Source organism: Streptomyces sp. L-9-10, assembly GCF_004151105.1.
Classification (GTDB): domain Bacteria; phylum Actinomycetota; class Actinomycetes; order Streptomycetales; family Streptomycetaceae; genus Streptomyces.
Map to the genome: position 1 here is coordinate 1 of NZ_PHRF01000071.1, position 44857 is coordinate 44857.

Sequence of the window (44857 nt, forward strand, 5' to 3'; positions counted from 1 at the left end):
CGCGACCGCCCCCCACCCAAACCTGGGATCGGTAGGTCCCCCCACCCCCCTAGCGTCCACCTCGACGGTCACACACCACGCCGCGGGAGGCAGTACGTCATGGGAATCTTCCGGAAGCGCAAAAGCCGCGAAGAGCGCGCCGCCGAGATCGCCAACAAGATGGCCAGTGGCAAGGGGTTCTACGGACGGACCACACGCGCGTTCGTCGGCCGCGAGGACTTCGCCAGTCTTCAGGGGTCGATCGGTGCGTACAACTCCACCGGCCACGTCCAGCAGTTGCTCGCCGCCGGCGCGCCCACCACGCTCGCCGTCGTCGTGTCGATCAGCGACACGGGCAAGCTCGTCAACTTCGATCCCATCGTGGACCTGGTCGTCCGGCCGGCCGGAGCCGCCGACCACATCGCGCTCCAGACCATCGTGTCGAAGCTCGCGATCCCGCGCACCGGCGACCAGGTCCTCCTGGTCGCCGACCCGTCGCGGCCCGGCGGCTTCCTCTACGCCGGGATGGTGTGACCGAGTCCGGGCCCCCCGGGGATCCTCCCCCGGGGACCCCTCGCACGGCCCCGAACCGGCCGAACCGGCCGAACCCCGTTCCTACAGGAACGAGTTGATCTGGATCGTTTCCGTACGGCCCGGACCCACGCCGATCGCCGAGATCGGCGCTCCCGACATCTCCTCCAGCGCCTTCACGTAATCCTGCGCGTTCTTCGGCAGGTCGGTGAAGGTCTTCGCCTTCGTGATGTCCTCCGACCAGCCGGGCAGGTACTCGTACACCGGCGTCGCGTGGTGGAAGTCCGTCTGGCTGTACGGGAGTTCCTCGACGCGCTTGCCGTCGATCTCGTACGCCACGCACACCGGGATCCGCTCCCAGCCGGTGAGCACGTCGAGCTTGGTGAGGAAGAAGTCCGTCAGGCCGTTGACCCGCGTCGCGTAGCGCGCGATCACCGCGTCGAACCAGCCGCAGCGGCGGTCGCGGCCCGTTGTGACGCCCCGCTCGCCGCCGATGCGGCGCAGCGCCTCGCCGTCCTCGTCGAACAGTTCCGTCGGGAACGGTCCGGCGCCGACGCGTGTCGTGTACGCCTTGAGGATGCCGATGACCCGGGTGATCTTCGTCGGCCCGACCCCCGCGCCCGTGCAGGCGCCGCCCGCCGTCGGGTTGGACGAGGTGACGAAGGGGTACGTGCCGTGGTCCACGTCGAGCAGCGTGCCCTGGCCGCCCTCGAAGAGGACGACCTTGCCCTCGTCGATGGCGTTGTTGAGGATCAGCGTCGTGTCCGCGACGTACGGCTTGAGCCGGCCGGCGAACGTCAGCAGTTCCTCGACGACCTTGCCGGACTCTATGGCGCGCCGGTTGAAGACCTTGGCGAGCAGCTGGTTCTTGGACTCCAGCGCCGCTTCGACCTTCTGCTCCAGGATCGACTCGTCGTAGAGGTCCTGGACGCGGATGCCGGTGCGGTTGATCTTGTCGGCGTAGGTCGGGCCGATGCCGCGGCCGGTCGTACCGATCTTCCGCTTGCCGAGGAACCGTTCCGTCACCTTGTCGACGGTGACGTTGTACGGCGTGATCAAGTGCGCGTTACCACTGATCAGTAGCTTGGATGTGTCGACACCGCGCTCGTTGAGCCCGCTCAGCTCGGAGAACAGGACAGCCGGGTCGACGACCACTCCGTTGCCGATCACCGGGGTACACCCCGGGGAGAGGATTCCGGAAGGGAGAAGGTGCAGTGCGTACTTCTGGTCGCCCACGACGACCGTGTGGCCGGCGTTGTTGCCGCCCTGATAGCGCACGACATAGTCCACGGACCCACCGAGCAGGTCGGTGGCCTTTCCCTTGCCTTCGTCACCCCACTGAGCACCGAGCAGCACAAGTGCGGGCACAGGCGTACACCCCTTCCGGGCGGGGCATGTCCAAGGTCAGGGGGCGCGCAAACGCCGTTCATACGGCGCGTGTACGCCATATCTACGCGTATGACATCGCACAACGTTGTACGACGCGGTCCTGACCGTCGAACCGGATGCCCCGGAATAGACGAAGCCCCTGGCGCAATAGCGCAAGGGGCTCTTGCACAAAGATGCTACCCGAGGAAGGACCGAGGTGTCGGCTCCAGAGCCCGCCGAGAACGGTGCGCAACAGCTTCTGGTGGTCATCGACCCCTTCGCCCGCAGGACCGACGGCGAATCGGTGCGGATCGCGAAGGACGTGCTGAGCGCGGGGGCGGGGGTGAAGCTGTGTCTGCCCGACGGCCCCGAGGAATTCGCGCGGGCGCTGGCCCGGCGGGGCAGCAGACGGCCCGTGGTCGTGGGCGACGACCGGGCGCTGCTGCGGACCGTCGCCCTCCTCCACCGGGAACGGGAGCTGGCCTCGGGCGCGCTGTCGCTGGTGCCGATCGGCGCTTCCGTGGAGCTGGCCCGTTCCCTGGGTGTGCCCACGGGCGCGGTGGCGGCGGCGCGTGCCGTGCTGGACGGCGCGGCGCGCCGGCTCGATCTGCTGGTGGACGACAGCGACGGGGTGGTGCTGGGGGATCTGCGGATCCCGGCGCTGCCCGCGGCGCGCGCGCCGGGCGCGGCCCCGGCGGCGGGGTCGGTCTGGCACACCTGCCGTTCCCTGGTCCGCACGCTCGTACGGCCGGTCCCGTATGTGTTTGCGGCACATACACACCATCGGCTGAGGGTGGAGGCGGACGGTGTGCTGCTGAACGATCTGGACGAGCCGGTCGAGGGCGTACGGGTGTCGTCCCGCGGGGGCCGCGCCGAGGTCGTGATCCGTACGCACGCCTCGGCCGAGCCGGTCCGCGCCAGCGCGCTGTCCGTCACGGTCTCGGGCGCGGACTTCCGCTACCGCGCGGACACCCGCGTCACGGGCCCCGTACGGACGCGGACCTGGACGCTCCGGCCGGGGGCGTGGCAGCTGACGCTTCCGACGGCGGCGGGCCCCGGCGCCGGGAGGGGGGCCGGAGCGGGGGCGGGCTCCAGGTAGTCTCGACCCCCGGTTCCGAGCCCGGGGGGGGCACATCAATGCGGGACAACGCGTCGCAGAACCCTGCGCTGGATGTCACGGACACGGCCGAGGCGCTGGCCGGCTACCGGGCGCGCGCCGGTACGTGGGCGCGCGCCGGTCTGGCCCTGCTGGTCGGCAGCGGGGCCATCGGCCTGATCGCGGCCGGCCGGGGCCTGGACGACGTGGTCGAGATGGTGCCGAATCTGCTGGCGCTGTCCCTGGCCGCGCTGGGTATGGGCCTCGTCTCCCTCCGGCTTTCCGGCCGGATGCGGCGCCACCTGGCGGCGGCCCCCTGGACCGTCTGCGTCGCCGTATCGGTCCCGCGCGGATGGCGGGCCGCGACGGTGGTGCTGCGGGACCCGGCGACCGGAGAGCTGTGGCCACTGACCGTGTGGGCGGTAGGGAGCCGCTACCAACCGGTCCGGCCCGCCCCGGGCGGCGTCCTGTGGTGGTGCGGCGACCCCCGGACCGGCGGGGTCATCGCGCCTCCGGGCGGTACGGAGCTGATCTGGACGCGAGCGGTACGGGGAAGCGGGGCGCGGCGGCGGGCCGTACAGCGGGCGCAGCGGGCCGGGCTGCTTGAGCAGCAGCTGCCGCACACGCGGTCGGACGTATCGCGCTGACGCTGACGGGTCTGGTGGGGGTGCCGTCAAACGCGCGTACCGGCCGGAACCCAGCGCCTGAGGCCCACGCCCGCCCGGCCGGGGACGACGCCCGCCGCCTCAGTCCCCGCGCGCGCTCCCGCCCCCGGCCTCCGCCGTGCGCCTGGTCTCCTGGTAGACCTTCCACCGGTCCATCAGCGCGAGCAGTTCCACCTGGAGGAACTCGAAGAACTCGACCGTCTCCGCCACCCGCGCCCCCGCCGGGGTGTCCCTGCCGAGCGTCGTGGCGCCGTCGCGCAGGGTGTTCTCCCAGCGGCTCAGGATGGAGTCGCGCTGGGCGAAGGTGGTGTACCAGAGCTCGTTGTGCAGCCGGTAGCGGTCGCGGCGTGAACCGGGGTCGCGCTCCCTGCCGACCATGCTGACCTGGGTCAGATAGCGGACGGCCCCCGAGACGGCCGCGGGACTGATCTGGAGCCGTTCGCTCAGTTCGGCGGAGGTCATGCTCGCGTCGTCCGAGCTGAGCAGTGCCGCGAAGACCCGGGAGGCCGTGCGCTGCATCCCGGCCTCGGTCATGTCGGCCGCGAAGCGCTCCACGAAGCGGGCCACGGCCTCCTCGTCACGGACCACGGCTTCCTCGTCGCGCCGCGTACCACCCGCGCCGGTGCTCCCGCTCGCACTCCCGCCCGTGCTCCCGCCCGCGTGCACGCCCTCGGTCCCGTTCGCGCCCCGGCGCTGGTCCTCGCTGCTCATCGGCCCATCGTCTCCCCTGCTCGGCGTCCACCTCGATCTTAACCCGAACCCTTTTTACGCTTCCTTAACTTCATAAGTTTGTGAAAGTAGCGTACGTTCCGAAGCATGACGAAGGCAATCACGGTCGCCGGACTGCACAAGTCGTTCGGCCGGACGCACGCGCTGGACGGCCTTGACCTCGCCGTCGAGGCCGGCGAGGTCCATGGCTTCCTCGGACCCAACGGAGCCGGCAAGTCCACCACCATCAGAGTGCTCCTCGGACTGCTGCGCGCCGACTCCGGCGCGGCCCAGCTGCTCGGCCGGGACCCGTGGAAGGACGCCGTCGAACTGCACCGGCGCGTCGCCTACGTACCCGGGGACGTGACCCTGTGGCGCAACCTCTCCGGCGGCGAGGTCATCGACCTGTACGGGCGGCTGCGCGGGGGCCTGGGCGCGGCCCGGCGGGCCGATCTCGTCGAGCGCTTCGAGCTGGACCCCACCAAGAAGGGGCGTACGTACTCCAAGGGCAACCGGCAGAAGGTCGCCCTCGTCGCCGCGTTCGCCTCGGACGTCGATGTGCTGATCCTCGACGAGCCGACCTCCGGGCTCGACCCGCTGATGGAGGAGGTCTTCCAGCGGTGTGTCGAGGAGGAGCGCGACCGGGGCAGGACCGTGCTCCTCTCCAGCCATGTGCTGAGCGAGGTCGAGGCGCTCTGCGACCGGGTGAGCATCATCCGCAAAGGCGTGACCGTCGAGTCCGGCTCGCTCTCCGAACTGCGTCATCTGACCCGTACGAGCGTGAGCGCGGAGCTGTCCTGCGAGCCGGACGGACTGGCCGGGCTCCCCGGCGTGCACGACCTCGACATCCAGGGGAAGCGCGTCAGGCTCCAGGTCGACACCGACAAGCTGGACGCTGTACTGCGCTCGCTCTCGGCATCGGGCATCCGTTCGCTGACCAGCACTCCGCCCACGCTGGAGGAGCTGTTCATGCGCCACTACGCGGCCGATGACGCGCCCGGGGCCGAAGGTGCCCACGCGGCCGATGAGGCCCACGCGGCCGGCGGGGCGGTCGCGTCATGACCACCGCCACCCTGGCCGTACCGGTGGCGCGCACCGGCGGCGGACGGCAGCTCGCCGGCACCGGAACGCTCCTGAGGCTCGCCCTGCGCCGGGACCGGATCATCCTGCCGGTGTGGGTGCTGGTGCTCGGCGCCTCGTACCTGTCCGTCACGCAGTCCGTCTCGACGCTGTACGACACGGACGCCGAGCGGGCCGGCCTCGTCCGGTCGATGTCCGCCAACGGCTCGCTGCGCGCCCTGTACGGACCCGTCTTCAGCGACTCCGTGGGCGGGCTCACCTCCTGGCGCATGGTCGCCTTCGGCGCCGCGCTCGCGGCGGTGATGAGCCTGGTCATCGTCGTACGGCACACCCGGGAGGAAGAGGAGACGGGCCGTCAGGAGATGCTCTCCTCGGCGATGGTCGGACGCCGGGCGCCACTGACCGCGGCGCTGCTCACGGCGCTGATCGCCAACGCCGCGCTGGTCCTGGCGGTCGCCGCCGGGCTCGTCGGCAACGGACAGAACGCCACCGGCGCGCTGGCGCTCGGCCTCGCGACCGGCGGGGTCGGCATGCTCTTCGCCTGCACCGCCGCCATCGCCGCGCAGATCACCGAGAACGCCCGGCTCGCGAAGGGGCTGACGGCCGCCGTCATCGGCGCCGCGTTCGTACTCAAAGCGGCGGGCGACGCGTCGGCCGACGACGGTTCGTCCCCGCTGACCTGGCTCTCCCCGATCGGCTGGGCCGAGAACGTACGCGCCTTCGCCGGCGAACGCTGGTGGGTGCTGCTGGTCCTGCTGGCCGCGATCGCCGTACAGGCGGTCCTCGCGTACACCCTGGCGGGCCGGCGCGACATCGGCATGAGCTTCTTCGCCGCGCGGCCGGGACCCGCGACGGGCACGCTCGCCACGGCGGGCGGGCTCGCGTGGCGCCTCCAGCGCGGCAGCGTGCTCGGCTGGGGAAGCGGCTTCCTGCTCGCCGGGATCATGTTCGGCGGCATCACCGACGGCGCGACGGAGCTGGTCGGCGACAACCAGCAGACCCAGGAGATCATCCAGCGGATGGGCGGCCAGCAGGGACTGACCGATGCCTTCCTCGCCGCGATGGTCGGCATGCTGGGGATGGTCGCGGCGCTGTACGTGGTCGCGTCGGTGCTGCGGCTGTACGGCGAGGAGACCGGCGGGCGCGCGGAACCGGTCCTCGCGGGCGCGGTCGGCCGGCTCCGCTGGGCCGCCGGGCATCTGGCGATCGCCTTCGGCGGCGCGGGCCTGATCATGGCGCTCGGCGGTCTCGGCCTGTTCCTCGGATACGGCGAGCGCTTCGCGGCCATCCTCGGCGCCACGCTGGTCCAGTTGCCCGCGATCTGGGTCCTGGGCGCGCTGGCGGTCCTGCTGTACGGCGTCGTCCCGAAGGCGGCCGTGGCGGCATGGGGCGTCGCGGGCCTGGCCCTGGCCCTGGGCTGGATCGGTCCGGTGCTGGATCTGCCGCAGTCGGTGATGAACCTGTCGCCGTTCGGACACCTGCCGAAGCTGCCGGGCGGGGAGATGGCGTGGACGCCGGTGGTGGTGCTGACGCTGCTGGCGGTGGCGCTGGTGGGGGCGGGACTGGCGGGGCTGCGGCGCCGCGACCTGCTGACCTGACCGGAGACGGGCATCGGCCCGCCTTGTCCACAGGCTGTGGACAAGGCGGGCCGATGTGTGCGCCGCGTGCGTCAGCGGACGTAGTTCTTCAATTCCTCGGTGTCGAGCTCGATGCCCACGGGGTCGGGAAGGACGACCTTCTTGCCGAAGTCCGCCACCTGGAGATAGCCGTAGCCGTCCGGCGCCGGATCGCTGTGCACGGTGACCGTGCAGTGGTCACGATCGATCAGCAGATACATCGGGATGCCCGCGGCGGCGTAGGCGGCGGGCTTCTCCTTACGGTCCCGCCGGTCCGTGTCCCAGTCGTACGACGTGACCTCGACCGTCATCACCACGCGCGCCGGGTCGGCCCAGTCTCCCTGCCCCGCGAAATTCCCCTCCGGGGCAAGAACGGCGTCGGGTTTGGCGCGGCCCTTGCGGTACGCCTCGACCAGTAGCCCCAACTCGCCCCCCGCATAAAGCCACAGGTCGGGCCGGACTCGCATGCAGCGCTGTTGCAGCCATCTGATGATCTCGCTGTGGTCGCCGTCCGTCACGCCCTTGAACCCGATCCGTCCGTTGATGAACTCCAACCTGACGGTGTCGGACTCCCTCTCGATGAGTGTGGCGATCCTCTCGAACTCCTCGACGGACATCTGGACCGCGCGCTCTGCCATAACTGTCATGGTGCACCTCCTGTCAGGCGGACACCAGCGTGACGTGACCCCGAGCGGACGAGACGGTTCCTTCCGGTGCGATCACCCGTGCGAGTGATCAAATGACCGGTACTCGCCAGCCCGGCCACGCGGCCCCCAGTATCAGGTCAGCCCGGCGTCGGCTCGCCTCAGCCCGGCGTCACCAGCCGCGCCTCGTACGCGAAGACCGCCGCCTGCGTACGGTCCCGCAGCCCCAGCTTCACCAGGATCCGGCTCACATGCGTCTTGATCGTGGACTCCGCGACCACCAGATTCTCGGCGATCTCCGCGTTGGACAGGCCCTGGGCGATCAGGACCAGGACCTCCGTCTCGCGCTCGGTGAGATCGCCGATCCGGGCCATCGCGGGGGCGCGCGGGGTCTCCGAGAGTTTCGAGAACTCCGTGATCAGGCGGCGGGTGACGGTCGGCGCGAGCAGCGCCTCGCCGGAGGCCACCACCCTTACGCCGTCGGCCAGTTGGCGGGCCGAGGCGTCCTTCAGCAGGAAGCCCGAGGCGCCGGCGCGCAGCGCCTGGTAGACGTACTCGTCAAGGTCGAAGGTGGTCAGCACCAGGACCTTCGCGTCGGCGTTCGCCGCGACGATCTCGCGGGTCGCCTCGATGCCGTTCAGCTCCGGCATGCGGATGTCCATCAGCACCACGTCGGGGTGGAGCGCGGCGACCTGGCCGACGGCCTCGCGGCCGTTCACCGCCTCGCCGATGACCTCGATGTCCGGCATCGCGTTCAGCAGCACCGAGAAGCCCTCGCGGACCATCACCTGATCGTCCACGATCAGTACCCGGATGGTCATGACGCGTCCCCGTCCTGCATGGCGGCCACCGGAATGAAGGCCGCGACCTCGTAGCCGCCGTCCTCCAGGAGGTCCGCGGTCATCTCACCGTTCAGCATCGTGACACGCTCCCGCATCCCCGTGATCCCGTGCCCCGAGCCGGGCGACGGTTTGACCAGGCCGCGCGGCGGGGTGTTCACGATCCGCAGGCCGAGGCCGCCCAGTACGTACGAGATCTCGACGCGCGCGGTCGAGCCCGGCGCGTGCCGGAGCGCGTTGCTCAGGGCTTCCTGGACGATGCGGTACGCCGACAGCTCCACGCCCTGGGGCAGCGTGCGGACGGATCCGGTGATCGTCTTCTCCACGGTCAGCCCGGCGTCCCGGACATTCCCGAGGAGCCCGTCGAGATCGGCCAGCGTGGGCTGCGGGGCGTCGGGGGCCTGGTAGTCCTCCGCCCGTACGACCCCGAGGACCCGGCGCAGCTCGGTCAGCGCGGCGACGGCGTTCTCCCGGATCGTGGCGAACGCCTGCTCCAGCTCCGGCGGCGGGTTCTCCACGCGGTACGGGGCGGCCTCGGCCTGGATCGCGACGACCGACATGTGGTGGGCGACCACATCGTGCAGCTCGCGGGCGATGGTGGTGCGCTCCTCCAGCAGCGTGCGCCGGTCGCGTTCGACGGCGGTGACGCTCTGCTGCGCGGCGACCTCCTGCCGCGCCTCCCGGCGGATGTGCAGCACGGTCACGATCAGCAGGATGATCGCGGAGAAGAAGAGCATCATCAGCGAGGTGGGGGCTCCGGACCCGTAACCACGGTTGAAGATGACCTCCATGAAGAAGGAGTACGCCGCCGTGGCCGCCCACATATAGGCGCCCGTGCGCGGGTGGGTACGGATCGCGGCCACCGTCAGCACGGTGAGATACCCGATGAAACTGGCGGCCCCCCATGGCCAGTTGTCATATCCCACGAGCCCCAGCAAGCCGCTGGCTCCCAGCGACAGCCACCAGGCGCCGACCGGCCTGGCCATGGTGAGCAGGACGGGAATCGCCGGAAGAAGGCCGATCACGGCGCCCTCTCTGGCGGCGCCGGCGAACAGCACCATCAGCGCGCACCCCACGATCACGGCGTGCGGGGTCCAGGCGGCGTACTCACGTATCCGGCCGGGCAGCCGACGGGTGATCGGGCCGTCGGTCCGCATCGGCTTGAGCGGACGGTAGGCGAAGGCATCGTGGAAGAGGTCCTCGCGCAGGCCGCTCATCAGTCCCGCAGCCAAGCGGATCTCAGGGCTCCGGGTCTTCCCGGTATCTGTCTCGGTCACGTTGCCACGGTAAGTGGAGGGAGGGACGGGGTCGTCACCAGCGAAGCGGATCCTTGCCCGTCCGTCCCAGGTACTACGGCGCGCACCCGGCTGTCACCAGGGAGGACGCGCCGATCGGTCACCAGGTACGACGCGACGACCGTGGCCGGACGCGGCCGGGGTCAGGCCCGGAACTCCGACGCGTGCTCCGCCGCCCACTCCGCGAACGTACGGGCCGGCCTGCCGGTGACCTCCTCGACCGTGCCGACCACCGTCCTGCCCTCGGGCGGGGTGTCCCGGTACACCATGATCAGGAAGTCGATCAGGTCCTCGGGATGGCCCGCCGCGCGCCACCGCTGCCTCGCCGTCTCCTCGCTCAGCTCCACGAGCGTGATCTCCCTGCCCCTGGCCGCCGCCAGCGCGTCCACCTTGTCCTGGAGGGTGAGCACCTCGGGCCCGGTGATCAGATACGTACGGGCCGCGTGCCCCTCCTCGGTGAGCGCGACCGCCGCGACCGCGCCGATGTCGGCCTCGTGGACCATGACGCTCAGCCGGCCGGTGAACGGCTCGCGCACGGTGTCCTCCGTACGGATCGCCTCGGCCCACTCCAGCGCGTTGGACATGAACTCGACGGGCTGCACCACGGTCCAGTCCAGCCCGCTCGCCTCGACGGCCCGCTGGAGCGGGGTCTCCTCGCCGCCGAAGAGGACGGTCACCCGCCGTACGCCGGCCTCCCGCGCCAGCTCCACGATCTCGGGCCCGGTCTCCAGCGACGCGAACGACGCCCCGCCGAAGGTGATCAGATGCAGCCCGGTGACACCGTCGAGGGCGGGGGCGAGGCTCGCGGGGTCGGTGAGGTCCCCGCGTACGACGTCGACGCCCGACGGGAAGCGGGAGAGAAGGCCGGTCCTCGCCTTCTCGGGGTCACGGGTGAGTGCGCGGACGGTGTGGCCGCGGCGGAGGAGTTCGGCGACGACCTGGCGGCCCACGGTTCCGGTGGCACCGGTCACGAGCACGGTCTGGCTGGTGTTCTTGGTCATGGGGAGACCGTAGGAAGAGTTGCGGTCGGTTTCTGTCCGCGTCTCCGGGGTCTCGCGGGCCTCCTGGTCCTTCCGGCGTACGGAGGACACACGTGCGGGAGGCACACGTGCGGGAGACACACACGTGCGGGAGACACGTCTGCGGGAGGCACACGTGCCGGTGACACGCATACGGGAGACACAGACACACGGCCTCACCAGGCGAGCTGGGCGATCTCCTCCGCCACCACCGCGCACGCGTCCGCCGCCGGGTCGATCAGCGGGAAGTGGCCGACCTCCTCCAGCAGCGTCAGCCCCACCATCTCGCCCGCGCGCCCGGCCGCGTCCACGAACGCCTCGGAGACCGTGTACGGCACGGTGACGTCCGTACGGCCCTGCACCACCGCCGTCGCGATCCCCGTCGGCAGCAGCACCGCCGGGTCCGCGCTCTCCCTGTGCCGCTTGAACTCTTCCTCGCCGCCGAGCAGTTGGACGATCGCCCCGCCGCACACATCCAGCTCCACGGCGCGTACGAGATCCGCGATCGGCGCCAGCGCGACGACCCCGCGCAGCGGCGGGGCCTCCGGCAGCCGCCACGGCGAGCCCACCGGCAGGACATGCCGCGCCGCCGCCCACAGCGCGAGATGGCCGCCCGCGGAGTGGCCGGTCAGCACGGTCCGCCGCGCGTCGGCCTGCGGCAGCGCGCCGGCGGCCAGCGCGGGCAGCGCGTCCATCGCCGCGGCCACGTCGTCGAACGTCTCGGGCCAGCGGCCCGCCAGTGCCGGCCCGCCGCCCTGCTGCGGGAGCCCGGGACCCCGCCGGTACTCGACATTGGCGACGGCGAATCCGCGCCGGGCCAGGAAGTCCGCGAAGGGGGTCAGATGCGCGCGGTCGTACGGCGCGCGCCAGGCGCCGCCGTGCAGAACGACGACCAGCGGCACCCGCTCCTGGTTGCCGCGGGGAGCGTAGAAGTCGATCACCTGATCAGGGTGCTCGCCGTACGCGGCGGTGGCATCGGGCCGGACGACCGGATGGGAGAAGACCGATTCGGTCTCTGCGGCGTCACGAGCGAGGGCATCGTGCGCGGCGGGGTCCGGCATCTTGCTCCAACCTTTCGGTACGGGGGCCGAATTGACCTGATCAGCCGGGACGCTATCAGCCCCGCGCGGGCCCGATCACCCCGATCCCCGGCGGCCGCACGGGCGACCGCCGGGACGCCGCGGCCCGGGTGTTGTGTCCGGTCGGGGGCTAGCCCTCGACCGGCACCTCCGTCAGGACCTCACCCAGAACCCTCGCCGCCCGTTCCGCGTCGGCGAAACGCGTATAGAGCGGGGTGAATCCGAAGCGCAGCACATCCGGCCTGCGCAGATCCCCGACGATCCCCCGGGCGATGAGCTCCGCCATGACGGCGGGCGCCTCGGCGCAGCGCAGCGCGATCTGGCTGCCGCGCTCGGCGTGCCCGGCGGGGGTGAGCGAACGGACCCGGTCCGGCGGCGCGTACGCCGCCACGCACTCCAGGAAGAAGTCCGTGAGCGCGAGGCTCTTCTCCCGTACCGCCGCCAGGCTCACCCCCTCCCAGACGTCGAGGGCCGCCTCCAGGGCGAGCATGGAGAGGATGTCGGGGGTGCCGACCCGGCCCCGTACCGCGCCCTCCGCCGCCGCGAAGTCCGCGGACATCGCGAACGGGTCGGTGTGCGAGTTCCAGCCGGGCAGCGGGGAGTCGAAGCGGGCCTGGTGGCGCTCGGCGACGTAGAGGAAGGCCGGCGAACCGGGCCCGCCGTTCAGGTACTTGTACGTGCAGCCCACCGCGAGGTCCACGCCGTGCGCGTCCAGCTCGACCGGCAGGGCGCCCGCGCTGTGGCAGAGGTCCCAGACGGCGAGCGCCCCGGCCTCGTGCGCGGCGGCGGTGATCCCGGGGAGGTCGTGCAGCCGGCCGGTCCGGAAGTCGACATGGTTGACGAGCACGACGGCGGTACGCGGTCCGAGGGCGCCGAGGAGGTTCTCCGGGTCGACGGGGACGATCGGCAGGCCGGTCATCCGGGCCGCGGACCGCGCGATGTATCCGTCCGTGGGGAAGGTCGTGGCGTCGACGAGGATCTCGTCCCTGGCCGGTTCCGCCGGGTCCAGGAGACGTACCGCGCCCACCACGGCCTTGAAGACATTGACGCTGGTGGAGTCGCCGACCACGATCCGGCCGGGCCCGGTGCCCACGAGGGGGGCGATCCGGTCGCCGATCCGCTCGGGCGCGGTCCACCAGCCGCTCTCCGTCCAGGAGCGGATACGCAGCTCGCCCCACTGACGGGTGATCACGTCCTGGACGCGCTCGGGGACATGGCGGGGCAGCGCGCCCAGCGAGTTCCCGTCGAGATAGACGGAGTCGTCCTGGAGGGCGAACAGCTCGCGCAGTCCGGCCAGTTCGTCGGCCGCGTCGAGCACCGCCGCCTGCACGGCGAGGGACTTGTCCGGGGACGCGTGGTGCTCGCGGGGGGTCGCGGCGGTCTCGTGTGACTCAGACATGGCTGCGCGCCGTCCACAGCTCGGGGAACACGTTCTTCGCGGCCCGCTTCTCCAGCCAGGCCACGCCCGCGGATCCGCCCGTACCGGTCTTGGAGCCCATCGCCCGCCGGGTCGCCACCAGATGGTCGTTGCGCCATCGCCACACCAGCTCGCCGACGTCCGTCAACGCCTCACCGAGCCCGACGAGTTCGGTGTGCTGATCGGGCTCGCCGTATATCCCGGCCCAGATCTCCTCGACCGCCGGCGACGGCTCGTACCGCCGCGCGAGATCGCGGTCGAGCACCTCCGCGGGCACCGGCAGCCCGCGCCTGGCGAGCAGCCGCAGGACCTCGTCGTACAGGCTGGGCTCCTGGAGCGCCTTCTCCAGCTCGGCGTGGACGCGCGGCGCGCCGCGGTGCGGGACGAGCATCGACGAGGACTTGTCGCCGAGCAGGAACTCCATGCGCCGGTACATCGCCGACTGGAAGCCGGAGCCCTCGCCGAGCGCGGCGCGGTACGAGTTGAACTGCGCGGGCGTCAGCCGGCCGAGCGGCTTCCAGGAGGCGTTGAGCGCTTCCAGCTCGTGCCCGGACCGCTTGAGCGCGTCGATCGCGACCGGGATCCGGTCCTCGCGCAGCGCGCGGGACGCGGTCTCCCACTCGTGGACGAGGACGGTGAACCACAGCTCCATGACCTGTGTGGTGACGAGGAAGACCATCTCTCCGGGGTCGTCGGAGCGCGGGTGCTGCAAATGGGTGAGGACGTCCGCCTGGACGTAGTCCTCGTACGGGGTGGTCCCGGCGAAGTCGAGGTTCGGGGCGTCCGAACCGGCTTCGGGGACATCGGGGGCGTGCGACATCTCTGTCTCCTCGATATGTGCTGCCGGGTAGCGGTCCGCCCCTTCCGTGTTGGTTACGGAGCCCCGGTCCCCTCCCGGCATCATAATCCGGGGTCAGAGTTCGGGGCCTGTGATGTACTTCCCGTTCTCGCCGTACGGCCAGGCGTTGGACGTGCAGCCGTCCAGGCCCTTGATCTGCTGCATCATCACGGGGGCGGGCCGGCCGGGGCCGGAGCAGCCCAGGTGCGTGCGCAGGCCGATCTCGTGGCCGACCTCGTGGTTGATGACCAGATGCCGGTACTCGGAGGCGGGCCCGTCGAACGTCGGGGACCCCAGGACCCAGCGCCGCAGATTGACCACGACGCCGTCCAGGGTCTCGCAGTTCAGCTCGCCGTGGGTGTTCAGTCCCTGGGCGCCGCAGAGCTTGTCGGCGGTGGCCGGGGTGGCGATACGGATGACGAAGTCGGCGTGCGCGGAGACGAGCTGGAAGGAGCCCCGGCCGTGCGCGGCCCAGCCGCGCGGATGGGCGAGTATCCGCTCGATCTCGGCCGCCGCCTCCTTCGCGGAGATGTCGATCCCGTCCTCGACCTGGACGCGGTAGCGGCGCAGTGGCCCGTCACCGACCGGCTCGCCGTGCGCCTGCGCGGTGGTGAAGGTGCCGGGGCCCGAGGCGGGGACATGAGGCGACACCTTCGGAGATTTCTCCGCGGCGGGCTTGCTGGCCTTGCCGGGCTTGGCGGGCGTCAGGGACGGGGACGGGGGCGGCGGCTTCGGGGGCGGCGCGACGGGGGACGCGGTGATCACGTCGGCGGTCGTGGTGGCCGCGCTGTCCCCCGTATCGCCGCCCCGCCAGGACGCGAGAGCGGCGCCCGCGCCGACGAGTACGGCGACCAGGCCCAGCCCCGCGGGCACCAGCCGGGCGAGCGGACGGCCATGACCGCGGCGTCTCCCGCGCACGCGGGCACGGACGCGGTCACGACCACGGCGGCCTATTCGGCGGGCGGCGGCACGCTTTCCCAAAACGGACTTCTCCCCTGGTGCGACCGGCTTGGGGGGAGAGGCGCGGGTGGGGGCCTCTGTGCCGGGGCGGGCTGATGATCTGCGGCGCGTGCGATCGATCAAGATCGAAGGCCCGCGCCCTGGATGACGGGCGGGGCCTTCGATGGGTTCCGTTTCGGGACGATCAGCGGCGGTCAGCCGCGATCAGCCTCCGTCGGCCGTTGTCGGCCGCGAGAGAACAGGGGTGGCGTGCCGGTCAGCCGAGGGTGTCGGCCGCGAGCGGCGAGGAGTCGCGCAGGAACGTCGCGCAGCGCTCGTACTCGTCCTGCTCCCCGATCGCCTGCGCGGCGCGGGCGAGCCCGTGCAGGGCACGCAGGAAGCCGCGGTTCGGCTCGTGCTCCCACGGCACCGGACCGTGCCCCTTCCAACCGCTGCGCCTCAGGGAGTCGAGCCCGCGGTGGTAACCGGTCCTGGCGTACGCGTACGACTCGACGACGCGGCCGTCCTCGAACGCGCCGTCGGCGAGCTGTGCCCAGGCCAGCGAGGATGTCGGATATTTCGCGGCGACGTCGGCGGGCGGCGTGCCGTTCGCGAGCAGCTCACGCGGCTCGGGATCATCGGGCAACTGGGTGGGGGGCGGTCCCCCCAGGAGGTTTTCATGGATGGCCATACCTACAGTCTGCCTTGCCCCGGCCCGGTGGACCCCGCTTCCCCGGCTCCGCCCGAACCCCCGCTCGAACCGCCACCGGATCCGCCACCGCCGCCGGGCCCACCGCCCGGTCCTCCGCTCGTACCTCCGCCTGTCCCAGCGCCCGGTCCTCCGCTCGCACCTCCGCCGGGCCAACCGCCGCCTCCGGCCGTCCCGCCCCCGCTCCCGCCGGCCCCCGCCTCCCCTGCCAGCTGCTCCAGAGGCGGTGCGGACAGCCCGCAGTTCACCCGGCACTCGGGCTCGGTCCGGCCGGCCGCCGCCTTCGGCGTACGTACCGCCGCCCACGCGATCAGCGCGCCCACCACCAGCACCCCCGCGCAGATCGGCATCGCACGGTGGAAAGTGGCGTCGAACGCCGTCGCCGAGCGGTACGCCTCCGGGCCCGTGCCCGTCAGCAGCGGCAGGGCGGCGACCGCGAGCAGGCCCGCCGCGCGGGCCGCCGCGTTGTTGATGCCGCTGGCCAGACCCGCACGCGTGTTGTCCACGGAGGCCAGCACCGTCGCCGTCAGCGGCGCGACCAGCGTCACCATCCCCATCCCCATCACCACCAGCGCGGGCAGCACATCCGCGAGATACGAGGAGCCCAGGCCCACCCGCAGCATCAGCAGCAGCCCCGCCGCGCACAGCAGCGGCCCCACGGTGAGCGGGATCCGCGGGCCGATCCGCTCCGCCAGCGCCCCCGAGCGCGCGGAGAACAGCAGCATCAGCACGGTCGTCGGCAGCAGGGCTGCCCCCGCGCCCAGCGCCGAGTACCCGACGACCACCTGGAGCTGGAGCGCGGCCAGGAAGAAGAACCCTCCGAACCCGGCGTAGACGCAGAGCGTCACCAGATTCACCGAGGTGAACTGGCGGGACGCGAAGATCGACAGCGGCAGCATCGGGTCCGGCCTGCGCCGCTCGACCAGCACGAAGACCACCGCGACCAGTACCCCCGCCACCCCCGACCAGACATCCTTGCCGATCAGCGCGTAGGTGATCAGCGCCAGCGCCGCCGCTCCGAGGAACGCGCCCAGCACATCGAACCGGCCGTGGTGCGCCGGATCCCGGGTCTCCGGTACGTGCCGCAGGGCCACCGGCACGCACAGCGCGGCCAGCGGCACATTGATCAGGAACACCCAGCGCCAGCCGGGACCGTCGACCAGCCAGCCGCCGAGAAACGGACCGATCGCCGCACCGACCCCGCCGAGCCCCGACCACACCCCGACGGCCCGTGCGCGGTCGTCCGGATGGAAGCTCGACTGGATGATCGCGAGCGAGCCCGGTACGAGCAGCGCCCCGCCCACGCCCTGGAGCGCGCGGGCGACGATCAGCACGAGGGCGTTCGGCGCGATCCCGCACAGCAGCGAGCCGCACGCGAACCAGATGATCCCGATCACGAAGATCCGCCGTCGGCCATACCGGTCGCCGAGCGACCCGCCCAGCAGGATGAGCCCGGCCAGCGTGAGCATGTACGCGTTGACGGTCCACTGGAGGTCCGCGAGATCCGCGTTGAGGGAGTCCCCGATGTGCGGCAGCGCGACATTGACGACGGTCGAGTCCAGCAGGGCCATGGTGGAGCCGAGCACCGTCGTCAGAATGACCCAACGCCCCTTGGCGGAGGACAGCCTGATGTCCATACGGGGATCATCCTCGCCCGGAAGCCCGGTGGCGACCCGGCGAACGCCATGGCAAGGGCCCGGCACCGTGATGGGTGCCGGGCCCGCCGTGCGAGTCCGCCGTACGCGGGATACCGCTCCCGCGCGTTACTTCAGCTTGGTGCCCGTGGAACGCAGCGCGCCGCACGCCTCGGTGACACGCTTGGCCATGCCGGCCTCGGCCAGCTTGCCCCAGGTCCGCGGGTCGTAGGTCTTCTTGGAACCGACCTCGCCGTCGACCTTCAGCACGCCGTCGTAGTTCTTCAGCATGTGGTCCGCGACGGGCCGCGTGAAGGCGTACTGGGTGTCGGTGTCGAGGTTCATCTTCACGACGCCGTTCTCCAGCGCGGTGGCGATCTCCTCGGCCGTGGAGCCGGAACCGCCGTGGAAGACGAAGTCGAAGGGCTGGCTGCCGGCGGCCCTGCCGTACTTCGCGGCCACGCCGTCCTGGAGGTCCTTGAGCAGCTCGGGGCGGAGCACGACATTGCCCGGCTTGTAGACGCCGTGGACATTGCCGAAGGACGCGGCCAGCAGGTAGCGGCCCTTCTCACCGAGGCCGAGGGCCTCGGCGGTGCGCAGCGCGTCGTCGACGGTGGTGTACAGCTCGTCGTTGATCTCGTGGCTGACGCCGTCCTCCTCGCCGCCGGTCGGGGTGATCTCGACCTCAAGGATGATCTTGGCGGCGGCGGCCTTGGCGAGCAGCTCCTCGCCGATGGCCAGGTTGTCGGCGAGGGTCTCGGCGGAGCCATCCCACATGTGCGACTGGAAGAGCGGGTTGCGGCCGGCGGCGACACGCTCGGCGGAGATGTCGAGCAGCGGACGGACGTAGGCGTCCAGCTTGTCCTTGGGACAGTGGTCCGTGTGCAGCGCGACGGTGATGTCGTACTTCGCGGCGACGATGTGCGCGAACTCGGCGAGGGCGACCGCACCGGTCACCATGTCCTTGTTGTACTGGCCGCCCAGGAACTCCGCACCACCGGTGGACATCTGGATGATGCCGTCGCTCTCGGCCTCCGCGAAGCCACGCAGTGCGGCGTGCAGGGTCTGGGAGGAGGTCACATTGATGGCCGGGTAGGCGAACTTGCCTGCCTTCGCCCGATCGAGCATCTCGGCGTAGACCTCGGGGGTTGCGATGGGCATCGGGCCGCTCCTTGTGATGTGCGGGTGAGAGGTGCTTGTCCCTGACCTGGGGGCGACGTCATCGTCACCCCCATCTTTCCAGACTCCTGTACGGACTCCACCCGGGTCCCGGCTGTTTCACGTGAAACGGCCGGGACCCGACGGAAAAGCCGGCTCAGCCGAGGCCGAGTTCATCCAGCGCGTAGACATTGAGGTACGGAAGCCCCGCCTCCGCGATCGCCGGAGCGGCCCCCCGCTCCACGATCACCGCGACCGCGACGACCTCGCCGCCGGCCTCACGTACCGCCTCGACCGCCGTCAGCGGCGAGCCGCCCGTGGTCGAGGTGTCCTCGACCACCAGACAGCGGCGTCCCTTGACCTCCGTACCCTCGATCCGGCGCTGGAGGCCATGCGCCTTCTGCGCCTTGCGCACGACGAACGCGTCGAGCCGCTGCCCGCGCGCGGCGGCGGCGTGCAGCATCGATGTCGCCACCGGGTCGGCGCCGAGCGTCAGCCCGCCGACGCAGTCGAAGTCCAGATCGGCGGTGGCGTCGAGCATGACCTGACCGACCAGCGGTGCGGCATGACCGTCCAGCGTGATCCGGCGCAGGTCGATGTACCAGTCGGCCTCAAGCCCCGAGGAGAGGGTCACCCTGCCGTGCACCACGGCCTTGTCCTTGATCAGTTGCAGCAGCTCAGCCCGTACGTCAGTCATGGCCATGAGCTTAAGTGTTCTCCTCAGAGTCGCTGCCAGCGCCAGGTCGCGGCGATCTCCAGCGGCTCCACGGGGGTGACCAGCCGGGGCGCCGTATTGAGCCCGTTCGGCGGGCCCGACTGCGGCTCCACACAGACCGCCTCCGCCTGCTCGTCGTAGACGACGACCCACTCGGCGCGGCTCGTGATCTTCAGCTCCAGCTGCTCGGGCCAGGTCAGGGTCACATCGACACCGTCGGGCATCCCGAAGCAGTCGTCCCACGGCCCGGGGCGCGGTGTGATCCGGCGGCCGGTGGGCAGATGGTCGGCTCCGCGCTCCTCCTGCCAGGCCGGGTCGAAGTCGACGCGCGCGTCGCTCTCTCCCAGATTGCGCAGAAACCACGGGTGCCAGCCGGCCTGCGCCGGGAAGGACGTGTCGTACGTCTCCACCCCGAGCCCGAGCGTCAGCGCGTCCTCGGTCAGCTCGAAGGTCTGGGTCACCCTGCCGCTGTACGGCCAGGGATCGACGAGGTCATACGTGAACACCGCCTCGCTCCCGGCCACCCGCGCGGTACGCCAGGCCGTGTCCCGGCCGGTGCCATGGATCGCGTGCGGCGGGGAGTTGAGCGGCATCTGATGGACGACCCCGCCGTTACGGAACTGGCCGTTCTCGATCCGCCCGCACCACGGCACCATCGGGAAGCAGCCGTACCGCTCGCCCTGGCGCAGCAGTTCGGTCCCGCCGATGCGCAGACTGCTGATCCGGCAGCCGTTCGCCGGAGTGATGGTCAACTCGGCGTCGCCCGCCGCCAGTCGGATGCTCTCTTCGCTGCTACTCACACCACGACACTACTTGCGCCGACGCAGTGCCCGTCCGACCACCACGGCGGAGGCGAGCGCGAGCGCGGCGGCGGGCGCGACCCAGCGCAGCGTGGCCCGCGCGCCACCGGCGTCGGGCGCGGGCACGGGCGCGTAACGCCCACGCGGCGGCGCGTGATCCACTTCCTCCGCGCTGCGCCCGATCATGGTGCGGCGGGCATGCGCGGCCTCGGCCGGCGGCTCGTCCGGAATGATGAAGTCCCCCTCACCGGAAACGGTCTCCCCGCCGAGCGTGAGCGCCGACGGCTCGGGTCCGAACTCCGGCAGCTCCTCCGCCACGGGCACGATGTCCTCCGGGGGCTCCGTCTCCTCCCCCAGCCGCGCGACGAAACGGTCCAGCAGCCGACGCGCCGCGGCGGTCGTCGTCTCGGCGGGCACCTCCGCGAGCCGCCCCTCCGAACGCGAGCCGCCGGTGAACGCGAGCGTCGTACCGTCCGGCGTCTCCATCAGCCGCACGGTGAGCGTCAACTTGGCGGAGCCCGTACCGCGGACCTCCACGCCCTCGCCCTCCACCTCGAAGACACCGTCCCGCTCGGCGAGCGTGAGCGCGCCGCGGTAGGTGATCGTGTGGCCGCCGATCCGCACCTTCATCCGGCCGGAGAGCGGCCCGGCCGACTCCTCCGCGTCGTGCTGAAGTCCGGGCACACAACGGGCGACTCGGACAGGGTCCGCGAGCGCCTGCCGAAGAGCCTCCGCCGTCACCGGAACGAACACCTCATGCTCCATAACCCCCGAGCGTAGCCCCGTTCGCCTCCCAACGGTGCGCCTCCGGCGGGGGTGGGGGTAGGGGTGCGCCTCGGCGGGGGCCGGTTTTCGTGTGCGGGTTGTTGCCGGGGTGCGCTCCGGGCCTCGCGCCCGGGACTGCATGATGTACGGCGCGACTCCGGCCAGTCGATGGTTCGGGCGTCCGTGCGCCACACATCACGCTCTACGTCCCGGACACGACCCCTGCGCGCCCCCCTTCACCGCCCGCACAAGCGACCCGGCCGTGCGCGAGGGTGGGCGGGGGAGGCGGCGGCACCCTCCCGCATCCGGCCAGGGTGGCGAGTGGCGGAGTCCACCGGACCGCACCAACCCGCTCACCCCGCCGGGGCGGCGATTGGCGGGGCCACCGGGCCGCACTCGCCCCCACACCCCCACCAGGTCGGCGGGTTGTGGGGGACCACCGGCGGGAGGGGGTCGGGGGCGCAGGAGGTGCGTGTCCGGACACTGAAGCGTGATGTGTGGCGCACGGACGCCCGAACCATCGACGTGCCAGAGTCGCGCCGTACATCATGCCGTCCGGACATGTACCTCCGGAGCCCCCGGACCCCGGCCCACGACAACGCAACCGCAACCCGGCGACCACACCCTCCACCACGACCCCCCGCCGGAAGGCGACCGTCACCCCCCGTACCGCGGATGCACCAGCGTCGACGCCGGCAGCCCCCGCACCCTCGTCCGCTCCACCCCTCTCGCCCCCGCCATCAGCGCCGCCCCCTCCAACGACCGCAGCCTCGGCGCGTCCCGCGCCAGACCCAGCCTCGGGCTCGCGCCCACCGTCGCCAGGTCGAACCCCCAGTCGCTCACGGCCGGCGTGCCGTCCTTGACCCGGTCGGGGCCCGCCGCGAACCCCGACGGCCACCCCGTCGCGTGGTACGGCGTGGTCCCGAACCCGGCCGCCCGCAACGTCGCGTCCACCGTCCAGTACGTATGCCGCTGCGTCGCCGGCGACCCCGCGTGCACCGCCAGCCGCCCGCCGTCCGCCAGCACGCGCGTGGCCAGGCCGTAGAACTCCTCGGAGTACAGCTTCGTACTCGCCGTGACGCCGGGATTCGGCAGATCCGAGATCACCACGTCGTACGGCCCGCCCCGGACGCCTCCGGCGTCCACACCGCGCAGCCACGTGAACGCGTCCGCGTACACCGTCCGCACCCGCCCGTCCCCGTACGCCTCCCCGTTCAGCTCCCGCAGCGCGGGATCCGTGCGGGCCAGCCGGGCGACGCCCGGGTCCAGCTCGACCACCGTGACCTCGCGGACGTCCCCGTACCGCAGGACCTCACGCGCGGCCAGCCCGTCGCCCCCGCCCAGGATCAGCACCCGCGTGTGCGGCCCGAGCATCGCGGGATGCACCAGCGCCTCGTGGTAGCGGAACTCGTCGCGCGCGCTGACCCTCAGCCGCCCGTCGAGATACAGCTCCAGCGGCCCGCTCCGTCCTCCCGTGATGACGACGTCCTGGACGTCGGTATGGATGGCGACCCGCACCTGCTCGCCGTAGACCGCCCGCCGCGCGGCCCGTTCGAAGTCGTCCACCAGGACGGCCGCCGTGGCGAGGAGGGCCAGCACCAGGACGTTGACCGTCACCAGCACCCAGCGTGAGCGCGACGTCAGATCGCGCCGGAAGAGCCAGAGCACCAGCCCGCCCCCCGCCACCGCGTTCACCGCGCCCGTCAGCAGCGCGCCCGTCAGCTGTCCCAGCCAGGGCAGCAGCAGGAACGGGAAGGCCAGCCCGCCGACGAGCGCGCCCACATAGTCGGCCGCGAAGAGATCCGCGACCGTTCCCTCCGCGTCCTGCCGGGAGAACCGCTGGATGAGCGACATCAGCAGCGGAATCTCGGCGCCGATGAGGATGCCGGTGGCCAGCGAGAAGCCGACGAGGGCGTAGCGGGACTCCCCCAGCCATATGAAGCTCGCGTACAGCACCAGCGCGGAGGAACCTCCGAGCAGCGCCAACGCCGCTTCCAGCAGCCCGAATCCGAACGCGGCACGGCAGCGCAGCCGCTTGGCGAGCAGCGAGCCGACGCCCATGGCGAAGACCATCACCGAGAGGACGACCGAGGCCTGCGTGACGGAGTCCCCGATCAGGTACGAGGCGAGCGCGACCAGCTCCAGCTCGTACACCAGCCCGCACGCGGCGCAGATGAAGACCACGGTGAGGATCAGGTAACGCCCCGCGTCCGCGCGCACGGGAAGCCGCGCGCCACCTCGTGGCGGCGAGGACACGGACTGCTCGATCATGTTCGTAACGCTACGTCACGAATTCATTGCGGTTTGTCACCCACACGGGTGCATCTACAGCACCGCAGGCATACGGACCCCTACCCGCGTCCGAGTGACGACCAGGCGGCCTTCCTGTGGATACGCATGCCAGGTACGCCAGCGGACCTGGCCTCCGTCGCGCAGCGCCAGCATCGCGGTGAAGGCGTTCGGGGCGCCGGGGAATGTCCCCGCCAATCCGTTCGGGTGGTCGGCGACCAGTGCGAGCAGTTCCTGCGCGCGCCCGGCGAACGAGCCCTGGGAGAGCGTCTCGACGCGCGCGGCGAATTCGTACTCCCAGTCCCCGAGCCGTTTGGAGACACCGAGCGGCAGCGGTGTGCTGCTGCCCGGGATACAGGCGACGGTCTCGGAGCAGGTGCCCCGCTCCTCCTCCAGAATCACCTGGTGAGAGGCGCCGAGCAGCCTCAGCTGGAGCCCGGCGCCCGCGAGATCGAGGTCGAGGACGGCCAGGGCGGGGACCGGCTCCCGGCCCAACGCCCAGGCCAGATCAGCGGCGCGGGTGTCGGTGTAGGCGGTATTGAGGGTGGTGAGCATGGGTCGGCTCCGCAAACACGCTTGACGGGTGAACCGGGGATGTCCCGGACGATGAGCGAGTGGCTTGTGGGGGGAGATCGCCTGCTCGGTTCCGTATCAGGCCCGAGGGCTGGAAGCTCTCAACAGCGAGGGAATCACGAAGTACGCGACGCTCACAGTGTTTTTACCCAACTTGAAGGGGTTTCCATCCCCCCGGGGGCCCAAGGGTTCAACTGTTCAACCGAAAACGGGCGGTGAGAGCCGCCGGAACGGTCAGTTCCCTCAACACGGAGATGCCCGGCGGGAGTTCGTTCCCCGCCGGGCACCATCCTGACAGCGGATCAGCTGCCCCGTGTCAGCTGCCTCCTCCGCCACATCCCCCGCCACCACCGCCGCACGACGAACCGCCGCCGCACGACGAACTCCCGCCCCCGCACGACGAACCACCGCCGCCGTCGGAACCGCTGCCGCTGCCGCTGTCCCACCAGCTGTTCTGAGAGCGGCGCTTGCCCCCCTTCTTCAGCGAGGGGCTCGATGTGCGGTTCTTCGCCTTCACGCGCGGCTTCTTGCGCTTGTCCGCGCTGCTCACACTCGCCACGACCCCGACGAACGCGACCGCGACCAGTACGACCACGACTCCTACGCCCAGCATCGTCCTCACCGTCCTTCTGTTCCCCCGTGGCGGAGCCCCCCGCGCCCTCGCGCGGCCCGCTCCGTACCGACTGGCTTCCGCGTGAACTTGTTGCGTGACGTGGGTGTCCCCCCGGTGCCCCGCGCCCAAAGCCGACTTGAGCAACTCCAGAGGTTCGGCACAGGATGGCGCCCATGACCAAAGAATGGCTCGGCGGCACCACGATCTTCGCGGAGATGTCGGCGCTGGCCGTACGCACCGGCGCGATCAACCTCGGCCAGGGTTTCCCCGACACCGACGGCCCCGAGGAGGTCAGGGAGGCGGCGGTACGGGCGCTGCGCGAGGGCAAGGGCAACCAGTACCCGCCGGGTCCCGGCATCCCGGAACTGCGCACCGCGATCGCCGAACACCAGCTGAAACGCTACGGGCTGGCCCACGACCCGGACACCGAGGTCCTGGTCACGGCGGGCGCCACCGAGGCGATCGCCGCCGCGCTGCTCGCCCTGGTCGGGCCGGGTGACGAGGTGATCGCGCTGGAGCCGTACTACGACTCGTACGCCGCCTGTATCGGCATGGCGGGCGGCACCCGCGTCCCGGTCACCCTGCGTCCCCGGGACGGCGCCTACCACCTGGACCTGGACGAGCTGCGGGACGCCGTCACCGACCGCACCCGCCTCATCCTCCTCAACACCCCGCACAACCCCACCGGCACGGTCCTCAGCCGCGAGGAACTGGCCGCCGTCGCGGAACTCGCCGTCGCACGCGATCTGCTGGTCGTCACCGACGAGGTGTACGAACACCTGGTCTTCGAGGGCGAGCACATCCCGATCGCCTCGTTCCCCGGCATGCGCGAGCGGACCCTGACGATCGGCTCGGCGGGCAAGACCTTCTCGTTCACCGGCTGGAAGGTGGGCTGGGTGACGGGTACGCCGGAGCTGGTGACGGCGGTGCGCTCCGCCAAGCAGTTCCTGACGTACGTGGCGTCGGGCCCGTTCCAGTACGCGATCGCGGAGGCCCTGTGCCTGCCGGAGAGCTATTTCGAGGGGCTGCGCGCCGATCTGCGCGCCAAGCGCGATCTGCTCTCTTCAGGCCTGGCGGCGGCCGGTTTCGAGGTCTACCGCCCGGCCGGCACCTATTTCGTGACGACCGACATCCGTCCGCTCGGGGAGAGCGACGGCTTCGCCTTCTGCCGCGCCCTGCCGGAGCGGTGCGGCGTGGTCGCCATCCCCAACGCCGTCTTCTACGACCACCGGGAGCAGGGCGCGCCGTTCGTACGGTTCGCCTTCTGCAAGCGGACCGACGTCCTGGAGGAGGCCGTGTCACGGCTGCGCGGGCGGTAGCCTCCCGCGCCCGCGGTACGCCAGAGCCCGGCCCGGGGCCGCGTCACAGATGATCGCGGCGCCGGCCGGGCTGTCGTTCGGCGCGGTCCGCGGACTCAGGCGTCCTCGGGCTTCTCGTCGCCCGGCTCCAGGCCGAACTGCTCGACGAGCCACTTGTCGAACTCGATCGACGCGCGCACCCAGCTGACCGTGGACGACACGAAGTGCTCCAGGCTGACCCCCATGCCGATCAGCATCTGGGCCTCGCCGATGAGCCGGACGGTGGGCGGACCGTCACCCTCCTCGTGGATGTGGGTGTAGACCTTGGGCCACAGCGTGCGGCGGTTCCAGTCGTCGATCGCGTCGAGGACCTTCGCCTTGTCCGTGATCGGGTGCGGCCGGTCGTAGAACGTCCGCACCGAGAAGACCTGCTGGTCGTCCTCGCCGCGGAACATGAAGTACGTACGGAATTCCTCCCACGGCGCCGCGAGGTCACCCTCGTCGTCGACGACGTACTTCAGCTCCATCTGTTCGAGGAGCTGCTTGACCAGGTCCTGGTCGGGGACGACGGGGCCCGCCGGTCCTGCACCCTGCGGTTGGGGCTGTCCCCCGAAATTCGGAATCGAGGACGGGTCGATGCTCACCGTGAATTTCCCTTCGTACGGTTCCTTCCATCCTCCCCCATAGCGGGGAGGCCCTGGCAACCCCGGCCCGCCGATCCGGCGCACAAAGGGGGCCGGCGCGCGCCCACGCGCGTACCGGCCCCCGTGCCCCGCACGCTCACAGCGTCTTGCCGGACTCCGTCCGCGTCGGCTCGGGAGACGCCGCCGGCTGCTCAGGAGACACCGCCGGCTCCGCCGGCTCGGGAGACGCCTTCGTCGCCGCGCCCACGATCAGGCCGTCCTCGAACCGGTCCACCCGGACCGTGTCGCCGTCCGTGACCTCGCCCGCGAGGATCTCCTTCGCGAGCCGGTCGCCGATCGCCGTCTGCACCAGGCGGCGCAGCGGCCGGGCTCCGTAGGCCGGGTCGTTGCCCTCGTCGGCCAGCCATTCCAGCGCCGCCGGGGTGACCTCCAGGGTGAGCCGCCGTTCCGCGAGGCGGCGGGCCAGGCGGTCGATCTGGAGCCTGGCGATGTGCGCCAGTTCGTCGCGCGAGAGGGCGGAGAAGACCACCAGATCGTCGAGACGGTTCAGGAACTCCGGCTTGAAGGTGCTCCTCACCACCTCCAGGACCTGCTGCTTCCTGGTCTCCTCGCTGGTCAGCGGCTCGGTCAGGCCCTGCCCGCTCAGGAACTGACTGCCGAGGTTCGACGTCAGGACGAGGATGGTGTTGCGGAAGTCCACCGTCCGTCCCTGGCCGTCGGTGAGCCTGCCGTCGTCCAGGACCTGGAGCAGGACGTCGAAGACCTCGGGGTGGGCCTTCTCCACCTCGTCCAGCAGGATCACCGAGTACGGGCGCCTGCGCACGGCCTCGGTGAGCTGGCCGCCCTCCTCGTAGCCGACATAGCCGGGAGGCGCGCCGACCAGCCGGGCCACCGAGTGCTTCTCGCCGTACTCGCTCATGTCGATACGGACCATGGCGCGCTCGTCGTCGAAGAGGAAGTCCGCGAGCGCCTTGGCCAGCTCGGTCTTGCCGACCCCGGTGGGGCCGAGGAAGAGGAAGGACCCGGTGGGGCGGTCGGGGTCGGCGATGCCCGCGCGGGTACGGCGTACCGCGTCGGACACGGCCCGGACCGCCTCGTGCTGGCCGATCAGCCGCTTGCCCAGCTCCTGCTCCATGCGCAGCAGCTTCTGCGTCTCGCCCTCCAGCAGCCGGCCGGCCGGGATGCCGGTCCAGGAGCCGACCACATCGGCGATGTCGTCCGGGCCGACCTCCTCCTTGACCAGTTTGTCGGTGGGCTCCTTGGCCGCCACCTGCTCCGCCTCCGAGGCCTCCTCCAGCTCCCGCTCCAGGCCGGGGATCTCGCCGTACAGCAGCTTGGAGGCGGTGTCGAAGTCGCCGTCGCGCTGCGCGCGCTCGGCCTGGCCGCGCAGGTCGTCCAGGCGTTCCTTCAGCTCACCGACGCGGTTGAGGCCCTGCTTCTCCTTCTCCCAGCGGGCGTTGAGGCCGCGCAGTTCCTCCTCGCGGTCGGCGAGGTCGCGGCGGAGCTTCTCCAGCCGCTGCTTGGAGCCCGGGTCGGACTCGTTCTTGAGCGCCAGCTCCTCCATACGGAGGCGGTCGACGGAGCGCTGGAGTTCGTCGATCTCGACCGGCGAGGAGTCGATCTCCATCCGGAGCCGGGACGCGGCCTCGTCCACGAGGTCGATGGCCTTGTCGGGCAGGAAGCGCGAGGTGATGTAGCGGTCGGAGAGCGTCGCGGCGGCGACCAGCGCCGCGTCCGCGATCTGCACCTTGTGGTGGGCCTCGTACCGGCCCTTGAGCCCGCGCAGGATCGCGATGGTGTCCTCGACGGTCGGCTCGGCGACCAGCACCTGCTGGAAGCGCCGTTCCAGCGCCGCGTCCTTCTCGATCCGCTCGCGGTACTCGTCGAGTGTGGTCGCGCCGACCATCCTCAGCTCGCCGCGGGCCAGCATCGGCTTGAGCATGTTCCCGGCGTCCATGGCGGAATCGCCGCCGGCGCCCGCGCCCACGACGGTGTGCAGTTCGTCGATGAAGGTGATGATCTGTCCGTCGCTGGACTTGATCTCGGAGAGGACGGTCTTGAGCCGCTCCTCGAACTCACCGCGGTACTTGGCGCCCGCCACCATCGCCCCGAGGTCCAGCGAAACCAGCCGCTTGTTCTTCAAGGACTCCGGCACGTCGCCCTTGACAATGCGCTGCGCGAGTCCCTCGACGACGGCGGTCTTGCCGACGCCCGGCTCGCCGATCAGCACCGGATTGTTCTTCGTACGGCGTGACAGCACCTGCACCACACGCCGGATCTCCTGGTCCCGGCCGATGACCGGGTCGAGCTTGCCCTCGCGGGCCGCCGCGGTGAAATCGGTACCGAACTTCTCCAGGGCCTTGTACTGGCCCTCCGGGTCGGGTGTGGTCACCCGGCGCCCTCCCCTTGTCTTCTCGAACGCGTCAAGCAGTCTCGCGGCGCCGGCCCCCAGCCGGTCGAGCATCTCCCCGGCCTGGCCCCCCTTGGCCGCGACACCGATCAGCAGGTGCTCGGTGGAGAGGTAATCGTCCCCCAGCTCCTTGGCCCGCTGAGCGGCGTCGTTGATGGCGGCGAGCAGCTCGCGGTTGGGTTGCGGGGGCGCGACGGTGGAACCGGTCACGCTGGGCTGTGCGGCCAGCAGCCGCTCCGCTCCGGACCGTACCCCGGCCTGGTCTGCCTCGACGGCGGCCAGCAGGTCGGTGATGTTCTCGTTGTCCTGGCCTTCTAGCAGCGCGAGCAGCAGATGCGCGGGGGTCAGATCGGGATGCCCGGCCGCCACGGCCCGGTTGGTGGCGGTATTGATCGCATCCCGGCTCTTGTTGGTCAGCTCGGCGTCCACGTGCGCCCTCTCCTCTCCTGCACAGACCTCGGGCCTCCATCCGACCCTGACATTGGCAACGTGCGCAAAGTTGAGTCTATTCCACTCAAGCCTGAATCGGGGCCGCTCCCCGGGGGTTTCCGCGCCCATATCCGCCGGGAGTCGTCACCGTCCCAGGGTTTCCGCGCCCGTACCCGCCCCGGGGCCGTCACCGTCCTACGCTTCCGGCATGGCCCACGACGTACGCGATCCCAGCCCCGATTTTCTCGCCTTCTGGCGCGAGCACCACCTGTGCACCCTCACGACACTGCGTCCGGACGGCAGTCCGCACGTGGTGCCGGTGGGCGTGACGTACGACCCGGAGGCGGGGCTCGCCCGCGTCATCAGCAACAAGAACAGCACGAAGGTCGCCAACATCCTGGCGGCGGGTCCGGAGGGGGCGCGGGTGGCGGTGTGCCAGTTCAAGAAACGCCACTGGGCGACGCTGGAGGGCCGCGCCACGGTCCGTACGGAGGAGGAGGCGGTCGAGGACGCGGTGAGCCGCTACGCGGCGCGGTACGGCCGTACGCCGACGCCCAACCCGGACCGGGTCGTCATCGAGATCGCCCTGGAACGGGCGCTCGGCCGCTGCTGACCGCGAGAGCCACGAAGACCGCGGGGCCCGGCGGGCCCGAACGCGGACAGCACAACGGCGCCATCGTGTTTCAGGTCCACGATGGCGCCGCTGTGTGGGGGAAGCGCCTGAGCGATTTGGAACGACGGGGGAATCGCTCAGGCACTGCGGGGGGTGGCGATGGTGGTATTCGATCCGACCAACTGGTGGTCACGCTGGTCGAGGTTGACGAAGATCATGTCGTAGCGGATGGCACACCGGACCGGCTGCGGAGCCCCCCGCGGCCTCCGAAGGCAACGGTAGGCACGGACGTCCTCGTCCTCCTCGCGTACGACGACGATCGGCTCTCCGAAGAGGGTGACCATCAACGAGTCGCCACGGTGGGGGATCGCGGTGACGAGATCGATGAAGTGCCAGCCCGACCGGTAGGCCGTGGCCATCTCGCGCCGGAAGACCCGGTCGTCCGGCGGGACAGTCATGCGCTTACGTCGGCCGGTGAGCTCCCCCAGCCGCTGTCCGGCGGTTCGTTCGCCGGCGTCGAGCCCCAACCACTGTCATCCGACTTCGTGCCGCTGCTCCAGCCGCTGTCGGCCGGCGCACCGCCCCAGCCGCTGTCCGACTGGGTGGCCTGAGGCGCGAATCCCCAACCACTGTCCGCGCCACCCAGGACCCCGTAAGCCACGACCGCGGAGAAAGCTGCGGCAAGCACCGAGCGAAGCAATCTCTTGTACATAGTCGGCTTCGTCCTCACTTGATGGATTCCTCTCCCCCGCGTCACAAGACGATGGCTCATTCAGGCACGTCAATGCCACAGGGACGATGCATCATGTTCCTGTAGGTTCAGGACCCTGGGGGGTGGAGATTTGCCGAAGATCGTGTCAAAACCGACACATCCCCATGCTGTGACCGCGCTGTGCGACGAGGGGGCGCATCTTTACGCCAGCGCTCTGAGCGCCGGGCGCATCTCCCGCGCGGAGGCGGAGGAGGCTCCGTGCCTCCTCGAATTTGCTCTTTTGCACCCCGATCCGGACGACCCGAACTGGCTGCGGCCGGTCCCGCCGTCCGTCGCGCTCGCGCAGCGGCTCCACCCCATCGAGCGGGAGATCCTGGACCGGAGGCGTCTCTCGAACGATCTAACAGAATCCTTTGAGCCATTCATGGCGATCAGCGCGCTGAACCCGGCGCCCACGCACTCGATCACGGTCCTGGAGGGCTTCAACCGGATCAACGCCGCCCTCAATCTCGCCACCGCCGAGTGCCATACGGAGATGCTCACGATCCAGCCCGGAGGTGGCAGGCGCGAGCATATTCTCAGCCAGGCCCTGGAGCGGGACCGGCCGCTGATCGAGCGCGGTGTCAGTATGCGCACGCTCTACCAGCACACCGTCCGGCACAGCCAGGGCACGATGGCGTACGTGGACCGCATGGCCAGCGGCAAGATCGAGATAAGAACCCTGGAAGAGCTGATCGAGCGGCTCATCATCTGCGACCAGACCGTGGCCTTCATACCCGCGCGCGACGACCAGCAGGTCGCCCTGGAGCTGCGCCACCCGGGTCTGGTGACCTATCTCGTCAAGGTCTTCGAGCAGCTCTGGCGGCGCGCCACGCCCCTCACCGAGCAGGTCTCGTACGAGCCGACCCCGGACGGCATCACAGGCGTCCAGCGGACCATCGCCAAGCTTCTCGTCGAGGGGTACGTGGACGAGGCCATCGCCCGGCGTCTGGGGATGAACGTACGGACCTGCCGCGCGCACATCGCCAAGCTCGCCTCCGTACTCGGCAGCGGCAGCCGCGCCCAACTCGGCTATCTCATCGCACACTCGGGAATCCTCGACCAGGAGAACTGACCCCGCCGGCAAGGCCCTCGGCGAAACCTGGCACATCGCCGCGACACGTTTTCCGGAATGCTCTGCCGCTTCCTTGTCGCCCCGGGTCGCCCACCACACTCCATCCGGCCATGGGGGGAATCCACGGCTGTCGTCGCCACCTCCCTAGGCTGCATTTCACGCTCTAACAGTTCAAGCGGCATGCGATTGCACTCACACGCACTACAGAATCGTGCAGGGAGGAATAAGTGGAGGAAATAAACAAAAAACCGCAAACAGTGCCACCATTTGACATATCGGAAGAGGCGCGCGCCCTGCTGCACCGGCTCGTCCAGGGGGATCAGGTCGAGGACTCCGAACCCGGCCGCGCGGAGCTGGTCGCCCTCGGGCTGGCCGTGCACAACCCGCAGTACGACCGGTGGAGCGCGGCGGACATGTGGCACGCCGAACAGACCGCCCTGGCGGAGGAGCGCGCCGCCATCGCCCATCACCTGCGCCGCATGGACCAGCTCTCCGAGCTGCACCGCGAGCTGAGAAGCGCCGAGTCGTCGCGAGGGGACGGTATCGAGTTCCTCGGCCGGAACGAACTGGTCACCGCCGCCATCATGCAAGCCGTCGATTCGGCGAGTATCGAGATCTGCACGGCACATCCGCGGAACAGAAAGCCTGAGACGCTGCGAGCGGTGGTCACCTCCGAAATCAGGCTCCTTCAGCGTGGTATCGCATTACGCACCATCTATCCGGACACCGCTCGCAATCGACCCGCGGAACAGGAGTGGGCCGCGGAGGTGAGCAAGCACGGTGCGGCGGTACGCACCCTCGCCACCGATTTCGAGCGCATGATTCTGGTGGACAGCAAAGTCGCCATCATTTCCGACCACCGGGGCGTGCCCAGCGCGAACACCGCCTTCAAGGCGACCCACCCCGGCTTGCTGGCCTTCCTCCGCCACATCTACGACCAGCAGTGGGAGCGTGCCGAGCCCTGGGCGGGCGGCCGTTTTCTGCGGAAGGCGGAGACGGTCACGACAGGCCGGTCCCGCCGCATCCTGAACAAATTACGGGAGGGCCGCACGCTCAAGCAGATCGCCGGCGAGCTGGGCGTCAGTCTGCGCACCGTCAACAGCGACCTGAACAAGCTCTACGAAGCGGTGGGCGTGAACAGCCAGTTCGCACTCGGCGTGTGGTGGAGCTCCGAGGCCGCCGCGGACGAGCGCAAGCTCGGCTGACCGGCTTGCCCCGGCCGCTCGGCGCCGCGGCGACGCGGAACGCCCGGCCGGGAATCCCCGACCGGGCGCCCGCCCGCTCACGTACGCCTCAAAAACGCACCGGCTCAGTCCGTCGGCCGCTTGGGCCGCCACACCACCAGCGCGCTCGTCTGCTGCACATCCTGGTACGGCACCAGATCCCGGCGGTACGAGGCATGCACCTGCGCCTCGCGCTGCCGCATCGCCGTCGCCGCGCCGTCCACCGCCGCCGACAGCTCGGCGACCCGCGCCTGGAGCGCGGCGACCTGGTTCTCCAGCTCGATGATCCGCTTGATCCCGGCCAGATTGATGCCCTCGTCCTGAGACAGCTGCTGCACCTGGCGGAGCAGCTCGATGTCACGGGCCGAATAGCGGCGTCCCCTGCCCGCCGTGCGGTCCGGGGAGACCAGGCCGAGGCGGTCGTACTGCCTGAGCGTCTGCGGGTGCAGCCCGGAGAGCTGTGCCGCCACCGAGATGACGTACACCGGCGTTTCCTCGGTCAGCTGATACGCCCTGGTGAACGATGAAGACTGCCGACGCCGCCCGTCCATGAGGTCATGCTCCCTTCGCCGCCTGGAACAGCTCCGCCCGCGGGTCCTCGTCCGCGGTCGCCTTCCGGTAGGCCTCCAGCGCGTCCCGCGCGGGCGCGTCGAGGTCCTTGGGGACGACGACCTCGACGGTGACCAGCAGGTCGCCGCGGGTGCCGTCCTTGCGCACCGCGCCCTTGCCGCGGGCGCGCATCGTACGGCCGTTGGGTGTCCCCGCCGGAAGCTTGAGCGTGACCGCGGGACCGCCCAGGGTCGGCACCTTCACCTCGCCGCCGAGCGCCGCCTCCGTGAACGTGACGGGCACGGTCACCGTGAGGTTGTCGCCCTTGCGGCCGAAGACCGGATGGGCGTCGACATGGACGACGACATACAGGTCGCCGCCGGGGCCGCCGCGCTCGCCCGGAGCGCCCTTGCCGCGCAGCCGGATCCGCTGCCCGTCGCTGACACCCGCCGGGATGCGCACCTGCATGGTCCGCGAGGACCTGGCGCGCCCGCTGCCCTTGCAGACCTCGCACGGGTCCTGGGCGATGAGCCCACGGCCCTTGCAGTCCACACAGGGGTCGGTCAGCGAGAAGCCGCCGCCGGTGCCGCGCGAGACCTGTCCCGTGCCCACACAGGTCGGGCAGACCCGCGGCGTGCCGTTCTTGTCGCCCGTGCCCGAACACGCCTTGCAGGGCGCCTGGCTGGACATCCGCAGCGGGACCGTGGCCCCGTCGACCGCCTCGGTGAAGCTGAGCGTCACCTCGGACTCGATGTCCTGGCCGCGGCGCGGCTGCGTACGGGTCCCGGCACCGCCCCGGTTGAAGATCCCGCCGAAGACGTCCCCGAGCCCGCCGCCGAGGCCACCGGCGCCGGGTCCGCCCTGCGTGCCGCCACCGGGGCGACCGCCGAAGAGGTCGCCCAGGTCGAAGTTGAACGAGCCGTTGCCCCCGGCACCGGGTCCCGGCCGGAACCCGTTGCCGAAGAGGGCGCGCGCCTCGTCGTACTCCTTGCGCCGCTTGGGGTCCCCGAGGACGTCATTTGCCTCGGAGATCTCCTTGAAGCGCTCCTCGGCCTTGAGGTCGCCCTTGTTGGCGTCCGGGTGGAACTCGCGGGCGAGCTTCCGGTACGCCTTCTTGATCTCGGCCTCGGTGGCGTCCTTGGGGACGCCGAGAACCTTGTAGTAGTCCTTCTCCACGAAGTCCTTCGTGCTCATTCCCGACGTCCCTCCTCTCCGCCTGCTCCTGCCACCGCACCGCCCGCCACCGCGTCAGCCCTCTTCCGGGCCACCGCTCTCCTTGTCGCCGGCGGACTCGGCGGGCTCGTCCGCGCCCTTCGGCTGGGCCCCGGGCTGGGGCTCGGCCACCGCGACGCGGGCGGGCCTGATCGTCCGCTCGCCGAACCGGTACCCAGGCTGGAGGATCGCGACGCACGTCGTCTCCGTGACATCCGGCGCGTACGAGTGCATCAGGGCCTCATGGATCGTCGGGTCGAAGGGCTCGCCCTCCGTACCGAACTGCTGGAGGCCCAGCTTGACCGTGACGGCTTCCAGCGACTCGGCCACCGACTTGAACCCGCCGACCAGTTCCTCGTGGTCGCGCGCCCGGCCGATGTCGTCCAGGACCGGCAGCAGTTCGGTCAGCAGACTCGCGACAGCGATCTCCTTGACCGTGACCCGGTCGCGCTCCACCCGGCGGCGGTAGTTCTGGTACTCGGCCTGGAGCCGCTGGAGGTCTGCCGTGCGCTCGTTGAGCGCCGTACGGACCTGGTCCAGCTGCGCCGTCAGGGCGACTTCCTGTACGTCCCCGCCCGGGGACGCCGGGCCCGGCTCCGCTACGGAGTCGGACTCGGCGCCCTTCGACGCGGCATCTTCGGGGGTCGCGCCGGAGGGAACGTCGGGCTTCTCCTCGAAGCCCGGGGTCTCCTCCGTCACGCCGCACCGTCCTTCTTGGGCTTCTCGTCGTCCACGATCTCGGCGTCGACGACGTCGTCGTCGGCCTTGGCCTGCCCGGCGCCCGCGCCGGCCTCGGCACCGTCGGCGCCCGCGCCGGAGGACGCCTGGGCGTCGGCGTACATCGCCTGTCCGAGCTTCTGGGAGACGGCCGCGACCTTCTCCGTGGCGGTACGGATCTCGGCGGTGTCCTCGCCCTTGAGCTTTTCCTTCAGCTCGGCGATGGACGTCTCGACCTCGGTCTTGATGTCGCCGGGGACCTTGTCCTCGTTGTCCTTGAGGAACTTCTCCGTCTGGTAGACGAGCTGCTCGGCCTGGTTGCGGGTCTCCGCGGCCTCGCGGCGGCGGTGGTCCTCGTCCGCGTACTGCTCGGCCTCTTCACGCATCCGGTTGACCTCGTCCTTCGGCAGCGAGGAGCCACCGGTGACGGTCATCTTCTGCTCCTTGCCGGTGCCGAGGTCCTTCGCGGCCACGTGCATGATGCCGTTGGCGTCGATGTCGAAGGCGACCTCGATCTGCGGCACACCGCGCGGCGCGGGCGGCAGACCGGTCAGCTCGAACATGCCGAGCTTCTTGTTGTACGCCGCGATCTCGCGCTCGCCCTGGTAGACCTGGATCTGCACCGACGGCTGGTTGTCCTCGGCCGTCGTGAAGATCTCCGAACGCTTCGTCGGGATCGTCGTGTTGCGCTCGATCAGCTTGGTCATGATGCCGCCCTTGGTCTCGATACCGAGGGACAGCGGGGTGACGTCGAGGAGCAGGACGTCCTTGACCTCACCCTTCAGGACACCGGCCTGGAGCACGGCGCCGATGGCGACGACCTCGTCGGGGTTGACACCCTTGTTGGCCTCGCGTCCGCCGGTCAGCTCCTTGACGAGCTCCGCCACGGCGGGCATACGCGTCGAACCGCCCACGAGCACCACGTGGTCGATCTCGGACAGCTGGATGCCGGCGTCCTTGATGACGTTGTGGAACGGGGTCTTGCAGCGGTCGAGCAGGTCCGCGGTCAGCTGCTGGAACTGCGAGCGCGTGATCTTCTCGTCGAGGTGCAGCGGGCCCTCGGCGGACGCCGTGATGTAGGGCAGGTTGATCGTGGTCTCGGACGAGGACGACAGCTCGATCTTCGCCTTCTCCGCGGCCTCGCGGAGACGCTGGAGAGCCATCTTGTCCTTGGAGAGGTCCACGCCGTGGCCGTTGGCGAACTGCTTCACCAGGAAGTCGACCAGACGCTGGTCCCAGTCGTCACCACCGAGGTGGTTGTCACCGTTGGTGGCCTTCACCTCGACGACGCCGTCACCGATCTCCAGCAGCGAGACGTCGAAGGTGCCGCCACCGAGGTCGAAGACCAGGATCGTCTGGTCGTCCTTGTCGAGCCCGTAGGCCAGGGCGGCCGCCGTCGGCTCGTTGACGATACGCAGCACGTTGAGGCCCGCGATCTCGCCGGCCTCCTTGGTGGCCTGACGCTCGGAGTCGTTGAAGTACGCGGGGACGGTGATCACCGCGTCGGTGACCTTCTCGCCCAGGTACGACTCCGCGTCCCGCTTCAGCTTCTGCAGCACGAAGGCCGACATCTGCTGCGGGTTGAAGTCCTTGCCGTCCAGGTTGATCTTCCAGTCGGTGCCCATGTGGCGCTTGACCGACCGGATGGTCCTGTCGACGTTCGTGACTGCCTGGCGCTTGGCGACCTCGCCGACGAGCACCTCGCCGTTCTTGGCGAAGGCGACGACGGACGGCGTGGTCCTGGCGCCTTCGGCGTTGGTGATGACGGTGGGCTCGCCGCCTTCGAGAACGCTGACGACGGAGTTAGTCGTGCCCAGGTCGATGCCGACCGCACGTGCCATTTCGATTCCTCCAGCTGACTTGAGTGGAACTGACTCAAGGATGCATGACAGATCCCAGGGAGTCAAAGGACCTGAGTCGATGGGACTCAACTATCGTGCGCCGGGCCTGCCTCGGGGCACCCCCGGACGCGCCTGAGGGACCCGCCTACCCGATCCTCACACCTTCACCATGCGATCGTTCCGTGGCAAAAGCACCGAACGAAACGAAACTACCGAAACCACCGCTGAACGTATCCGAACGCAGCTGAACGTAATAGAGCACATACAGCGAACAGAACGGTCAGGTGTGACCTTGAAGCGACGCCCCACGGCATGGCGCCCGCCCCACCTCCCGGAGCCCAAGCGCCTGCTGGATCTGATCCTCGGCTCGGCCCTCCTGGCGCTGACCGCGCCCCTGCTCGCGGTGGCCGCCCTCGCCCTCGCGCTGTCCCGGCCGGCCGAGGGCGTTTTCGTACGCGACTACCGCACTGGACTCAACGGCCACCCCTTCCTGCTGAGTTCCCTGCGCACCCGCCGGTTCCGGCTCGACCTGCTCTCCCGGCTGCCCCACGTCGTACGGGGCGAGCTGTCCCTGGTGGGGCCGGCGCCCCTGAGAACCGGCTCCCCCGCGGGTGCGGCGCCCTGGCGGCAGCTCGTACGGCCCGGCCTGACCGGGCTCGCGCAGGTACGGCGCCACTCGGAGCTGCCGTGGGACGAGACGCCGCTGCTCGACCAGCACTATGTGGAGCACCACTGGATCGGCCTGGACCTCGCGATCCTCGCGCGCACGCCCGGACGCGCGCTGAGGACGGCCGGCGCTGTCAGGACGGCCGGGGCCGCCAGGGCGGTCCGGACGGCCAAGGCGGTCCGGAGGGCCAGGGCCGTCAGGAGGGCCGGGGCGATCGGGGCGGTCAGGGGGATCCGGACGGCCAGGTTTCCCTGAGGGTCCCCTGAGCGACACAGATCACCGGTTCCGCCGCTACATTGCGGCTGGATAAGTGGGTAACCTCAGCACGAAACGATTAAGTTACCGCTTAGTAAGCAGCAGTGAGCAGTGCGGCATCACGCAGTACTGAGCAGCAGCAGTTGGCCCGAGGAGCCCCCATGCAACTCGCCGCGATCATCGTGTCGCTGGTACTCGCCGTCGTCGGTGTGGCGTTGTTCGGCCGAGCCATCGCGCAGATCTACCGCTTCGTACGGCTCGGCCAGCCCGTCCCGGCGGGCAAGCGGACCGATGAGCCCGCCCAGCGCACCCTGACCGTGGCCAAGGAGTTCCTCGGCCATACCCGGATGAACCGCTGGGGCGTGGTCGGCGTCGCGCACTGGTTCGTCGCGGTCGGCTTCTTCTCGCTCGTACTGACCCTGGTGAACGCCTTCGGGCAGCTCTTCCAGGCCGACTGGCTGCTGCCGGTCATCGGCGACTGGACGCCGTACGAGGTCTTCGTCGAGCTCATCGGCCTGCTCACGACGCTCGGCATCCTGACGCTGATCGTCATCCGGCAGCTCTCGCTCCCCAGCCGCGCCGGCCGCAAGTCCCGCTTCACGGGCTCGAACTTCGGCCAGGCGTACTTCGTCGAGGCCGTCATCCTCGTCATCGGCCTGGCGATCCTGGTCCTGCGCGGGCTGGAGGGCGCGCTGCACCACGTCGACTCGTACCAGGCGGCCTACCTGGTCTCGTACCCGCTGGTCGCGGCGTTCGACGGGCTCAGCCTCAGCACCCTGCAGAACCTGGTCTACCTGGTCGCGCTGATCAAGCTCGCGACGTCCTTCATCTGGATGATCACGGTCGCGCTCAAGACCGACATGGGCGTCGCCTGGCACCGCTTCCTCGCCTTCCCCAACATCTGGTTCAAACGCGAGGCGGACGGCGGGACGGCGCTCGGCGCCCTCCAGCCGATGACGAGCGGCGGCAAGGAGATCGACTTCGAGGACCCGGGCGAGGACGACGTCTTCGGTGTCTCCCAGATCGAGCACTTCTCCTGGAAGGGCCTCCTCGACTTCTCCACGTGCACGGAGTGCGGCCGGTGTCAGTCGCAGTGCCCGGCCTGGAACACGGGCAAGCCGCTCTCCCCGAAGCTCCTGATCATGTCGCTGCGCGACCACGCCCACGCCAAGGCGCCGTATCTGCTGGCCGGCGGCGGAAAGACGATGGAGGGCGAGGAGAAGGCCACCGAGGAGCAGCTGGCCGGGGTGCCCGCCGCGGCCCTCGCGGAGGCCGAGCGCCCGCTGATCGGGACGCTGGAGGCCGCGGCCGACGGCGCTGCCGCCATGGGCGGCGTCATCGACCCGGACGTGCTGTGGTCCTGCACCACCTGCGGCGCGTGTGTCGAGCAGTGCCCGGTCGACATCGAGCATGTCGACCACATCGTCGACATGCGCCGCTACCAGGTGATGATCGAGAGCGCCTTCCCGAGCGAGGCCGGGACGATGCTCAAGAACCTGGAGAAGAAGGGCAACCCCTGGGGTCTGGCGAAGAAGCAGCGCCTGGAGTGGACGAAGGAGGTCGACTTCGAGGTGCCGGTCGTCGGCAAGGACGTCGAGGACCTGACGGAGGTCGACTACCTGTACTGGGTCGGCTGCGCCGGCGCGCTGGAGGACCGGGCCAAGAAGACCACCAAGGCCTTCGCGGAGCTGCTGCACATCGCGGGCGTCACGTTCGCGATCATGGGCGGCGACGAGAAGTGCACGGGTGACTCGGCCCGCCGCCTGGGCAACGAGCCGCTGTTCCAGCAGCTCGGCCAGGAGAACGTCGCGATGCTGAACATGGCGTACGGCGAGGACGATGACGACGAGACGACGAAGAAGCCGAAGTCGTCGAAGAAGATCGTCGCGACCTGCCCGCACTGCTTCAACACGATCGCGAACGAGTACCCGCAGCTCGGCGGCGAGTACGAGGTCATCCACCACACGCAGCTGCTCCAGCACCTCGTGGACGACGGCAAGTTGGTCCCCGTGACGCCGGTCGAGGGTCTGATCACGTACCACGACCCCTGCTACCTGGGCCGGCACAACAAGATCTACACGCCGCCGCGCGAGATCATCGCGAAGGTGCCCGGTCTGCGGAACGAGGAGATGCACCGCCACAAGGAGCGCGGCTTCTGCTGTGGCGCGGGCGGCGCGCGGATGTGGATGGAGGAGCGGATCGGCAAGCGCGTCAACGACGAGCGGGTGGACGAAGCCCTTTCGCTGAACCCGGACATCGTGTCGACGGCCTGCCCGTTCTGTCTGGTGATGCTCACCGACTCCGTCAACGGCAAGAAGAACGACGGCCGGGCGAAGGAGTCTCTCCAGGTCGTGGATGTGGCGCAGTTGCTGCTCGACTCGGTACGGACGCCGGCGGGGCCGGAGGGCTCGGAGGAGCGGGAGAGCGCGCCGGACCCTCATCCGGCGCCGGAGTCCCAGCCGGTGAAGTAGCGGGCGGGCGCCGGTGACGTAGGCGACGTAGGCGACGTTAGGCCGGAGAGCGGCCGGATCTGCCTCGGGGGCGGGTCCGGCCGCTCGGCGTGTGGGCCGGGGCCCGGGGCGGAGGCGTGGGCGGGGGCGTGGACAGGCGACGGCTTCGGCGACGGCTTCGGCCGCTGAACGGGCGAGCGACTGGGGCACCATGTGACGACTGGAGCCGACGAGAGGGACCGGGCGGATCGGGCGGGACGGGGTGGGTGGGGCATGCGCATACGCGTGACAGCGACGGCTTCGGCGACGGCTTCGGCGACGGCTTCGACTTCGACTTCGGCTTCGACTTCGGCTTCGGCTTCGTCGGTGGTGGGGCGCGGGGTCCGTAGGGCCGCGTGCGCGGCGGTGTGCGCGGTCGTCTCCACGGCACTGCTGCTGACGGGCTGCACCGCTTTCTCGTCCTCCGACCGGTCCGCCGGCGACGGCAGGGACCGGGGCAAGGGCACGACAGCCGGCAAGAACGGCGACACCGCCCCGCTCTCCGGCCGCTCCGGCGCCCCGCGTCGTCCCGTACCGCGCGGCAAGGGCAGCCGTCTGCCCGACGACTTCAACGGCGACGGCCACCGTGACCTCGTACTGAACGACCTGGTCAAGGCCCCGGGCGACACCTACGGCGATGACGCGGGCATCGGGATCGTGTACGGCACCGCCGCGGCCCGCGGTCTCGATCCGGCCGTACGCCAGATCCTCGGCCCGCGGAAGCACGGCGCCCGCGTCGACGGCGCGCTGCCCGCGGCGTTCGACGCCGAGGCCGCGTGCGATCTGGACGGCGACGGGTTCGGGGATCTGATCGTCGCCACGGACCCGCCGTACGACGGGACCGGCGCCCCTCCCGTTCCGCTCCAGATCCTCTTCGGCGGTCCCCACGGCCTCGGCGCGAGTGGCACGGGCGGTGGTGACGGGACCGGCGGCAGGGCGGTCGTCCTCCGGATCCCCGCCGAGGCCCGTGCCGGCGACGAGTGGCCCGACCATCCCGTCTGCGGCGACTTCGACGGCGACGGCGAGACGGACCTCGCCGTGACCGCGAGCGCGGGCCGGGTGAGCTACCTCCGGGGCCCCTTCAGCCGCACCGGTGCCCCGCACGCCGCCTCGGCGCCGATCCCGGGCGGCGGCCCGGTCCTCGAAGCGCCCACGCCCGAGGCCGATGTGAACGGTGACGGCTACGACGACCTCGTCCACCACACCCGGGCCCGCACGCCCGGCGGCGCGGCGAAGGGCGAGCTGCTGCTCGGCGGCCCGGAGGGTCCGACGCGCGAGGGAGGCGCGTACCACTTCAAGGCCGTACGGTTCCCGACCCCGCCCAGACTCCCGTCGGGCTCCGGCCGGACCGTGACGGACCTCCTCAGCACGGCCGAGTTCACCGGGGACGGGCGCCAGGATCTGGTGACACGCACCCACCGGGGCGAGCGGACGGATCTGATCGCGCTGTACGCGTCGGGGGCGGGCCGGCCGCTGATCACGTTCAGTACTTCGATCTTCCTCGGACGGTCCGGCAGTCCGGTGCCACGGGCGGGCCGGGGGCAGTCCCCATAGGGTTCCCCTAGGGGATGTCACAGCTCGGCCGCAAAGAACCTCCCGTTCCCCACCTCAGCAGCTCCGCCCGCCCGAAGCGGGTACGTTCGATTGCGTGGCTGGATTCAGGATCGGACGCGGCCGGGACAACCGCACCTCGCGACAACAACCGCAGCGGCAGCAGCAACAGCCGTACGGGCAGCAGGCGCCGCCGCCCCCGGGCTACGGGGGCGGGCACCAAGCCGCGCCCCCGTACGGGCAGCAGCAGTGGCCTCCCACGGGCGGCGCACCGAACGGATACGGCGGTGGGCACGGTGGTGGTCATGGCGGTGGTCATGGCGAGCCGGAGTACTTCGGTGACCCGTACGGCCAGCAGGACCCGTACGGACAGCAGGCGCAGGGCGGTCACAGCAGACACGGCGGGCAGGGCGGACAGGGCGGCGGGTATGGCGGCCGGCCCGGCGACGCGTACGCCAACAATGCCGGTCACACGCAGGCGTTCAGCGTCGACGAGGACCCGTACGGCGACGGCACCGCCTACCGCGCCGGCGCGGCAGCGGCCCCCGCGGGCCCCCGGCTGCACTGGAAGGAACTGCTGAGCGGCGTCGTCATGCGCCCCTCCCAGACGTTCCTGGGGATGCGCGACTACCCGGTCTGGGGCCCCGCCCTGATCGTCACGTTCCTCTACGGCCTGCTGGCGATCTTCGGCTTCGACGCGGCCCGCGAGGACGCGATCAACGCGACGCTCTCCACGGCCATTCCGTACGTACTGACCACCGGCGTCGCCTTCGTCATCGGCGGTCTGATCCTGGGCGCGGTGACCCACACCCTCGCCCGCCAGCTCGGCGGCGACGGCGCCTGGCAGCCGACCGTGGGCCTGTCCATGCTGATCATGTCGATCACGGACGCCCCGCGCCTGGTCTTCGCGCTCTTCCTGGGCGGGGAGAACTCGCTGGTGCAGGTGCTCGGTTGGCTCACCTGGATCGCGGCGGGCGCGCTGCTGACGGTGATGGTGAGCAAGTCGCACGACCTGCCGTGGCCGAAGGCGCTGGGCGCGTCGGCGATCCAGCTGATCGCGCTGCTGTCGCTGCTGAAGCTGGGCACGCTGTAGCGGCACCTGGCACCACACCGCACACACGGCACACGGCACACGGCACACGGCACACGGAAGGGCCCGGACAGAAATGCCGGGCCCTTTCGCGATGGGTCAGGCGTCAGGCGTCAGGCGTCGAGGACCTGCCCGCTGCGGCGGACGACAGGCGGCTCGACGCTCCAGGGGAAGTTGATCCAGTCGTCGGTGCGCTTCCAGACGTACTCGCACTTCACGAGGGACTGGGGCTTCTCGTAGATGACGGCGCTGCGCACCTCGGCGACGTGGTCTATGCAGAAGTCGTACACCAGCTTCAGCGTCTTGCCGGTGTCGGCGACGTCGTCCGCGATGAGGACCTTCTTGTTGGAGAAGTCGATGACGTTGGGAACGGGCGCGAGCATGACGGGCATCGCGAGCGTGGTCCCGACCCCGGTATAGAACTCGATGTTGACCAGATGGATGTTCTTGCAGTCCAGGGCATAGGCGAGACCCCCGGCGACGAAGACACCACCGCGCGCGATGCTCAGGACGACATCGGGCTCGTACCCGTCGTCCGCGATCGTCTGCGCCAGCTCGCGGACGGCGCGGCCGAACTTCTCGTAGGTGAGGTTCTCTCGGGGCTCGGTCATGCCTGCATCACACCTGTGTCCGATGGAAATTGAGATACGAGCGGGACGCGGTCGGCCCCCGCTGCCCCTGATACCGCGAGCCGTACCTCTCGGAGCCGTACGGGAACTCCGCCGGCGAGCTGAGCCGGAACAGACACAGCTGCCCGATCTTCATCCCGGGCCAGAGCTTGATCGGCAGGGTCGCCATATTCGACAGTTCGAGCGTGACGTGCCCGGAGAACCCGGGGTCGATGAAGCCCGCGGTCGAGTGCGTCACCAGCCCGAGGCGCCCGAGGCTGGACTTCCCCTCCAGCCGGGAGGCGATGTCGTCGGGCAGCGAGATGACCTCGTACGTCGACGCGAGCACGAACTCCCCGGGGTGCAGGATGAACGGCTCGTCCCCGTCCGGCTCCACGGTCCGCGTCAGATCGACCTGCTCGACGGCGGGATCGATATGCGGATAGCGGTGATTCTCGAACACCCGGAAATACCGGTCGAGCCGCACATCGATGCTGGAGGGCTGCACCATCGACGCGTCATACGGTTCGAGGCGTACGCGTCCGGAGTCGAGCTCGGCCCGGATGTCCTTGTCTGAGAGAAGCACGCCCCGAGGATACGCAGAGCGCGCGAGCCCACCCCAATCGGGCGGCCCCGCGCGCCTGAACCGCTACGGTCAGTGCCGCTCCACCGCCAGGACCTCCACCGCCACCGCGTCCACCCTCACAGCCTCCGCCGGCCCGTCCACCCGCTCCACGGGCACGGCATGCCGCAACCGCGCACACCGCGGACACCGGATGAGCCGCCCGGGGCCGATACGCCCGGAGTCGAGCTGCTGCATCGGAAACGTGGCGGTACTGAACACATGCCCTTCGGCACAGCGGACGACGGTGCGCTCCATCAAGTCCATCAAGTCCCTTCCCCAACAAATGCGGACGAAAGCCCACACTAGGGGATGAAGGGAACCCACCCGCCAGCGGCACTCCGCCCCCGACCCTACGCCCCAACTCCCGCCCGCCACCCCCCACATCCACCACCACGCCCACCCAACGCACCCACCCACCCCAAGCACCCCCCACGCCGCCCG

The 44857-nt window shown here is 70.5% G+C and carries 42 protein-coding genes and 1 pseudogene; 14 read left to right on the top strand and 29 right to left on the bottom strand.

The features are described 5' to 3' along the window. Nucleotides 1-99: 99 nt before the first annotated feature. A complete protein-coding gene (locus CU044_RS18785) occupies nucleotides 100-513 on the top strand; it encodes a hypothetical protein (RefSeq protein WP_129769887.1) in 414 nt (137 codons plus the stop codon). 81 nt (nucleotides 514-594) lie between these two features. Here the strand turns inward: CU044_RS18785 and CU044_RS18790 are convergent, their stop codons facing one another. After that, a complete protein-coding gene (locus CU044_RS18790) occupies nucleotides 595-1878 on the bottom strand; it encodes an adenylosuccinate synthase (protein WP_129769888.1) in 1284 nt (427 codons plus the stop codon). Nucleotides 1879-2095: 217 nt separating this feature from the next. Here CU044_RS18790 and CU044_RS18795 point away from each other — a divergent pair, with 217 nt between their 5' ends. Further along, on the top strand, nucleotides 2096-2977 hold the full coding sequence (locus tag CU044_RS18795; RefSeq protein WP_129769889.1) for a diacylglycerol kinase: 882 nt from the start codon (nucleotides 2096-2098) through the stop codon (nucleotides 2975-2977). A 38-nt stretch (nucleotides 2978-3015) separates the two neighbouring features. Then, complete coding sequence (locus CU044_RS18800; RefSeq protein WP_129769890.1) at nucleotides 3016-3621, top strand: hypothetical protein; 606 nt, start codon at nucleotides 3016-3018, stop codon at nucleotides 3619-3621. 99 nt (nucleotides 3622-3720) lie between these two features. Here the strand turns inward: CU044_RS18800 and CU044_RS18805 are convergent, their stop codons facing one another. Next, nucleotides 3721-4173 (bottom strand): MarR family transcriptional regulator, encoded by a 453-nt coding sequence (locus CU044_RS18805; RefSeq protein ID WP_240045687.1) that lies wholly within the window; start codon nucleotides 4171-4173, stop codon nucleotides 3721-3723. Between the two features lie 282 nt (nucleotides 4174-4455). On the opposite strand from CU044_RS18805, the gene CU044_RS18810 reads away from it, so the two are divergent. Further along, the gene (locus tag CU044_RS18810; protein ID WP_240045681.1) at nucleotides 4456-5409 is read left to right on the top strand and encodes an ABC transporter ATP-binding protein; all 954 of its coding nucleotides are present in this window, start codon (nucleotides 4456-4458) and stop codon (nucleotides 5407-5409) included. Then, complete coding sequence (locus CU044_RS18815) at nucleotides 5406-7025, top strand: ABC transporter permease (protein WP_129769892.1); 1620 nt, start codon at nucleotides 5406-5408, stop codon at nucleotides 7023-7025. Before CU044_RS18810 ends, CU044_RS18815 begins: the two co-directional genes overlap by 4 nt. A gap of 71 nt (nucleotides 7026-7096) precedes the next feature. Here CU044_RS18815 and CU044_RS18820 read toward each other — a convergent pair whose 3' ends face one another. The 17 genes from CU044_RS18820 to CU044_RS18900 all read right to left on the bottom strand — a co-directional run bounded on the left by CU044_RS18820 (nucleotide 7097) and on the right by CU044_RS18900 (nucleotide 24369). Then, a complete protein-coding gene (locus tag CU044_RS18820) occupies nucleotides 7097-7690 on the bottom strand; it encodes a Uma2 family endonuclease (protein WP_129769893.1) in 594 nt (197 codons plus the stop codon). Nucleotides 7691-7848: 158 nt separating this feature from the next. Further along, nucleotides 7849-8508, bottom strand: coding sequence for a response regulator transcription factor (locus tag CU044_RS18825; protein WP_129769894.1), 660 nt, complete (start codon nucleotides 8506-8508; stop codon nucleotides 7849-7851). Continuing rightward, nucleotides 8505-9743 carry a histidine kinase gene (locus tag CU044_RS18830; RefSeq protein ID WP_129769926.1) on the bottom strand — a complete coding sequence of 413 codons (1239 nt, stop codon included), beginning with the start codon at nucleotides 9741-9743 and terminating at the stop codon, nucleotides 8505-8507. The genes CU044_RS18825 and CU044_RS18830 overlap by 4 nt, the downstream gene beginning before the upstream one ends. Before the next feature lie 221 nt (nucleotides 9744-9964). Further along, nucleotides 9965-10822, bottom strand: a complete 858-nt coding sequence (locus CU044_RS18835; RefSeq protein WP_129769895.1) for an NmrA family NAD(P)-binding protein — start codon at nucleotides 10820-10822, stop codon at nucleotides 9965-9967. Between the two features lie 194 nt (nucleotides 10823-11016). After that, a complete protein-coding gene (locus CU044_RS18840; protein WP_129769896.1) occupies nucleotides 11017-11901 on the bottom strand; it encodes an alpha/beta hydrolase in 885 nt (294 codons plus the stop codon). A 148-nt stretch (nucleotides 11902-12049) separates the two neighbouring features. Then, nucleotides 12050-13318 (bottom strand): kynureninase, encoded by a 1269-nt coding sequence (gene kynU, locus CU044_RS18845; RefSeq protein WP_129769897.1) that lies wholly within the window; start codon nucleotides 13316-13318, stop codon nucleotides 12050-12052. Further along, the gene (locus tag CU044_RS18850; protein WP_129769898.1) at nucleotides 13311-14156 is read right to left on the bottom strand and encodes a tryptophan 2,3-dioxygenase family protein; all 846 of its coding nucleotides are present in this window, start codon (nucleotides 14154-14156) and stop codon (nucleotides 13311-13313) included. The genes kynU and CU044_RS18850 overlap by 8 nt, the downstream gene beginning before the upstream one ends. Nucleotides 14157-14249: 93 nt before the next feature. Further along, nucleotides 14250-15092 carry a DUF3152 domain-containing protein gene (locus CU044_RS18855; RefSeq protein ID WP_240045684.1) on the bottom strand — a complete coding sequence of 281 codons (843 nt, stop codon included), beginning with the start codon at nucleotides 15090-15092 and terminating at the stop codon, nucleotides 14250-14252. A 298-nt stretch (nucleotides 15093-15390) separates the two neighbouring features. Further along, nucleotides 15391-15804 (bottom strand): DUF3151 domain-containing protein, encoded by a 414-nt coding sequence (locus CU044_RS18860; RefSeq protein ID WP_129769900.1) that lies wholly within the window; start codon nucleotides 15802-15804, stop codon nucleotides 15391-15393. A 2-nt stretch (nucleotides 15805-15806) separates the two neighbouring features. Further along, nucleotides 15807-17459: an MFS transporter gene (locus CU044_RS18865; protein ID WP_129769901.1), complete on the bottom strand. Its 1653-nt coding sequence runs from the start codon at nucleotides 17457-17459 to the stop codon at nucleotides 15807-15809. 126 nt (nucleotides 17460-17585) lie between these two features. Continuing rightward, the gene (gene fbaA, locus CU044_RS18870; protein ID WP_129769902.1) at nucleotides 17586-18617 is read right to left on the bottom strand and encodes a class II fructose-bisphosphate aldolase; all 1032 of its coding nucleotides are present in this window, start codon (nucleotides 18615-18617) and stop codon (nucleotides 17586-17588) included. Nucleotides 18618-18771: 154 nt separating this feature from the next. Then, entirely contained in the window at nucleotides 18772-19311 is a 540-nt protein-coding gene (gene pyrE, locus CU044_RS18875) for an orotate phosphoribosyltransferase (protein WP_129769903.1), read from the bottom strand. Nucleotides 19312-19334: 23 nt separating this feature from the next. Further along, complete coding sequence (locus CU044_RS18880; protein ID WP_129769904.1) at nucleotides 19335-20129, bottom strand: aldose 1-epimerase; 795 nt, start codon at nucleotides 20127-20129, stop codon at nucleotides 19335-19337. 9 nt (nucleotides 20130-20138) lie between these two features. Beyond that, nucleotides 20139-20894, bottom strand: a complete 756-nt coding sequence (locus CU044_RS18885) for an SRPBCC domain-containing protein (protein WP_129769905.1) — start codon at nucleotides 20892-20894, stop codon at nucleotides 20139-20141. A 657-nt stretch (nucleotides 20895-21551) separates the two neighbouring features. Then, nucleotides 21552-23165 (bottom strand): polyamine aminopropyltransferase, encoded by a 1614-nt coding sequence (locus tag CU044_RS18890; RefSeq protein WP_129769906.1) that lies wholly within the window; start codon nucleotides 23163-23165, stop codon nucleotides 21552-21554. Between the two features lie 54 nt (nucleotides 23166-23219). Beyond that, complete coding sequence (locus tag CU044_RS18895; protein WP_129769907.1) at nucleotides 23220-23738, bottom strand: DUF2617 family protein; 519 nt, start codon at nucleotides 23736-23738, stop codon at nucleotides 23220-23222. 334 nt (nucleotides 23739-24072) lie between these two features. Continuing rightward, nucleotides 24073-24369, bottom strand: a complete 297-nt coding sequence (locus CU044_RS18900) for a hypothetical protein (RefSeq protein ID WP_129769908.1) — start codon at nucleotides 24367-24369, stop codon at nucleotides 24073-24075. Nucleotides 24370-24542: 173 nt separating this feature from the next. On the opposite strand from CU044_RS18900, the gene CU044_RS18905 reads away from it, so the two are divergent. After that, nucleotides 24543-25688: a pyridoxal phosphate-dependent aminotransferase gene (locus tag CU044_RS18905; RefSeq protein ID WP_240045685.1), complete on the top strand. Its 1146-nt coding sequence runs from the start codon at nucleotides 24543-24545 to the stop codon at nucleotides 25686-25688. Between the two features lie 95 nt (nucleotides 25689-25783). Here CU044_RS18905 and CU044_RS18910 read toward each other — a convergent pair whose 3' ends face one another. Beyond that, nucleotides 25784-26311 (bottom strand): YbjN domain-containing protein, encoded by a 528-nt coding sequence (locus CU044_RS18910; protein WP_129769910.1) that lies wholly within the window; start codon nucleotides 26309-26311, stop codon nucleotides 25784-25786. Between the two features lie 232 nt (nucleotides 26312-26543). Next, nucleotides 26544-29150: pseudogene (gene clpB / locus CU044_RS18915) on the bottom strand (ATP-dependent chaperone ClpB); the annotation flags it as partial. Between the two features lie 208 nt (nucleotides 29151-29358). Between clpB and CU044_RS18920 the strand changes: the two are divergent. After that, the gene (locus tag CU044_RS18920; protein ID WP_129769911.1) at nucleotides 29359-29763 is read left to right on the top strand and encodes a TIGR03618 family F420-dependent PPOX class oxidoreductase; all 405 of its coding nucleotides are present in this window, start codon (nucleotides 29359-29361) and stop codon (nucleotides 29761-29763) included. Between the two features lie 137 nt (nucleotides 29764-29900). Here CU044_RS18920 and CU044_RS18925 read toward each other — a convergent pair whose 3' ends face one another. Further along, on the bottom strand, nucleotides 29901-30221 hold the full coding sequence (locus tag CU044_RS18925; RefSeq protein ID WP_030353182.1) for a hypothetical protein: 321 nt from the start codon (nucleotides 30219-30221) through the stop codon (nucleotides 29901-29903). Between the two features lie 384 nt (nucleotides 30222-30605). Here CU044_RS18925 and CU044_RS18935 point away from each other — a divergent pair, with 384 nt between their 5' ends. After that, nucleotides 30606-31589: a helix-turn-helix transcriptional regulator gene (locus tag CU044_RS18935; RefSeq protein ID WP_129769913.1), complete on the top strand. Its 984-nt coding sequence runs from the start codon at nucleotides 30606-30608 to the stop codon at nucleotides 31587-31589. A gap of 257 nt (nucleotides 31590-31846) precedes the next feature. Further along, on the top strand, nucleotides 31847-32794 hold the full coding sequence (locus CU044_RS18940) for a LuxR C-terminal-related transcriptional regulator (RefSeq protein ID WP_205124086.1): 948 nt from the start codon (nucleotides 31847-31849) through the stop codon (nucleotides 32792-32794). A 104-nt stretch (nucleotides 32795-32898) separates the two neighbouring features. On the opposite strand, the gene CU044_RS18945 is transcribed toward CU044_RS18940, so the two are convergent. From CU044_RS18945 to dnaK, 4 genes are read right to left on the bottom strand one after another with little or no spacing between them, the layout of a single operon-like run. After that, a complete protein-coding gene (locus CU044_RS18945; protein ID WP_129769915.1) occupies nucleotides 32899-33363 on the bottom strand; it encodes a helix-turn-helix domain-containing protein in 465 nt (154 codons plus the stop codon). 4 nt (nucleotides 33364-33367) lie between these two features. Continuing rightward, on the bottom strand, nucleotides 33368-34555 hold the full coding sequence (gene dnaJ / locus CU044_RS18950) for a molecular chaperone DnaJ (protein WP_129769916.1): 1188 nt from the start codon (nucleotides 34553-34555) through the stop codon (nucleotides 33368-33370). 54 nt (nucleotides 34556-34609) lie between these two features. Then, nucleotides 34610-35272: a nucleotide exchange factor GrpE gene (grpE, locus tag CU044_RS18955; RefSeq protein ID WP_129769917.1), complete on the bottom strand. Its 663-nt coding sequence runs from the start codon at nucleotides 35270-35272 to the stop codon at nucleotides 34610-34612. Next, a complete protein-coding gene (gene dnaK, locus CU044_RS18960; protein ID WP_129769918.1) occupies nucleotides 35269-37131 on the bottom strand; it encodes a molecular chaperone DnaK in 1863 nt (620 codons plus the stop codon). The genes grpE and dnaK overlap by 4 nt, the downstream gene beginning before the upstream one ends. A 292-nt stretch (nucleotides 37132-37423) precedes the next feature. On the opposite strand from dnaK, the gene CU044_RS18965 reads away from it, so the two are divergent. The 5 genes from CU044_RS18965 (at nucleotide 37424) to CU044_RS18980 (ending at nucleotide 43186) form a co-directional block, all read left to right on the top strand. Further along, nucleotides 37424-38053, top strand: coding sequence for a sugar transferase (locus CU044_RS18965; protein WP_345790137.1), 630 nt, complete (start codon nucleotides 37424-37426; stop codon nucleotides 38051-38053). Nucleotides 38054-38214: 161 nt separating this feature from the next. Then, nucleotides 38215-40524 (top strand): (Fe-S)-binding protein, encoded by a 2310-nt coding sequence (locus CU044_RS18970; RefSeq protein WP_129769920.1) that lies wholly within the window; start codon nucleotides 38215-38217, stop codon nucleotides 40522-40524. 245 nt (nucleotides 40525-40769) lie between these two features. Further along, nucleotides 40770-40892 (top strand): hypothetical protein, encoded by a 123-nt coding sequence (locus tag CU044_RS40040; RefSeq protein WP_275670200.1) that lies wholly within the window; start codon nucleotides 40770-40772, stop codon nucleotides 40890-40892. Continuing rightward, a complete protein-coding gene (locus CU044_RS18975) occupies nucleotides 40873-42096 on the top strand; it encodes a VCBS repeat-containing protein (protein ID WP_240045688.1) in 1224 nt (407 codons plus the stop codon). The genes CU044_RS40040 and CU044_RS18975 overlap by 20 nt, the downstream gene beginning before the upstream one ends. A 94-nt stretch (nucleotides 42097-42190) precedes the next feature. Continuing rightward, a complete protein-coding gene (locus tag CU044_RS18980) occupies nucleotides 42191-43186 on the top strand; it encodes a Yip1 family protein (protein WP_129769922.1) in 996 nt (331 codons plus the stop codon). A 110-nt stretch (nucleotides 43187-43296) separates the two neighbouring features. Here CU044_RS18980 and CU044_RS18985 read toward each other — a convergent pair whose 3' ends face one another. From CU044_RS18985 to CU044_RS18995, 3 genes are all read right to left on the bottom strand, one after another. Further along, nucleotides 43297-43794 (bottom strand): phosphoribosyltransferase, encoded by a 498-nt coding sequence (locus CU044_RS18985; protein WP_129769923.1) that lies wholly within the window; start codon nucleotides 43792-43794, stop codon nucleotides 43297-43299. Between the two features lie 7 nt (nucleotides 43795-43801). Beyond that, nucleotides 43802-44377, bottom strand: coding sequence for a dCTP deaminase (gene dcd / locus CU044_RS18990; RefSeq protein ID WP_129769924.1), 576 nt, complete (start codon nucleotides 44375-44377; stop codon nucleotides 43802-43804). A gap of 69 nt (nucleotides 44378-44446) precedes the next feature. Then, nucleotides 44447-44680 carry a hypothetical protein gene (locus CU044_RS18995; RefSeq protein ID WP_129769925.1) on the bottom strand — a complete coding sequence of 78 codons (234 nt, stop codon included), beginning with the start codon at nucleotides 44678-44680 and terminating at the stop codon, nucleotides 44447-44449. Between the last annotated feature and the right edge of the window lie 177 nt (nucleotides 44681-44857).

Coding starts and splice junctions, on each gene's coding strand:
- CU044_RS18900 (WP_129769908.1), bottom strand. CDS start 24,369: ATGCTGGGCGTAGGAGTCGTGGTCGTACTGGTCGCGGTCGCGTTCGTC.
- CU044_RS18850 (WP_129769898.1), bottom strand. CDS start 14,156: ATGTCGCACGCCCCCGATGTCCCCGAAGCCGGTTCGGACGCCCCGAAC.
- dnaK (WP_129769918.1), bottom strand. CDS start 37,131: ATGGCACGTGCGGTCGGCATCGACCTGGGCACGACTAACTCCGTCGTC.
- CU044_RS18825 (WP_129769894.1), bottom strand. CDS start 8,508: ATGACCATCCGGGTACTGATCGTGGACGATCAGGTGATGGTCCGCGAG.
- CU044_RS18840 (WP_129769896.1), bottom strand. CDS start 11,901: ATGCCGGACCCCGCCGCGCACGATGCCCTCGCTCGTGACGCCGCAGAG.
- CU044_RS18865 (WP_129769901.1), bottom strand. CDS start 17,459: ATGGACATCAGGCTGTCCTCCGCCAAGGGGCGTTGGGTCATTCTGACG.
- CU044_RS18860 (WP_129769900.1), bottom strand. CDS start 15,804: ATGGCCATCCATGAAAACCTCCTGGGGGGACCGCCCCCCACCCAGTTG.
- fbaA (WP_129769902.1), bottom strand. CDS start 18,617: ATGCCCATCGCAACCCCCGAGGTCTACGCCGAGATGCTCGATCGGGCG.
- CU044_RS18830 (WP_129769926.1), bottom strand. CDS start 9,743: ATGAGCGGCCTGCGCGAGGACCTCTTCCACGATGCCTTCGCCTACCGT.
- CU044_RS18810 (WP_240045681.1), top strand. CDS start 4,456: ATGACGAAGGCAATCACGGTCGCCGGACTGCACAAGTCGTTCGGCCGG.
- CU044_RS18945 (WP_129769915.1), bottom strand. CDS start 33,363: ATGGACGGGCGGCGTCGGCAGTCTTCATCGTTCACCAGGGCGTATCAG.
- CU044_RS18785 (WP_129769887.1), top strand. CDS start 100: ATGGGAATCTTCCGGAAGCGCAAAAGCCGCGAAGAGCGCGCCGCCGAG.
- kynU (WP_129769897.1), bottom strand. CDS start 13,318: ATGTCTGAGTCACACGAGACCGCCGCGACCCCCCGCGAGCACCACGCG.
- CU044_RS18890 (WP_129769906.1), bottom strand. CDS start 23,165: ATGATCGAGCAGTCCGTGTCCTCGCCGCCACGAGGTGGCGCGCGGCTT.
- CU044_RS18920 (WP_129769911.1), top strand. CDS start 29,359: ATGGCCCACGACGTACGCGATCCCAGCCCCGATTTTCTCGCCTTCTGG.
- CU044_RS18905 (WP_240045685.1), top strand. CDS start 24,543: ATGACCAAAGAATGGCTCGGCGGCACCACGATCTTCGCGGAGATGTCG.
- CU044_RS18820 (WP_129769893.1), bottom strand. CDS start 7,690: ATGACAGTTATGGCAGAGCGCGCGGTCCAGATGTCCGTCGAGGAGTTC.
- pyrE (WP_129769903.1), bottom strand. CDS start 19,311: ATGACTGACGTACGGGCTGAGCTGCTGCAACTGATCAAGGACAAGGCC.
- CU044_RS18895 (WP_129769907.1), bottom strand. CDS start 23,738: ATGCTCACCACCCTCAATACCGCCTACACCGACACCCGCGCCGCTGAT.
- CU044_RS18885 (WP_129769905.1), bottom strand. CDS start 20,894: ATGGAGCATGAGGTGTTCGTTCCGGTGACGGCGGAGGCTCTTCGGCAG.
- CU044_RS18805 (WP_240045687.1), bottom strand. CDS start 4,173: ATGACCGAGGCCGGGATGCAGCGCACGGCCTCCCGGGTCTTCGCGGCA.
- CU044_RS18995 (WP_129769925.1), bottom strand. CDS start 44,680: ATGGACTTGATGGAGCGCACCGTCGTCCGCTGTGCCGAAGGGCATGTG.
- CU044_RS18925 (WP_030353182.1), bottom strand. CDS start 30,221: ATGACTGTCCCGCCGGACGACCGGGTCTTCCGGCGCGAGATGGCCACG.
- CU044_RS18800 (WP_129769890.1), top strand. CDS start 3,016: ATGCGGGACAACGCGTCGCAGAACCCTGCGCTGGATGTCACGGACACG.
- CU044_RS18970 (WP_129769920.1), top strand. CDS start 38,215: ATGCAACTCGCCGCGATCATCGTGTCGCTGGTACTCGCCGTCGTCGGT.
- CU044_RS18815 (WP_129769892.1), top strand. CDS start 5,406: ATGACCACCGCCACCCTGGCCGTACCGGTGGCGCGCACCGGCGGCGGA.
- dnaJ (WP_129769916.1), bottom strand. CDS start 34,555: ATGAGCACGAAGGACTTCGTGGAGAAGGACTACTACAAGGTTCTCGGC.
- CU044_RS18985 (WP_129769923.1), bottom strand. CDS start 43,794: ATGACCGAGCCCCGAGAGAACCTCACCTACGAGAAGTTCGGCCGCGCC.
- CU044_RS18835 (WP_129769895.1), bottom strand. CDS start 10,822: ATGACCAAGAACACCAGCCAGACCGTGCTCGTGACCGGTGCCACCGGA.